The sequence below is a fragment of the Clostridium sp. AM27-31LB genome (genome assembly GCF_003480745.1).
Lineage (GTDB): Bacteria > Bacillota > Clostridia > Lachnospirales > Lachnospiraceae > Butyribacter > Butyribacter intestini.
Map to the genome: position 1 here is coordinate 1 of NZ_QUJS01000012.1, position 57671 is coordinate 57671.

Below are 57671 nucleotides of genomic sequence, written 5' to 3' on the forward strand. Positions count from 1 at the left end.
TCTTAGCTGCATTGCAGCTATCCGTGCTACGCACAGATGAGGCGGTAAATTATTGTTTACCATACTTGGAGTGTTTTGACTTGCAGTGCAAGGGTTAGCTGCACCAATTGCTATTTCATCGCTTGTAGTCTTATTTACTGTATCTGTTGTCAAGATAGTGATAAAAGCGAAGGGAGATGACGCCATGGGAAGTAAAGTGAAAGAATTTGTATGTGTAATTTTTGATATTTTATATACTATGAGTGCTAATTTGGCAGGTGGTGCACTGCTAGTCAAAACACTTCAAAGGATGATAATCGTTTAGTTTGCAAAGGAGTAGATAAAGTGGCATATAAAGAAATTGATGAATCTAATATAACATTGATTGATTCAGTTAGTTCTTTTATTGAAATGATAAGACAGGTAAAAGAGACGAAGGAAGCTCAAGACGGAACTTCTACTGAATTGTATTTCAGGGGTCAGGAGACTGAATTTTGGGATATTGAACCGAGTATATTTAGAGATGATATGTTAAGCATTGAACATAAATTGATGCAGATACCATTGCAGAAGTCGCCAACAGAATTTAGGGACTTGAATTCGATGTTTGATATTATGACTAAGTACCAGCATTATGGGATGTGTACTCGTCTTTTGGATTTGACTACGAATCCGTTGGTTGCACTCTACTTCGCATGTAAAAAGCATGGCACAGTAAAATATGTTACGGAAGATGGAGAAGTGGAAAAAGAACCATATGGAGTGATTTATTATACGGACAAATACTATTCATCTCAATCCACAGATATTGAAATTCAAATTGTGTCTGCTTTAGCAAGTTATGATTTGGAAAAAGAAAATACTTTGTCTGATGTTCTTGAAAGATTATATCATGATCGAATTATCGACGAAGGAACAAAGAACAATTGGTTAGTAAATTACGGAGAGTTTGTAAAAATAATACAAAATAACTACATGGTAATGCCAACTTATACAAATGAAAGATTGAGAAAGCAAAGTGGAGTATTTTTACTGACAAGCCTATTTTCTTTTAATAAAGAGAATGAGCTCAAGAATTCTGTTATATCAAAAGCAAAGGGAAAACTAAAAGAAGAATTTAGCGATACGTGTTTTTATATTTCAGGAGAAGATAAAGAAAATATTTTAAAGGAACTAGATCTGTATAACATAAATGAGGCTACTCTATTTCCTGAATTAGAGCATCAACTAAGCTACATAAAGTATGCGAATCGTAATCTTGTTAATCCTGTTACAGATTTTACAAAATATGAAGAAGAGTCTGCAAGCAGTAAGCAGGATATAGGGGTAAAACAACCGGAACTGGAACAATACATTCTTGACAATTTTGATGATCAATTTAAAGGTATTATTGGAGAAGAAGATGTTAAGGAAGTATTAAACATAATAAAAGAACATTTTACTGTTGATTGGTATAAGCGTAATCCAATACTCAGTAAAATAATTATGTCTATTACAGGATATTATTTTAAAAAATATGAATCAAGGGATGTTGCAAAGCAAAAGGCAGAACAGATTGTGACATTATTAAGCCAAATGGTTGAAGATTTTATTACAGCAATGGAGAGAGGTGAATAAAGTGTTAGCTAATTATACGGAAGCTAATTACGAAAATTCAGTTATAGAGCTATTTAGAAATGATTTAGGCTATGAATATGTTTATGGTCCAGATATAGAAAGAGATTTTTACAATCCATTATATGAGGAAGTTATTCTTGATTCTGTGTATCGTTTGAACAGAGATCTGCCTGATGACGCTATTCAGGATGCCTTATTCAAGCTTAAAAATTTTGAAAATGGAGAGCTTGTTCAGAAAAATGCTGCATTTATGGACTATTTGCAAAATGGAATTCCAGTAAGATATTTTGTAGCTGGAGAGGAGCGTTCCTCTATAGTTTATCTTGTTGACTACAAAAATCCTGACAATAATTCATTTATCATAGCGAATCAGTGGACTTTCATTGAAAATAGTAATAAGCGTCCTGATGTAATTCTTTTTTTAAATGGCTTGCCGGTTGTATTGGTTGAGTTGAAATCTCCTTCTCGTGAAGAAACGGATGCTTCGGAAGCATACAGACAGCTTCGTAATTATATGCAGGAAATCCCATCTATGTTTATTTATAATGCCATCTGCGTTATGAGCGACCAGTTGACATCTAAAGCAGGTACAATCACTTCAGGTGAAGATCGCTTTATGGAATGGAAAACGAAAGATGGAGATTATGAGAATACACAGTTTGCACAGTTTGATACTTTCTTTGAGGGGATGTTCAAGAAAGAACGACTACTTGATATTATAAAGAACTTTATTTGTTTTTCAAATGAGGGTATTAACTCATTCAAAATTCTTGCAGGATATCACCAGTATTTTGCAGTTAGAAAAGCAATTGAATCCACAAAACACGCTACTGTTACGGATGGTAAGGGAGGCGTGTTCTGGCATACACAAGGAAGTGGTAAGTCACTTTCTATGGTATTTTATGCACATTTGTTGCAAGAAGCATTGGATAGTCCAACTATAGTTGTTATCACCGATAGAAATGATCTTGATGATCAGCTTTATGGGCAATTTGCAAAGTGTAAAGAATTCTTAAGACAAGAGCCGATACATGCTGAAAGCAGAGAAAACTTAAAGTCTTTGCTTGCCGGCAGACAGGCAAATGGTATTATTTTTACTACAATGCAGAAGTTTGAAGAATCTCACGAAGCTTTGTCGGAGCGAAACAACATTATAGTTATGGCGGATGAAGCACACAGAGGACAATATGGACTGACAGAAACTGTTGATGCCAAAACCGGTAAGATAAAAATTGGAACGGCACGAATTATCAGAAATACTCTGCCTAATGCTACATATATCGGATTTACTGGTACTCCTATTTCATCAAAAGACCGTAGCACTCGTGAAGTATTTGGTGATTATATTGATATTTATGATATGACACAGGCGGTTGAGGATGGAGCAACAAGACCTGTTTATTACGAGAGCCGAGTTATCAAGCTTAACCTTGATGAAGATACTCTTAGGTTGATTGATAGTGAATATGATGTTATGGCTGAAAATGCTGATGGAGAAGTAGTTGAGAAAAGCAAGCGTGAACTAGGTAAGATGGAAGCTGTTCTTGGCAATGATAATACTATCAATTCCCTTGTCTGTGATATTCTTGACCATTATGAGAATAACAGAGAGAATCTTTTAACAGGAAAGGCAATGATAGTTGCTTATTCTCGTTCTATTGCAATGAAGATATACAAGCGTATCTTAGAACTTCGTCCTGCATGGACTGAGAAAGTTGGAGTTGTTATGACTTCTGGTAATAATGATCCGGAAGAATGGAGAAAGATTATTGGCAATAAACATCATAAGGATGAACTTGCTAAGAAATTCAAAGATAATAACAGCCCTATGAAGATAGCAATTGTTGTTGATATGTGGCTGACAGGCTTTGATGTTCCTTCACTTGCAACTATGTATGTTTATAAGCCAATGTCTGGCCATAATCTCATGCAGGCTATCGCTCGTGTAAATCGTGTGTTTCGTGATAAGGAAGGCGGACTTGTTGTAGATTATGTTGGAATTGCATCTGTATTGAAACAGGCAATGAATGATTATACTTCTCGTGATAAAAAGAACTATGGCGATACTGATGTTGCAAATGTAGCATATCCAAAGTTCTTGGAAAAGCTGTCGGTTTGTCGGGATATGTTCCACGGATATGATTACTCGAAGTTTACAGTTGGAACAGACCTTGAAAGAGCAAAAACTATCAGTGGTGCTGTTAACTTTATTATGGACAGAGAAAAAGTAGACGATAAGGACTCGTTTGTAAAAGAAGCACTTATGCTACATCAGGCATTGTCGCTCTGTTCTTCGTTGGTTGATGAAGAAAGTCGATTTGAAGCAGCATTCTTTGAATCGGTACGTGTTCTCGTTCTTAGACTAACAAATACAGGAGTCGGAAAGAAGATTTCTCTTCCAGAAATGAATGCGAGGATAAATGAGCTTTTAAAGCAGAGTATCAAAAGTGATGGAGTTATCAATCTTTTCTCAGATATCAAAGAGGAATTTTCATTGTTTGATCCGAAGTTCCTTGAAGAAGTTGCCAATATGAAAGAAAAGAATCTTGCCGTTGAACTTCTTAAGAAGCTGATTGCAGAACAGGTTTCAGTATATCGCAGAACTAATGTAGTTAAATCTGAGAAGTTTAGTGAAATTATGCAGCGTTCACTTAATGCGTATCTTAATGGTATGTTGACAAATGAAGAAGTTATTGAGGAAATGCTGAATCTTGCAAAACAGATTGCAGCAGCCCAAAAGGAAGGTGATCAGCTTGGGCTTACTGCTGATGAGCTTGCCTTCTATGATGCATTAACGAAGCCACAGGCAATAAAGGATTTCTATGAAAATGAAGAACTGATAGCGATTACAAAAGAACTTGCAGACACTCTACGAAGAAACAAAACAATTGACTGGCAGAAACGAGAATCAGCAAGAGCAAAAATGCGTATGCTTATAAAGAAACTGCTGAAAAAGTACAAGTATCCGCCTGAGGGTATGGAAGATGCAGTTCAGACTGTTATGACACAGTGTGAACTTTGGACAGATAATAATGATATGGGAGAAGAAAAGGTTGTGGATTTTAGAAAAGCCGGATACACATATATGCAAGAAAAAAATGATGTGTTGATGGTGGCTGAGAAAAGAGAGGTATATGGAGATATGGAAACTAAAATAGTTAAAGATTAGTTTGAGATGAAAAGAAAATGTATGATTTGTGCAAAACTAAAATTAGTTTATAAAATAATAAATGATTTTGAAAACAAAGCAGAAGTGTTTAGGGAAGTTTGTGTCAATTATTTTTTATAAGATAATGAAAAGTATTTTGCACGTGGCATAGAAGATATATGTGACAAAAATGGGGGGAGGGGATTATAGTGATATAAGGGATCAAGTATTCAAAATACTTGGTGGAGTATAAAGAAATCATTAAGTGTGTTATAGTATGAATAGATATATGGAGGTAAAATATGGCATTATCACAGCCGAGAGGAAAACAATTAGAGGTATTAGATTTAAAACCAGAAGGACATAATGTTGTTTTGGGTACAGCTGGTAGTGGAAAAACAACATTAGTTATTTATAGAGCGATTTATCTTGCCACTTTGGATGATAAGGAAAGAGTGTTGTTAGTTACTTTTAATACGACACTTGTAAAATATTTAGAGGCTATAGTTGGCTCAGAAATTCCTAGAAACATTGATGTTAGAAATTATCACAAGTTTGCAAGAGGATATTTAGCATATAGAAACAAGATGCCGAGATGGAATGGTATAGTTTCGGGAATGGAAGATGGCGATAATAAAAAGCAACTGTTTGTAAGAAGAGCATTGGAAAAGGTGAAAGCAGAGAATGGAACTAATAGTACATTAAAAAGATCAGAAGAAGTTTTTCTAGAAGAGATAAATTGGATTGAAAAAATGGGAATAAAAACACTTGATGAATATGAGAAAGTTGAACGTGTTGGACGCTTTGATACGCGGATAATAAGAGAAAATAGGAAATATTTTTTTCAAGTATATAAGGCATATCTTGAGGTAAGAAAAGAGGAAGGGTATTTATATGATTGGGAAGATATAGCACAAACAGTATACGAAGAGCTAGATAATGATACGGAAAAGAGAATGTATAAGCATATTATAGTGGATGAAGGACAGGATTTATCACCTATAATGCTTAAGTCACTTGTTAAAGCTATTCCGGAGGATGGAACATTTACTTTTTTTGGTGATGTTGCACAACAAATTTATGGATCACGATTGTCGTGGAGAGAAGCTGGATTAAAAATAGTAAAAAATAAGATATGGTATTTTGATCGTAATTATAGAAATAGTAAAGAAATTGCTAAATTTGCAGTAGCTATTTCAAAATCAAAATATTTTGAAGATAAGCAGGATTTGGTAGAACCAGTATTACCTACAGCGTCGTCTCCATTGCCTGCAATTGTAAAATGCAAAGATGAAGAGACGGAGTTAGAGTGGATAGTAGAGACGGCGATAAGAATGTTTGGAAATCAGAGCATTGCAATTTTGGTTAGAAACCGAGAACTAGTTGATTTAGTAGAGGAAAAGTTGAGAACAAAAAAGATTATTCCACAAATTCTGAAAAATCGGATGGGAGTATTGGATTTAAATGCAAAAATTTCAATAGGAACTTTTCATTCAGCTAAGGGATTAGAATTCGATATGGTATTTTTACCTTTTTGTTCTGTGAAATATCTGCCATCAGAAGAAAGAATTTTAGCAAATGAGGGCAGAGACGAAGCATTAAAGGAAGAAGCAAAATTATTATATGTAGCTATAACAAGAGCAAAAAGAGGATTAATATTATCGTATACGGCAGAAAAAACAGAGCTATTGTTAGAAGTAGATGAATCGTTGTATGATGAGAGGGAATTAAAATGATAGATGAAATATATAAGGAAATTACAAAAAGAAATATAACTAGGCTATGTCATTTTGTTCATACAAATGTACTTTTACATATATTGAACAACAATGAAGGTGTTAAAGCTGTTGATTTTATAAATCAAGATGTTTTGATTCAAAATGATAAATTGCGATTAGATGGCAAAACGGAATATATTAATTGTTCTGTCCAATATCCCAATTGGTGGTACTTACGTAGAGTAAAAGATAATAACCCTATATTTTCAGATTGGGCAATCCTATTTATTGATCCTATAGTTGCTACTATTGAAACGACACAATTTTGTAAGGTTAATGCAGCTACTCACTATGGTGCATATATTTATAAAGGAGTAGAAGCATTTCGAGAAATGTTTTCAGCAAATGTAGGAAGGCAAAATAGGACAATTGATATGTTACAGAATGCACCTACAGATGATCAAGCAGAAGTGTTAGTTTATGAGAGTATTCCAGTATCAATGATTAAAGGAATAGTATTTGAAAATGAGAAAATTGCAAGACAAAAAATAGTTGAATGGAAGGTAATGGGATTTCCTAAAATCGATGTGTTTATTTCACCAGAATTATTTGATGTATCAACAAGTGGAAAAATAAGAAGTGGAGTAGAACCAGTAGTAAGACCATATAGGGAGGAAAAAAATGAGTTGTTCTAAAAAGGAAAAATATACAGGGGCGTTAATTGGAGCAGCAATAGGTGACGCATTGGGGTGGCCAAATGAACAAAATAGTAAAAACATTAGAAAGAATAGAAATAGCATAAGAACATATGTGGAGTGGAATCGTCGTGCAGGCGGAAAATACTGGCCACATGAAGAAAAAATTTGTGCGGGTGAATATAGTGATGATACACAACTAATTATTGCCACTGCTAGAAGTTTATTAAGAGGTCGTCAATGGAGTAATTTTTTTCGCAAAGCAGAATTACCAGCGTGGTTGAAGTATGAAAGAGGAGGCGGAGGAGCAACCAAGAGGGCGGCACAAAAGTGGGCTAACAATATATTTCCGTGGGATGAGAAAAGCAATTCACCTTTAGAAATAAAGGATTACTTTATGGCTGGTGGAAATGGAGTTGCAATGAGAATCCTTCCACATATATTTAGAAATGAAGAAAATGCCGAAAAAATCATGGAACAAGTTGTTTTAAATGGAATGTATACTCATGGACATCCACGAGCATTGATAGGGGCTATGTTATATGCGATGGCAGTGAGAACATTGATACAACAGGATGTTGTGTTAAGTTATGGAGAATTGATAGATGTATTAATAGAAGAGAAACAATGGAGTAAACTTCCAGAGGTGAACAATATTGCTATATGGAAAAGTGAAGCTGAAAGATATGCACAATATGATTATGACCGAATGTGGAATGAATGTGTAATAGAAACAATAAATTATTTAAAAATTGCAAAAGAAGCATTAAATCAAGGCATTTTGGATTTAAGAGATGATACTCTTCAAAAATTGGGATGTTATAATTCGAAAATAAATGGTGCGGGGAATGTCTCAGCGGTAGTTTCAATCTATTTATTTTCTAAGTATGCGGATGATCCTGCAATGGCAATATATGAGACTGCGAACTTAAGTAATGCAGATACAGATACATTGGCATCCATGGTTGGTGGATTGGCTGGTGCTCTAAACGGCAAAGATTGGATTCCAATAGAGTTAAGGGGAGTACAAGACTATTCATTATTTGAATACCTTGTAGAGCAAATGATGGATGAAAAGTGTGATTTCCTCAATAGCGATAAAAAATATAAGTTATTTAATAATGAGAAAATGGCAACATTGAAAATAGGAGAAAGTATAGAGTGTCTTCCTTTTGGAGAGATAACACTAAAGGAGATAAGAGAAGATAAACCGAAACGAGCAGACATGTATGTAAAGGTATATATATGGAAAACAGCATATGGACAAACAATTTTCTCGAGGAAAATAGGGAAAAAAGCATTAAATTTAGAACAGAGCGTACAGTATGAAGTAAACGAAAAACATAGTTCAGAAATTTTGTTTACGGTACAAAATTTACGTGACATTAAACAGATTTTAATTAAAGTATCTGATGCCAATGATTTTGTTGAAATTTTATGTGAGATTATGAAAATGAAGGAAGAAAATAGAATTTCAAAAGAACAAATTGATGGGATGAAATCAAAGTGGAGGCAGTATAAGATGACAAAGAAGCAGATCGTAAATATATATGAGTTGTTGTAATTGTCGGTAATGAATTATGTATAATAGTTGTGAAATAAAAACAAAGTTACTAAATACAGTGGTATAAGTCTGTGATTTAGGGGAAGTGATTACTATAATAATTAAATGATCCTAGGAAAAATTATAGGAAGGTGAATGCAATGACGATTGAAGAAATTTTATCAAAGGAAGAAAATCAGACATTTGATAGAAAAAGTATAAATATTTCTCCTAAGGATTTAGCAATACCGATTGTTGCATTTGCTAATGCGGATGGCGGAGATATTGCAATAGGTATAACCGATAAGACAAAAAGAATTGAAGGCATTGATTTTGAAACCAAGAAGTTAAATGAACTTCTAAGAGTGCCATTTGATTTCTGCAATCCGACTATTAAAGTTGGAATAGAAAAAGTTCCGTGTGTTGATGAAAAGGGAAGAGAGAATCATGTACTTGTAATGCATATTGATGCAAGTCCACAAGTGCATGCAAATCAGGCAGATGATGTATTCTTAAGAGTTGGTGATAAATCTAAATTGCAGACATTTGAGGAACGTCTTCAGCTTAATTATGATAAGGGAGAACGGTACTTTGAAGATAAGGCTGTGCCTGATGCTACGATAGATGATATAGATATGGACTTTGTAAAAGAATATACAGATAAGATTGATTATGGGAAAAGTCCATTGGAATATCTCAAAGAAAACAAAGGGTTCATAAAAGAAAAAGATGACGAGATTCAAATTAGTACAGCTGCAATTTTGTTATTTGGAAAGAATCCGCAAAATTTCTTCCCTCGTGCAAGGATTCGTTTTATACGTTATGAGGGAACAGAAGAAAAATTTGGAACACAAATGAATGTTATAAAGGATGTCATCTTTGAAGGCACACTGCTTAATATGATAAATGAAGCAATTGCATATTTGGATACGCAGGTAAAAGAAAAAACATATCTTGGACCGGACGGAACATTTGTTACAGATGAGGAATATCCTAAGTTTGTCAGACAGGAATTGATTGTAAATGCTGTTACTCATCGTGCTTATAGTATTACCGGTACAGATATTCAGATAAAAATGTTTGATGACCATATAGTAGTTGAAAGTCCTGGGAAACTTCCGGGACTTGTAAGGGCAGACAATATACGTTTTACACATTTTTCCAGAAATCCTAAGATTGCAGAGTTTTTAAAGAACTATAAATTTGTAAAAGAATTTGGCGAAGGTGTTAATCGTATGTGTAATGAGTTGGAGCAGGTGGGACTAAAAGATCCTGTTTATCATACAAATGCTTTTATGTTGCAAGCGGTTATTTATAATTCAAAAGTTGGAAAAATTATTGTTGAAAAAACTGCTGATTCATTAAAAAAATTGGCTGTTGCAGTCAATAAGTCGTTGCTTGATTGCCAAAAGCCGGCGATTGGAGAAGAAAAGTCGGCGATTGACGATAAAAAATCGGCGGTTGATAGGATAAAGTCGGCGATTGAGCAGCAAAAATATAATGAACCTTCGAAAGCAAATATTCTTAAGGTGTATGATGAAATAGAGAAAAATCAAATTTTTGGAACAAAAGAAATAAAAGAAATTCTTGATTGCTCACCATCCACAGCAAGAGCAGTCATGACAAAACTTAGAGACATGAAAGTTGTTAAAGCGGTGAATGGTAAAGGAAAGGGAAAGTATGTATTCATAGAATAAAAATGAGGTATAGAGTATTGATGAATGTAAAAGCTCTATGTGTTGAAGTCATGAGAATGTAAAAACTGAATTGGTTAAAGGCACAAATTTGGTTTAAGTAACTCTTATAATGAAGATGGGGAATGTCATAGAAAATGTCGTAGAAATGTCATAGAAATTTTGAGAAAAATCAAGTGGCTAAAATCAGAATATTCTAAGAAAAAGCTTTCTAAAGAGAGACGATTAAAGAGCTTTCTGAAAAACGAATATTTCAAAGTTAGTCTCAACGAAGTCTCGCTAGATTTGAGACTGAGTGAGACTCTATGATATAGCAAAATGCGATAAAACCGGGATTTGCAGGTAAATTATAAAGTTGTAGTCTCAAGACAGTCTCATTTTTGAAATCGTTTGTTGAGACTAACATGAGACTGAGGAGGTTCAAAATCATGGACATAAGTAAAAAAGATTGGAAGCTATTTCGAGAAAGATTATCAGGCTGGCAGGAAAATTATATGGAAGGTCTTGTTAAAGAGTATGCAAATTTTCTGAATGATGATAAAAAGCCTGCATCAGAGAAATTCTGGGAACTTGAAAAACGGATAAAAGAAGATAAACGTCATCTGGGAGTTGTCATGGAACTGAAAAAATCAGAGGTAATATGGGATATTGTTCGTCTCATTAGACTGAAAGTAATTACATATAATGATTTATCAGACTTTAGTGATGAATTACAGAATGAAGTAAAAAGAATACTTGAGATGAGCAGGTGATACATATGGAGATTGGTGCAACAAAAGCAGTTCAAGATCGACTAAAAACAACAAAGATTGAAGAAAGCAAAGGTGCTTCACTTGTGTTCTGCTGGGACACACATTTGACGAAAATAAAAGGAAGAAATGTCTTGTTTATTGTGAATGCCAGTAATCGTTATACAATAGCAATGACAGATATTGAACCAAGAAACTGGAATTACTATACAATGTATATCTGCAGTGTGATTCATGGCGTGATGCAGGAAATGGGATATTCCGAGGAACAGATAGGGCAGTATTTTAAAATGTCAGGCGATACAACTGTAACAAAAATTCATGGTAGGAAATCGGTTGGTGGCATTAACAGAATGGTAATGGATGCACAGTATTTTGGTAAGAAGCTGGAGAAAGAAGCAAAGTATCAATGGGAACTTAATGAATATCTGAACAGAGATATCTGCCAGCCAGAGGGATTTGATGCGTATGGATATCCGAGTGAACTTTTTAAATTAGACATGGAACGACTAGGGATTGCTGCTAAGAGAAAGCCAGCAAAGGTAATTGATTTCGCTCAGTACATAGAAAACAATCGTGGTACTAACGATTAGTACCACAAAATTTTTCCTTGCAGAAATATCGCTTGGAGATTATAATTTCCATAGGTGGACTTACAAACCGACAGAAATTTATTCTGTGAATGGTAAACGAACCTGCAAGCCACCGGAACTACACACAATAATGAAAAAATGCAATGGTACTGGATTGGTACTAAAAATATGTGAAACGAAAAATAATGTGTGGAAAAGGTGTAGAATAACAATACAAAATAGTATAGATAACCATATTGAAATAACCTAAATCAAACCAGACTCTGCGAGTTTGAATAATGTAAATGTTAAAGGGCAATATGGTTTATCGTCTTTAGGGCAAAAAACTATATCGTCAACAATAAAATAAAAAGTATCAGAGACCATAAGATGAGTCAAAGTATTCCTCATCTTACGGTCTCTTTTATTTTTATTTCATAGTAGCCGAAAGCCTTGTAAAATCAATGTTTTATGAATTATGAGAAAGAATTTAAGCAAGAGCTGCATATATTGCTTTTGATTGTTCAAGGGCAGTCACCTTTATCTATAAGAGGATGGTATCCGCATTCCGGTATTGGATGCAGATGGAAATCAGAAATTAGATTCTCGTAACCGTAAACAATGGAAACGTGAGGTTACCGATGCAACAGGATGAAATAATCCGAAAAACTGTGAGTTGTGGCGAAGTGAGTGGGCGAAGGAATGTAATCTGCATTTAAAGAAGGAACAGCAGATTGACCATCGATCTTATGAGCGGCAAGGAAAGATTGAAATACCGACCATTCATGAGGGAGCAGATGCAAGAAAGATTGAGGAAAAATATCATTTAGGACAGTTTGCATCCGCCTCTTGGAAAGTAGAGGAAAATCGAATTATTGGAGAAGAAGGACGGAGAAATTCAGATATTGAAAGAGAAAAAGCAGATGATGAAAGACGAAAATCAGCAATGGAAAGAATTAGTGGAGACGTTGAACTACGAAAATCGGTTATTGCAGAGACAGAACGAGGAATTGTTGAACTGCAGAACCGACTAGAGAAAGCGATGGATGTAGATGAACGACTTAAGAAGCTCAAAGCAAGACGAGCGGATGGAGGAAATGCTGGATGTGTTGGAGAGCATGGAGAAGGAACTGACACAGAAAGATATAATTCTCTAGAAGAAGGACAACGAGATACAAATACTGCAAGGGCAACTGAACGAATTGCTGAACTTATGCGAGAAGCTGAACAGCGAGAACAAAGCCGAGAACGTACAAGTCTTAAAGAACGAATTGAAGCAAACAAGAGAATTGTTGCAGAGCGAGAAAGAGAAAAAGAAAAGAGCCGACAGCATAATAGAGGAATGTCAAGATAAACTACGACAAGCTGAGCAGGAAAAGGAATATGCATTAACACATCAAAAGAAAGTGGAGATACCGGTTGAAAAGCCGGTACTCTACGAAAGGTGCCGAAATTGTGACCGCAAGGCATATCAGCAGGCGAAAGAGCGGTATGAGCATCAAAGAAATGGACTGGAAAAGAAGTATAAGGCAAAGGCTGTTGGATTTGATGCAATGCTTATAGTTTTATTGTGGTATGCAATCATGACGACAGTATTTGCTGCAATGAGATCTGGGATATTTTTAGGCGATTTTACAGCATTTTTCGAGGTACTATGGAATGATATTTGTCAGTCTTGCAAATGGATTGTCGGTGTTGCAAAGGCGTTGGCACAGGTGGGAGATAGGATGCCGAATGAGATGATAGCGATTATAGTGCATTGGTTATTGTTTATTATAGTAATTGCTGGAGTTGCGGGAGTTATAGGTGTACTTATAGTAATTATAGAAAAGAAAGTTACGAAGGCATATAGAGAGAATTGTTGGGAAGTGATTAGCGTTGGTGTGGCAGTAATAAGTCTAGCTGTGGCTGTATATTTTGGAGATTGGATAAAGTTTTTTGTAAAGTTGAATCTCGTTGCTTTATTGTTATTAGTTCAGGCAGTATATGTTGGAATCAGAGCGTATGTGAAAGGTTGTAAAAGAGCCAGAGGCTATTATTGATGCTAAGGTGTGAGAAATATCGCAGAAAGGTGGATAAAAGTTATGGGAAAATTGGAGAAAGTTATTGTAGAGAATGGAATTACTTATGTGCTGGGCGAGGATGATATTTATTATCCGGATTTACAGTTGCCAGAGGGAACAAATTATAATATCGGAAAGTTTGGACATATGAGATGTGAGTATCTGAAGGAGTTCAGACATGGATATTATATGGAGATGTTGCTTGAAGGAAAGTTGAATGAATATCTGCATGATATTGATGAGGAATGTCATGAGACGCTGGATAGGATTGTGGAAAAGATGAAGGAGAAACAAGGCGTGACAGAGCAGTTAAAAGCTGAGAATCAGATGCTGTGGGTAGGGAAGATGAATAATATTATTGCTTGTGCGGAGGCGGTTGTGGTGAGAGAGGTGGTGTATGTGTGATTTGGGGCAGCCTGGAGGCTGCCTTTTTGCTATATGATATATTGTTAAATTTATAAAATTAAATATTTTTTATGAAAAAAAGTTGCATAAAAAATATTTAATGATATAATAATGATAAGTAAATAGAAAAAGTGACTTGGAGGAATGAGCCATGATTATAGAGGTAAGAGCAAAAAACTGTTATGCATTTGAGGATGATATTACATTTTCAATGAAAGCAGATATGCGAAATAAAAAATTTGGAGCAAATGTTCACAAAGAGAATAATTTTAATGTCCTTAAAACGATAGGAATATATGGACCAAACAATGCCGGTAAAACATGTCTAATCAAGTGCATTAGGGCAATAAGAAATGTACTTTTAAATAAGAAGAATGGACTGATGCCGAATATTTTTACTGATAGTGATGTATGCGAGTTAGGTGTTACATTTATGGCATCTGGAAGAAAGTTCTCTTATGATTTTAAGTACGACGCAGAAAAAGAAGAATATATATATGAGTCATTTTCGGAGATATTTAAAGATCAGTACAACAACGAAAAGGAAGTTTGTTGGTTGAAAAAGGATACTGTTAGTGAAGCATACGAGTGTATTGATGAATCTGTTCAGACTATGATTTCTGTTGTATCGAAGAATAATTTGTTATGCTATGTGGTAGATTCAAGTAAATTCGAACATATCAACGTGATGAAGCAGATTCTTGTCGGATTTGCAGAAAAAATTGATATCATCAATATGAATAATATACCTATGCAGCACACGATTGAACTTATGAAGAATAAGAATCAGTTACAGCAAAAGGTTGTTGAGTTCATAAAAGATGCTGACTTATATATGGATAATTTTGAATATGTGGACATGGATAAGATACAACTGAAAACTGGTGAAGGTGACGAAAAGCCAGATGAGAAAGTACTTGATATTTCAAAGAATATTATGGATCAAATCAGATTGGTTTCCACTTATAAGGGAGTCCATGTGCCAAGTATGATGTTTGACTCTACAGGAACAAAGAAGATTGCAGCTATTGCCAGCTATGTAATTGAAGCACTTGAACAAGGCAGGATTTTAGTCGTGGATGAGTTGGATAGCAGTATTCATTTTAAGCTTACCAGGGCGATAGTTGCGATGTTTAATAATGAGTTGAATACAAGTGCACAGATGATATTTACAGTTCATGATATAAATCTTATGGATTGCAAGAGAATGTTCCGAAAGGAACAGATTTGGTTCGTTCATAAGGATGAAGAAGGTGTATATGTATATTCACTTGCTGATTTTACTGCACAGCAGGGAGTGAGAGACACGACAGATGTTATGGAAAAATATAGGAAAGGTGCACTTGGCGCTTTACCAGATCCAGAGTTGATTAACTCATTGCTTAGTATTAAAAGTGATGTAAAGGGGGATGATGCCGATGCCAAATAAGCTCCCTAAGTTTTTGGATAACCATAAAATCTGTATTATCTGTGAAGGTAATGAGGAATATGAGTATCTAAATCGATTAAAAAATTTAAAAGTATGGAACCAACAATATGATATTTCATTGGTCAATGCTGGTGGAAATGGTAATATCCCGGCGAGGTATCAGGACCGATATCAAAATAGGGCAGATGAACTTGTGCTTGTGTTGATTTGTTATCTTTTACTCTGACAGGGAAACCTTTAGATAATATGTAAGTATTCAATTAGGCAATAAATAATGAGAATAACAATATTGTATTATTAGGATCATGCAAGAGAAGGAGGATTTGAAATGTCAAAATTAAACATAGATCAACAAACAATAAAAGAGTTGTTTTCAAATAAAAGAGCGGATTTTTTAATCCCAGATTATCAAAGACCCTATGCATGGGAGAAACCGGAATGTCAAGCGTTGTGGGATGACATATTTATATTTGCATTCCCGGAAAATGACTATACGAAATTTGATAGTGATAACGATGAGTATTTTTTAGGACCGATTGTAACTTTTAAGAATGATAATGGAAAACTGGAAATTATTGATGGACAGCAGAGGCTGACAACATTGATGCTACTACTTAGAGCGTTCTATTCAAAATTTGGAAATATGAAGGATCCATATGCGATAAAAACGAGTGAAGATATTTCAACTTGTATTTGGAAGACAAATGAATTTGGACAACCAGATAAGAATAGGCTAAAAATTGATTCAGAGGTATCAACTGATGATGACAAGGAAGAATTTTTGACTATTTTGAAAACAGGAATTGTGGATGGCTCACAAAAGAGCAAATATGCTCGTACATATAGATTCTTTCAAGAGAAGATTAATGAGTTTTTGCAGGAATATCCAGCATATTTTGCCTATCTTCCAACGAGAATATTAAACAACTGCATTTTATTACCAATCGAAGCAGAGTCACAGGACACAGCACTTCGTATATTCTCAACATTGAATGATAGAGGAAAACCACTATCTGATACAGATATTTTCAAGGCACAGTTTTACAAACATTATAGCAGTCTTGGGAAAAAGGATGAGTTTATCAGACGGTGGAAAGATTTAGAGGCAGTCTGTGACGACATTTTTGCTGCACCTTCAGGCTCCCCCATGGATGAGCTTTTTACGAGATATATGTATTTTGAAAGAGCAAAGCAAGGAATAAAAAATACTACAACAGAGGCACTCAGAAAATTTTATGAGAAAGATTCTTATGCAATTTTGAAGAATAATGATACTTTAGATAACCTTGAATGTTTGGCAGAATTTTGGAGTAAAGTATCAGTACAGGACGAGAAATTTTCTGATAGGGTATTGAAAAAATTGTTTGTCTTGAATTATGCACCGAATGGTATGTGGACATATCTGGTATCGGTGTATTTTATGCAGTATAAGGATGTTGATGGCTCGCTAAACGAAGATAAATTTTTTGAATTTTTAAATAAAATCACAGCTTTCATATTTGGATATGCATTTATTAGACCAGGTGTAAATGCGTTAAGAAGTCCGGTTTATCCAGAGATGATAAATATTGTTTCTGATCTTCCGGTTACATTTTCAGGATATAAGTTTGAAGAAGATACTGTAAAAAATATTATGAGCAGTTATGTGTTCACGAATGGTAGACCAATTACTAAATCAATTCTTGCTTGGTGGGCATATACGGATCAAAATCAGGAACTTATGTCGCTGGATACAAATTTAGAGATAGAACATATTTATTCAAAGAAACGACAGGAAAATGAAAACTCTTTAAAAGAAAAGAGTAGTTTAGAGTCTTTGGGTAATAAGGCACTTTTGGAGAAAAATATTAATATTAGAGCTTCAGATTATAGATTTACAGATAAAATCAAATATTATCAGGGGTATACATCTGCGAATGGAAAACTGAAGCATGGAACAAAAGTGCATGAGTTACTAAAATTATCAAATGAGAAAAGTGATTATACAGAACAAAATATTGTAGAGAGGAAGGAAAGTATTATAGAAGGATTCTTACAATATCTTAAAGATAATGAACTTATTGGATAAATATTGTCTAAGACTAGGAGGTACAAATAAAATGATATCGCATGGATTATTAATATGTAGTTTTTTTATGAAGAAAAAGTATTCAAGAACTGAAGATGAAATTTTAGCATTAAATGGGTCATATGAATATGATGAAGTTACATATGATAATATTTTTTCTCTATTTAGTGGATTTTATGATAATTATACTGAATTAGCAGATGATGAAAAGTTAATGAAGATGTTTTCGATAGACAGAGGTAGCATAAAAAGAGATGTTAGAGAAGATTATGTCGCAGAGAGTGGGATAATACATGCGGGATCTTATGGAACAGAGTCGGATATAACAAATAAAACTACTAAAAGAGTAGTCTACCGACGGAATCAGGATGATGCGGATATTAAACAGTTTCATTACATGATTTATGTCCCAAATGATGTAGAAGGAAATGAAATTGTTAAAGGGATGTTACTGTTTGAAACAATTGGAACCTTTGGAGTTAAGACAATATCTGTAAATAATATGAAAAAATTTTTCTCTGAAAAATATGGACTAACAATGGAAACGAGAAGTATTTCAGTGAGAATATTTATAGAAAATCTGCTTAAAAAGGATAAGTTAAAAAAAGTTACATTAATCAAAAACTCAGTGTCAAGAGATCCATCGGACAATATGTTTTTAAATATAGGAAGGGAAGAAAAAACATATATCAAACCTACACTTAAAGAAAGCTGGATTACCAAATTATTAGAACATTTAGATGGACGTAGTAGCGAAGATATTTTTGAAATAAATGATGAAGTATATGAAGATATTCAGCTTTCTTTTTTGCATGCTGGCAGAACAAAAACGGTTAGACTTAATAATATAGATAAATTTAGTATGGTAGAGGATGTTCCGGATTATGTTTTTATTGATGACAGAAATGGTGGTAAAAAACTAATAGAATATATGGAGCAAACAGCTAATAATTATGCTTCAAAAATGATATTTGTAAGGAACTAGCAGATTGGAGGTGTTACAAATGAAAGAGAGTACCCTTGGTTTAGTTTTGATGACTATATCATTTTTTCTGATTTCTTTGGGATTATTCCGAAGAAATTCAAGCTTTGTTGAACTTAGAAAAGTTTTTCTAGAACACATGGCACTATTTAAAAACGCAAGATATCAATATTTAGTTTTTTATATTTATCCGTTGATTATGTCAATTGGAATTTCAATTTTGTATGTTGCAGAAAAAGAGATGTATAAAGACATTACTGTGGTAGTAAGTATTTTTATTTCGATGTTACTTGCCATTTTAAGTATTATTACAACTAAAGATTTGTCGAAGTATGAATCAAATCAGCAGCAAAGAATAAAAGCGGTTATTAAGGAAACAAGTAATGCTATTGTATTTTGCACTGCAATTAGTATTTTCATCATTTGTGTTTCTCTTATTATGACTGCGATTGATTTTGATAAATATCAATATTTGGCAAAAGGAGTAGCAGTAGTCATTTATTATTTATTATTGGTGCTACTTTTGAACATATTGCTAATAGTAAAACGAATGGGAAAACTATTGTCTTAGCAGTGTTATGTATAAGATGATTTTTTAGGCATGCAATAATTCATTTTATATATAATTAAAGAGTAGCAAATTAAATGATATGATCGTTTTATTTCTTACATTAATATGATGAGTATGTGATTCAAGTTATAAGAAATGCTTTTTAGTTTAGGTTGCAATGAATGTAACTACGAGATATAATATCAACATGGCAACAGTTTGGCAACAACCATTCAGTAGGTCAAAATAATCATTGTAATTTATATAAAAATATGCCCCATATTCAAATGAAACTTAAACAAAATAAGTTAATTTAATTTTGGGACATAAAGAGTTTGAATAACGGACTAAAATGCCGAAAGCCTGTATTTATGTGGGCTTCCGGCATTCGTTTTATCAAATGACTCTAGTTTGGCTCTATTTGTGGGCGGAGTAATGTATAATCATTGCAGAGTAGATGCAGACAGCTATAGCTGAGAACAGCCGGACGGCACTTGACCAGAATGAATATGAGAGAGGATATGCTGACCTTACCGAAAGATATAATACCATCAAAGCAGATTATGACAAGATTTCAGAACAGATTGAAAGCAAAAAGGCTCAGAGAGAATTATTCAAGGGATTCATCCGGGCATTGGAAAAGCAGGGTGCGTTGTTAGAAGAATTCGATGAGGGACTTTGGAGCAGCCTTGTTCAGGAAGTGGTGGTAAAGTCAAAGGATGATATACTATTCATCTTTAAGAACGGATTTGAAATAAAAACGAGATAAATTAAATCCTGACACACATATTATAATAGAAGAAAAAATTCAGAAATTTGATTATAAAAGGTCAGATTCGTCAGTAACCATCGGGCTTGACGGGTTTGACCTTTTATATTGCAGAAATACAACTTTTACACATTGACAAATATTTAGGGATGTGATATAAGATAGATATTTGTCAATGTGAGGTGAATGACTATGAATGCGGAAAAAGTTGCAGTGGTTTGTAAAGCATTGGGAGATGCGAATAGACTTGAGATTGTACAAATGCTGTCTGATGGTGAAAAATGCGGTTGTAAGATATTGGAGAGGTTTGAGATTACACAACCTACTCTTTCACAATGAGAAACATCCTATGCTAGATATACCAGATGATTTTATTGGGGATGGCAATGAGGGAATGTTTGTATTTCAGAAAGAAATGTAAGATTTGAATTTTGACAAGGATTAACAGAATGGTAATTCGAGAATATATGTCATCAGATGCAGGTGCGTCTGGATAAACTTTATGATGAGATAGAGGAAATTGAAACTTTCATTGAAGCAGTGGAGACAAGACTGTATAATATTAAGCAGGAAAAGATATCCGGTGATAATGTGTATCAGTTCTTATTATTCTTCGATAATCTGTACGACAGATTTGCAGATATGGAGAAGAAGATATTTATGAAGAGCTTCCTCGAGGAAGGAAATATCTATGAAGCAGAACAAGAGGATGGCAGGATTTTAAGAAGTCTCAAGTTCCGTTTTCCTGTATTTTTCAATGAACAGGAATTATATGAACTTGATTGGGACAATGAAAGTACCGTTGAATCTGTGCTCCTTATGAGACGGGCAAAGCGGTAATTGAACAGAGTTAGGAGAGAAAAAACGTATGAATCCAATTGTTTCGTTGTTTATGTTTAGTTGTGGTGATTATGAGAAAGTAAAACAGGATGTATGGGAAGAAAACTGGAAAGCCATGCGGCTGTATTCTGTTGTGGCACTTGTTGCCTTTGGAGTCATAACGCTGGTGAGTGTGTTTTCTCTGAGTATCGGAAAATTTAAATGGGTGTATCTGGTCTATACGTTCCTTTCTTTGGTCTATTTTTGCATTTCTCGTTGTCAACTTAGAAGCTTCTTTGGGAAAAAACTGGTTGTATACAGCTTTTTTGCCGTGCTGCTGCTGTTCGGCATTATTACGGGAACGCTGATTACACCGGAGGAGTTCACTGTCAACTACATTGTGTTCATGGTGGCAGCACCGCTGCTGTTTACCGCCAGAACGGCGGTAATGAACGGGCTGATTCTGAGCAGTATGCTGCTCTATATCGGACTTGCTTTCTTTGCGCAGCACAACCCAATTCTATCCAAAAACCTAGCGGATGTTATTCTGTACGGGGTGCTGAGTATGCTTCTGACTGCCACGGTGATGCGAAGAAAGCTCCAGAGAATCCTGTACCATAAGGAAATGGAAACATTGGAAGTCAGCAAGCGCAAATCGCAGGAACGAATCCTGAATTACGAGAGATTCCTCACGGACATGGTTCGGTATGCCGCTTCAGAAGAAAATCCGGACAAAGTACTGAATCAACTGGTGGAGTATATCGGACAGCGTGTGACCGCCGATCGAGCGTACATCTTTGAACAGAATGACCGCGGGACGTTTGACAACACCTACGAGTGGTGCAAAGCGGGCGTACCCAAAAAAAAGATAACTTGCAGGATGTGCCGTATGAAGGCGTCATTGAAACATGGTTTGCACAATATCAAGATTCCAACAATGTCATCATCCATGACATTGAAGAATGCAAAAAAACAAGCGAAGCCATCTATGAACGGCTGAAACTTCAGGGTGTCAATACCCTTGTGACAGAGCCAATCAAAATCAACGGCAAGATGGTCGGATTCTACGGTGTGGACAATCCTCCCAAAGAGAAACTGCATGAGATCTCGAATCAGATAAATATGATCGAGTTTATGATCTCTTTTATGATAAGACTGCGCAATAATGCAGATGTACTGGAGCACAGTGCATTATATGACCAGCTCACAGATTGTAAAAACAGAAAAGCACTGGATTGGGCGTACACAGAAAAGCTGGAGAAGTACTTTCCCCTGGCGGTTGTCATGTGCGACCTAAATGGTCTAAAGGAAATAAATGACCAAAAGGGACATGACGCCGGTGATAAATTCATTGTGCAGGCCGCACAGACGCTGAAATCTGTGTTCGGAAAGCGTCATGTGTATCGGCTTGGCGGAGATGAGTTCATTGCGGTTCTGCCAAACATCACACATCCGGCGTTTCAGAAACTACTGGAAACGGCAAAAAGCCAACTGGGTGCTACTGCGTCCCTCGGTACGTCGATAAGCGGCACAAAGGACACGGATTTTGAGTCGCTTCTGAAGGCCGCAGATGCGGAAATGTATGAAAACAAGAAGCAATACTACATCGTGACAGGAAAAGATCGGAGAAAGCACAGCTTGTGAGAGGGAAAGACCGTGAACCTGATAATTGAATTATAAAAAAAGGAAGAGATATTAACTCTGGCATGTTGATATCTCTTTTTTCGTGAAAGAAAAGACTACTCTGCAATTGTCCATAAAATGAAGAGTAGCCTGATCCAATGCCCGGATGGAGGGTGATGCATCTCCTGTATTTAGGGGGGCAAAAGGGGGTGCAATCGTTTCCTTGTATCAAAATGGTGGTTACGATGAATCTCGTAACTACCATTTTGATACAATTCAACGCATTATGATAGTGGGAAAAGGGCAGAACATGCGGTGTTTCAGCCGTTTCGAGTGGAAATTTGGCATCAGGTGGGATATTGAGTTTAATCTTATTTTAGAGAGAAAAGAGTTAGTTGCATACCCTTTTAACGATATATGGCGAATCGTTAAAAGATACGTGAGCGGAGTTTTGCTTTTTAAGAAAAAAGTGACATATTTTTCGTTCACAAGACATATATATTATAAGGGGGTGTTTGCGATGAAACGAAGGCAAATTATAGCAGATGAAAGATGGAAGGTGTACATAAAAGATAACGGTATTTGTCAGATATGCGGAAAGCCACTGACATACGAGGAGATGACTATTGATCATATCATTCCGCTGGTTCATGGCGGAGTAAATCAGATATCTAATTTTCAATGCGCATGTAGATCATGTAATCAATTCAAGCAGAATTTTTCCCAAACAGAATTTTACGAAATGATAACAGAGATATATTGGTATCAGACCAAAATGAAATGCGGAGCAGACTTTACGGAAAAGTTGAATAGGCTATTGCTGGCAAAGTGATAAGCTGGACCGGGACAGGAGAAAATATGTGATGAAAAATAGAAAATTGAAAGTATATGAAACGGAATACCAGATTAATAATCCGGATGGTTTGGGGTATTGTAGGAAAAAAAGTGTTTCTATCCCGCAGATTCGATTGCAAGGAAAATGGTTACAGGAATGCGGCTTTGAACCAGGAAGTCAAGTGCAGATTCAATGCGAATGTGGTAAACTGGTAATAACTAAAGAATCGTAGTCAGGAGGGCTGCATAGTGGAGAATCAACTGGGAAAAAATATAAGACATCTTCGAGAAGTAAATGGGGAAACATTAGAAGAGCTTGGGAGTAAAGTATTTTTGAGTAAAACGACTATCAGTGGATATGAGGCAGGAAGAAGAAAACCTGATTTTGATAAACTGGTTGTTATAGCAAAGCACTTTGGGAAGACTGTTGATGAACTTTTACATACGGACTTAACAGGGATACAAGCAAGTGACATCAATGATAAATCTGTTTCAGATATCATAGAAATCTACAGAAAAATATTTCCATTATTCTCATCGGAGGAGACCATGAGAAATAGCAGATTCAGGAGTGCATATCGTCTTTGTGAGAAGGTTCTGGAAGCATTTGCCAAAGGTGAAAATTTGAGGGGGCATATTGTAGATGATATTTGGGATTGCTTTTTGCATGCAGTAGATGAAACAGAAGCACTGGAAGCTGTAGCCAATCTCGTGTGGTCTATATTTCTTTGGTGGTCACAGATCAACGATATACAGAAAATGTTAGCTTTGCAGAATAAGCTGCAGTCCAATCGGATTGATATGAAAGGGGTCATACAGAAATATCAGGAGACTCAGAGAACTGCTGAAGTGAGTGAGAAGAAACAAGCCTTTCGTCAGGATTTTAAAGAAATGATTACGGAGGCAATAAAGGCGTTAAAATCGGACACAGAATGGGCAGAGCTGGGGGATTATTATTTGGCTCTCACATTTCTTTTCGACATGGTTGATACTGAGTTATCCTCAGAATTCAACATAACAATCGGGAAGCAAATGCTGGTAGCATATGCAGAATTGGGAAATACATATGCACTTCAGTTTCTGGCTACAGTATTTGAGCTTTGAGCGTAAGTACGCGAAGCGCGAATTCCAAAGATTCCGAAATGTGTTATGGTTTAGAGAGAAAACATAAGGAGGATAGGACCATGGATGAAGCTAAAAAAATGGAAACGAGTGAAGAAGCTCCAAAAGAGCAAAAAGCACTTATTCGCTGGATCAAGGAGCATAAAAAAGAAATTGCTATTGCGGGAGTAAGTATCACTGCATTGGTGGGACTCGTTTTAGGAATCAAAAATAAAGAGGCAATGGAAGTTTTCTGGAATGCACTAAAGAATAATGATCCGAAAATACCGATAAAGACCGAGGATCCAAGAATCACAGAACAGGTAAGAAATATTGAAAGTGTTGTGATTCCGATGCACAGAGAATATAAAGAGCCTTTTGATGTGGGTTTCCATATTCGAAATCTTCATGAGGGGTGGAAAGCTTCACCAGAAAAACTGGCAAAGGCAGCAGCCTATGGAATTGAGCTTTTGCCGGGGCAAACTCTGGTTGAGGGTTACACAAAAGGCGAGGTCACATAAAATGAAAATGAGGCTACAATTGGAGCAGCCTCATACAAATAGATTCATTTATTATCGGATAAGAGTATCAGCATTCGATCCAAAACAGAAAGTACCACTTCGGCTTCATTGCGTTTTGCATAAGCCCCGCTATTAAAATGATCTTCTCGGGGAATCATAGAAAAGAGGGCACAGCAGAGATCGTAGTCAGCTCCTGGTAAACGTTTCAGTTCTTCGCCATAATTTACAGGTTTGGTGATGAGATAGTCGCAGTAGTTGTATTTCGTATCTGAGATACCTTCATTTACATAAAGAGCTTTGGTAATCAAACCAGCATCAATGACATCTAATTCGTCAATTTCAAAAAATTCATAGCGTTTATTTTTTTCAGCTGTTGCACTAACGCGTACTATGTTTTTGGCTGAGAAGGCATCGATGATAGTACGAGCTTTGGCAGTATTGTTATTTCAAAAAGAAAAAGATGGCATAGTTTTATTATATAAACGACTTACAGGTTCAGGCAATTATAAATGACCACGCAATCAAAATGAAGTAAAAAGTCTCACATTGAAACAGTTTGAGTGGCTTATGGATGGTCTTGAAATAGAACAGCCAAAAGCGATAAAACCACCTGTTAAAAAATGAATCAACTCCATAAAAACAGGCATTACAGCTATCTTTTTACTCTAAGATATGTTATAATAATTGTATCAAATCGTGCAGGAAAATCTGATATCTGTTGGTGCAAAAGATATATTGATAAGGGAATTAAAAGATTCACTTAATGAACAGAGAGAGTTAAACAAAACTCTCCAGTTAGCTTTAAATATCAGTAATATTCAGGTTCAGGAGTTGACTGTTCAGGTCAAATATGTTAATGAGATGCCATTGTACCGCCAGGAAAAAGACTGGCTGCAGTATGGTTTTGAACTTAGCCGTGCAACAATGGCGAACTGGGTTATAGAATGTACCGATAAGTATCTGCGTGTATTGTACGAATTTTACCACAGACTGCTGTTAAGCAGAGGGTTTGCTATGGCAGATGAAAGCCATATACAGGTCTTGAAAGAGGAAAGACGTGAAGCGCGACGGCAAAATCATATATGTGGCTGTTTAGAAGCGGCGAAGATGATACACCACCGATAGTTTTGTATAAATATGCATCAACGTGCAGCGGAGATGTTGCAAAAGAATTTCTGAAAGGTTTTAATGGATATCTTATGGCAGATGGTTATACAGGATATAACAAGGTGCAGGATATAAAACGCTGTTGCTGTTTTGCACACATAAGAAGATATTTCTTTGATGCAATACCCAAAGGGAAAAATCGTGATATCAGTTGTCCGGCGGTGCAAGGCGTAGAGTATTGTGATAAGCTGTTTGCATATGAAAGACACCTCATTTGCAAAACTAATTTCCACCCCTATATGACTTGTCGTGGAAGTTACTACTTCCGAATATCAGGTGTGGAAATTACTTATTCTTAATGTTATATTATTCCTGTTCATCCATCTCTAAGCTCCGGTCGGAACAGGAGATATATATGAATAAGAATAAACATTTAATTTTAGATGAAAGATATGTAATTGAACATTCCCTTAACGAAAACATGAGTTTTAAAGCCATTGGTAAACAGATTCTTAAGGACTGTACTACTGTATCCAAAGAGGTGAAATCCCATATCGTATTCGAAAAGAAAGGAGCTCCTTATAAACCTTTTAACGACTGCCTTAACAGAAGACACTGTTCCCATCACGGTGATGTTTGCATCTCTTGCGAACGCCACAAAAGCCGCAACAAATGCAGCGTCTGTGGTCATTGCACAACCTCTTGTGTTGATTATTCCAAGGAGGAGTGTCCTAAACTATCTAAGGCTCCGTATGTATGTAATGGATGTGATATGTTAAACAACTGTACCCTCGAGAAAAGATTCTATAAAGCTCTTGTGGCTCAAAAAGAGTATGAGTTGGTGTGGAGCGAATCACGTTCTGGCTTTAATCTCTGCGAAGATGAATTGAAACAGCTTGATTCTGTAGAAGGTATAAAAGGCGGTTCTGTATTACTTACCATTCACTTTGTACTTCCCAAGCTTCAATTAGCATTTTTAAGAGACGCAAATGACTCTAAATCTGTTACCGACATATTTGATGCTCTTTACAAATTACTTGGTTTTGAGAACTTTGCCAAAATACTTCCCATATGTCTGGCCGACAACGGAACTGAATTTTCTGATCCTTTCGGTATTGAAGCTGACTCAGACGGAGTGATAAGGTCTCGGCTGTTTTACTGTGATCCATCTTCTCCCGGTCAAAAAGGAGCTTGTGAAAATAATTATGAATTCATAAGAAGAATTATTCCAAAATCCACTGACCTTGGGCAGTACACCCAGTCACAAATAGATATTATGATGGACCACATCAACTCATATGGAAGACCTGAACTTGGTGACAAATCACCTTATGAAATGTTTGAATTCTACTATGGCAAAGAAATATTAGATTTGCTCAGCGTTCACAAAATAGTACCAAACGAAATCATCCTTAAGCCGGAATTACTTAAGAACAGATGATAAAGCCGGGTTACCCCTGCTCTTTATCTTTGTGCATCGCACACTTCTGGTCTTATTTTGACTGATTAATACTATTTTGATGAAAATCAGCCAAGCAAAGTAAGAATAAAGATTTCTGTATCAGCAGAAATGTCCTTATTAACAATAAAAAGGCCGGAGTCCTACGCAGTTGTGATGAGCTCCATAACACTCTCTTTAGGGGTGGAATTCACTAACTCTTATCATGAACATGTGCATTCGACTTCTCATTTTGATGCGCATTTTTCCAGCTTTTGATATATTATATAACATTTTTGATAGAAAAACCATACTTTTGGGAATAAAAAACTTCCACCTCATGGAATTTAGTTCTACAAGGTGGAAGTAAGTTTTACAATTGACCTTCGGAGAAAAGATGATATAGATGAAACTTGGACAAGATGCGGCGGATTTAGGAATTATCAGACTAATTCCTATACTTCAATAATGGTAACTGGTATTATAAAATTATTAATTGCAAATATATTTCTCCTACCTCTCCGAAACAACAAGTTGCTTTCCCACCCTCCACTTTTCTGCTATCATATCCCTAACGGAGGTGATGTGATGGAAACAAGGGAAATTATTTTGGAACTTCGTACCCAAAAAGGATTATCGCAGGAAGAGTTGGCTGAAAAGGTTATGGTTACGAGACAGGCGGTATCCCGCTGGGAAAATGGAGAAACGATTCCAAATACAGAGACATTAAAATTATTATCAAAGGAATTTGATGTTTCTATTAATACGCTTTTAGGTGCACCGAGACAGCTTATCTGTCAGTGCTGTGGAATGCCGCTTGAAGATGATGCGATTATAAGCCGTGACAGTGACGGCTCGTTGAATGAGGACTATTGTAAATGGTGCTATGCCGATGGAAATTATACTTACAGTGATATGGACGATTTGATTGATGTATGTGCAAAAAATATGGTAAATGAAAACTTCACTGAGGAACAGGTGCGTGCGTATATGAAAGAAATGCTTCCAAAGTTAGATTATTGGAAAAGGTATGATGAGCTCAGTGACAATGGGCAGTTTGAGGAGTTTAAGAATCAACTGATAACAGAAATAAACGAACTTCATATAGAGGGGATGCCGAAAGTTGAGAAATTAAATGCACTTGTTGGACGGGATATAAACCTTGAATACCCGTTGCCAAACGGAATGAGGGTGAAATTTTTGGATAATCAGAAAACATATTTAGGAAATCAACTGGAGTGTGAATTTGGCGGCGAACGATATTTCGGAGTTCTTGCAAGTATGGATTTTGTTATGGTTTGCACATATGATGCAGATTTAACAAATCCGGAACTGATTCTTTATAAAAAAAGATAACATGGCTGCAAGCCATTAAATGTTAGAGTTACGATACCCCTTAAGCAGAAAAGGTAAGTGAAACCAAATCTGTTTATGGGGTATTTTGCTGCGTTAGTTTTTGTTGTATAATGCAAATAGGAGTCTTAGAATTTATATTTTTTAAGAAAGGATGACAGAACATGGAGATTAAGAGTTTATTGATAAAGGATACAACAAAAGAAGAAAGAATTCGTATTGTTCAGGAAGGGCTTAATCAATGCGGAGGTGCCTGTGATTTTTGCAACGGCTGTGACAATTTAGGTGGCGGTTCTGTCGATGTATTTTATGAGCCGTATATTAATGGAGAAAAAGAACTGCGTCAGTTAAACGAGGAATACAGGAGTAATTCCGGTATGGTGAAGTAGGTGATATTTTATGAGAGCACCGGATTTAAAAAGTTCTACGATAGAGGAAAGAAGGCAATATATTAAAAATACTTTCAAGTGCATTGCCGATTGCGATATGTGTGGACTTTGTACAGTGTTTCGTGGGAAAGACCCCGAACTTGCATATGAGGATTATATCAAAGGCAAGCGTGATTTTATGGCTGTGTCACAGGATTATAAGTAGTTAGAAAATCATGGAATGATGCAGATATATTGAGAAAATAGTGTGGGCAATTTTGCTTTTAAGAATAGTATTTTGACAACAAAATTGTAGTATTAAACAAGTGAGGAGGTTTTTAATGGAAATAGGATTTGTGTATATCTTAACAAATCCATGTCTTGACGGATGGGTTAAGATTGGAATGAAAGAGAGGGATGATATAGAGAGTAGATTAAGGGAATTAAATTCTCCAACTAATATACCTCTTTCATATAGGTGCTATGCAACTTATTTACTAAAGACGGTATGTCTTTAAGTGAGCTTCGTGACAGTATAGAAAATGTGGAAAACGATGATTAGAAGTAGTTTTAGATAATGGAGAGTTCAAAGGAGGTGCAAATATTAATGCAAAGTTCAGTTATAGGAAAAATAGTGACTGTGACCGTTGACAGACCAATGGGAAGTTATCACCCGGAACATAAAGATATGTATTATCCGGTCAACTATGGTTATATAGAAGGAATTATCGCACCTGACGGGGAGGAACAGGATGCTTATATATTGGGAGTTGATAAGGCTGTAGATAAGTTTACTGGAAAAATCATTGCAGTTGTTCATCGAATAGATGATGTGGAAGAAAAATGGGTGGTTGCACCGGAAAATATGACTTTTACAAAAGAGGAGATTAACAGACAGATTTATTTTCAGGAACAGTATTTTAACACACGAGTGATTGTTTCTGAGTAAAACAATTAACTTTTATGATAAATATTGGGATAAGGCATTAAAAAATTCACATGAACTTATCGGAAATATATCTGTTGTAAAAATCATTGATGAAATTGACAGCGTAGAATTAGGATGGGGTATAGGTTGTAAATGGTTATACGGCAGAGGCTGCAACAGCAAATGTAATAGATGTAAAAAGTATAGAATGAAACAGCATTAGAATAACAAAATAAATGCCGAAAGTTTCTGTTTATAAGGACTTTCGGCATTTATTTTGTTAAAGTAATTTTCTTATTTTGTTAAAGTGTTAAAATTATTGGCTAAATTATCACTAAAAAATATTACAATATCAATATTTCACTTTTTTCACAGAACTCCATTTGCCATATACTTTTTTTCCGCGTACCCGTGTATATGCACGGACACGGATATAGTAGGTCTTTTTTTTCTGCATTTTTTTTAATGTCACATAGGATGGCGTAGAAAAATATTTTTTCACGGTTTTCAGTTTCTTTTTGAAATTTTTGCTCTGTGCATACTGAATTTCATATCCTTTCGCCTGTGATGGTTTTTTCCACGATACATACAATCTTTTTCCTGACTGCCTGCTGGTTTTCAATTTTGTTATTTTTAAGAGCGGGACTACATTTGCTGTTGAAGATGGTCTCGCAGACGATGTAGCTGCAGGGGTATTGGCAGGTGATTTTGTAGCAGTCGGTGATGGTGTTTTAGTTGGTTTTGCCGTAGCTGCAGCGACAGGTGTATTTTCCGGGGCTGAGGTTGGAGCTGCAGATGCAGATGGCGTCTGGGTTGGTTTTGTCGTACCCCACCAGTTTGGCATTTCCCATGTGTTTTCTTCGGCGGGCAGGATGGTAAATGCCGTTTTATTCCATCCGCTAAACATTCCTTTTCATGTGATTACGGCATAAGCAGTTCCCTGTGTATAGTTATCCTCATAAGAAAGTGTATAATCTTTGTCCAGGGTCAGTTTTTCTCCTTTATAATAGACTTCAACATCAGGTTTGTAGGCATGAGACTTGCCGTCGTTTATCTCTGTATAGGTGTCCTGAGACAGTTTCATTGTTGTTCCGGATAACGGGATATATCCTTTGCCATCAAAACAGATGTCATCAAGACGGGCAGGTTCTACATCGTAAAATACCGGAGAACCGTCATTAGTCATATACCAGACAATATGCCCTTTTTTTGTGAGAATTGGTTTGCAGTCGGTCAGTCGGCCGCATATTTTATATATTTTTCCATCGAGCGTGCCGTCATTTTTAATTTTGGCAATTCTTGTGAGGACGGCATAGTTATCGCTATTCTCCTGATCCCAGTATCCTTCCTCCCACAGAACATACATACCGTCATTGACGACAACCGTATGCGGGGTATGGACAAGAATTTTATCATCGGCGGTGTAATTGGTAAGCCATAAAGTTTTTGTGCTGAAAGTGTCTTTGTCGGTCAGGTTGACAAAAACATTTCTCCATTTGACCATATTCAATATACTATCGGTTGTATTTGGATCAATCGAGTTTCCGACAGTGAACAGTGTATTATCGATAAGCTCAAAGCCACCGATAGAGACACCCGTGTAAATCTGTCCTTTTCCGCAAATATTAAATATATCCTTGCGGTCCTCTATATGATTCATATCAATGCCTTCATGGTATTTCTTTTGCTTGGAAAGAGAAATCGCACGCGGGTAAAAATCGCCTTGATCCAGCCGATAGATATAATTATCATCCGCCTGGATAAACTGATTCCAGGAATGGCTGACATACCCTGTCTTTGGATTGCTTACTGCAGTCATATCGGCGACTTTTTTCATGGTAGCTTCATCAATTTCAAGTGTCATATTTGCCTGGTGGTGTGCATCATCCGTAAGTGAACCCGAAGAGTACATGGTATGAGCTGCATGAATATATAAAATACCGTCACTTTCCAATATTCTTACACTGCCGGATGAAAAAGCTTCATAGGTGTTTATTGCTGAAATACTGCATCGACCGAGAATATTCCAATTGTCATCGTACTTTACAACACGCACCACTTCTTTTTCATCAGACTGCTCGTAATTATTCTGCTTATATACTATGTAGCGGGCATCTTTTCCCTTGAAATATCCTCTGGCTGTCCAAATTCCTTTGGTAAGCTGCCTTGAAGAAACAAAGTTAAAATCTGCATCATAGGTTTCAAGAAATACGCCCTCATCGTCAAAGAAAGAGATGCGAAGAAATGTACCGTCTTCATTTTCTTCGAGAAAGTTATTGCTTGGCTGTGCGTGCCATCCTTCTCCCCATGCCTCTTTGCTGTAGTCATTGCTCGACATGGTCTGGGATTTTTTCCCTCCTGTCGAACGGTGGATATACGAGTCATCAGGTTTTCGTCCGTAATCGCTTGTGTTTTCGGTTTGTGTTGTCGTATCTGCTGCGGTATAGGCCGTCGGACAGCCTGCTATGGCAACAGAGAGAGCAAGTAATATGCTCATAAATTTTCTGTTCTTTTTCATTTAATCACTCCATTCTGAATAAAATGCATACAATGGTTTTCATACTTGTAATTGGATTATACAATGCAGTGTAGAGCGAGTAAATAAAGTTATTTTGATATTACATCAGTTTCTGTAACAGTTCAGCCTTTCATTTCTTACATTCATAAACCTGCCAGCGAGCTGTCAGTCGCTGCTTTGCAGTTTTTGTATATTTACGCGAAAGCAAAGTGAGGATGGAACAAATAAATTTGTTCCATCTGAGCGTGCTCGCGAGGGCTTTGCCCTCATTTCAGAAATGAAAGGCTATTCTACCATAAAAAGGTACTTAACAATACAATGAACAAGCTCATTGTATTGCCAATTATCTTTTTATGGCTGAACTGTTACCAGTTTCTTGATACAAATAGTTAAAAAGTAAAATTTCATATTCAGGATTTGTGTTTTGCCAAAACTTTAAATTCAAAAAAATATTGACATTCCAGGTCGGTTGTTGTAGACTTGTCTTAAATTGAAAGGTCGGTCACTATAGACCAAAGGCGATAGTCTACCAGCAGACAGCAGAGCGGATTGCGAATATTTGTTTGATTTTATAATTGTCCGAGCCAAAATCAGATATGTCTGCCGGGTTATAAAAAGATTATTTAAATATTAAACGAGGAATTTGGAAATATAAAAAAACATAAATTGAAAGGAAATCAAAAACATGGAATATTTAAAATTATGCGACAGTGACTATCGTTTTATGACTATTGTGTGGGATAATGCCCCGGTTTCTTCGGGAGCGTTAGTTAAACTTTGTAATGAGCAGCTTGGCTGGAAGAAATCGACAACATATACCGCTATCAAAAAGTTGGCACAAAAAGGGTATCTTATCAATGAAAATGCAGTGGTTTCAGTTATCATTTCGAGAGAGCGTGTGCAGCGTGATGAATCTAATTATTTTGTTGAGCGTACTTTTGACGGTTCGCTGCCGGGATTTTTGACCGCATTTCTTGGTGGAAAGAAGATTTCTAAAAAAGAAGCAGAAAAAATTAAGCAGATTATAGATGATTACAGTGAGAAATAAATTATCACAAACAATAACTAAATAGGGGGGAGTTTTCAATGTTAAAAAATATTTTTGTATATCTTTTACATAACAGTATTGCCGTTTGTGTTGTGATTCTGACAGTTTTTGCGGTGCGATTGTTTCTTCGCAGAGCACCTAAAAAATACAGTTATATTTTGTGGTCGATTGTCGGAATTTATCTGTTATGTCCTATTCGTTTAAGTTCACCTATAAGTATTTATAGTTTGATAAATAATGTCTCAGATACATTTCTTGAACATCATTCATTGCCTTTAAATGCGAAAAACTTTGCAGATAAAAATAAAACCTATAATGAAAAAAATCAAAAAACTAAAGACAGTAATAAAAGCAAATTTGACAATGTTTCAAGTACAAATAAAAATCAAAAAACAAAACAAAATCAGAATAATACGGCAGGAACAGAAAATATCTCACAGTCTTTAACTGTTACAACAACTGCATATATCTGGCTTTGTGGTTGTATTGTTTTATTGGTGAGAAATCTGTTTTTGATTTGGCGGACAAAGCAAACTGTTTTGATGGCGATTAGGCGAAAAGATAATATTTATGAAAGTGAATATATCAGCACTCCATTTGTTCTTGGAATTGTCAGACCTAAAATTTATATTCCATTTAATTTAAGTGAACAGGAACGGGAATATATACTTAAGCATGAGCAGTATCATATACGCAGAAAAGACCAGATTATTAAAATTTGTGCTTATATTTTATGTGTTATTTATTGGTTTCAGCCGCTTATCTGGTTTGCATATTTTGTAATGATTCGTGACATGGAAATGAGTTGTGATGAATATGTTTTGAAAAATAGTAAAAGTGATATTCGTGCAGCTTATAGTACATCATTATTGAAACTTGCGACAAAAACAGAGGATTTTAATGCAGGGCTGCCGGCTTTTGGCGAGTCAGACATAAGAAAGAGAGTGAAAAATATTATGAAATTTAATGCAAAGAAAAAATGGGTTAGTGTTGTAGCTGCGATAGCTGTTGTGATTGTGGGTGTTTCCTGTCTGACAAAAGCTGCGGTAAAGACTGATGCCAATAATCCGAATAAAATTATTGCTGAGAAAAAGATTGGTCCAGATAATAATAAAATGACATACGGTGACAAAATAGATAATAACATTAAAGCCGCAGACACTTCTAATAATGAGAAAGCTATTAATAATATTAAAGATAATTCAACCGCTGATGAAACAGACATGGATAGTGATGATATAGTGCCAATTACAAAAAATATTTATTCTATAGATAAGATAAATAAAAGCGGCAATCCACTTGCTGTTTCTATATTAAAGAAAGTCAGACAGGTTTTTCCTAAAGAAGTGTATCAGGAAATGATGTGGCATGGAAAAATGTATCTGGCTGAGTTTAAACAGGGGGATATATCGTGCAGCATTACCAATAAAAACAAGGCTGATAATCTCTATCTGGACTTATATTTTAATGGTGATGGAACTTTGGAAAGTATGTTAAATCAAAGTACAGTTAGAAATGTGAAAAAGACAGATAAGAATACTGAGATTAATAAAATTGTTGAATTTGCAAAAGTTTTTTTAAACTCGGATGTAATATATACAGATAATAAGAATAGTAAAAATAATAAGAAAAGCAGTAAGGCGGTTATGATTACTGAGGGAAAATTGCCTGAGCGATACGACAGTTCAGGGTGTTTAAGTGCATATAAAGATAATCATGGAAATGCTTATTTATTTAATCGGAATAGCGGTATGGTGATGAGTTTTTATATGGATGAATAATTATAAGGCCGGTATAACGAAAATTAAATCTTTGATACATTGAGCATGAATGTACTGTTGAAATTGCAGGCTTGTTCAATGTATCAGTTATCCGTTGTATTTGAAAATATTAAATATATTAAATATATTATTTATTATGCAAAATAGTTTGTATTTTTATAATAATATAGTTTACGGATATAATCATCAGCAGGATTTCCGGGTGAAACAATTTCAATAACAAAGTCAGGAGCAGCATTGCAGCGTTTTCCGTCAAGTTTATCTTTATCACAGATAATCATAATAATTAGAGTATAACATCTGGTCATCAATATTACAAAAATTTCTCTGTATATTTTCTTATAATTGACTTTTTTTTCATAAAGTAGCTTATTTTTAACAAAAGAAATGTTCTGTCTGTTTCGGAAACATCCCGTTTTTACTAACTGCAAACGATTTCACAACATTCTGTCATTCGTGTTTATATAAGTCGGATATTCTGACAAAAAAAGCCGGTTTAAAAGAAATTTTTGATTGCCATGCACCAAATATGCAAACGATTTCACATATTCTGATTGTTTTTGACTCCATTTGCGAATATTATTTCAACATCAGAAAAAAACAAACCGCTTTAGCGAGTTATACCAATTAAAAAATGCGGGCGGGGAAAGAGAGGCAGATTATGAGAGTGAAAAAGATTATTACATTATTTACGGTAGCAGCATTGACATTAGGAAGTCTTACAGGCTGCGGTTCAAGTGCAGGAACAGATGGCAAAAAGAGTGATGCTTCTTCTAAAAAAGTTGAGATAACAAATGTTTCTTATGATCCGACAAGAGAGCTCTATGCGGAATATAATAAAATCTTTCAAAAGCATTGGAAGGAAAAGGCTGGGCAGGATGTTTCAATAATTCAGTCACATGGAGGTTCAGGCAAGCAGGCTTTGGAGGTTGCAAACGGACTTCAGGCGGATGTGGTAACGCTTGCACTTGAAGGTGATGTTGATGCAATAAAGGATGCGGGACTTATTGATGATGGTTATGTAAATGAGTTCGAGCGTGACAGCTCGCCGTACACATCGTCCATTGTATTTCTTGTCAGAAAGGGAAATCCTAAAAAGATTTTAGACTGGAGTGATTTACTTAGAAATGATGTGGGGGTTATTACACCAAATCCTAAAACTTCCGGTGGTGCAAGATGGAATTATCTTGCCGCATGGTATTATTTTGAAAAGCAGGGACAGAGTGAGGATGAGATTAAAGAGAGCATGAAGAAGCTTTATAAGAATGTACTTGTTCTCGACTCAGGTGCGAGAGGTGCAACGACTTCTTTTGTTGAGAATAAGCAGGGCGATGTTTTGCTTGCATGGGAAAATGAAGCATTTCTTTCATTGGATGAGCATCCGGGAGAATATGAGATTGTCGTTCCGTCTGTTTCAATCTTGTGCCAGCCGACAGTTGCAGTTGTTGATAAGGTTGTAGACCAGAGAGGAACAAGAAAGGTGTCTGAGGAATATCTGAAATACCTGTATTCTGATGAGGCTCAGAAGTTAGAAGCACAGTGGTACTACCGTCCTTCAAATGAAAAGATTTTGAAAGAGTACAGTTATAAGGGCAGTGGCAATACCATTGATAAACTTCCAAAGGATAATAAATGGATAATCACGGATGTTGACCTGACTAATATCGGGCATTTTGGAGGATGGAGTGAAGCAACTAAGAAACATTTTTCTGATGGCGGAGTTTTCGACTCAATTTATGAGGAAAAATAGGATTTTAGAAAAAGACTGCAAATAAATGTTATTTTTCAAAATGCTATATGAGTAGTAATAAATTAATTAGCATGACATTTTAACATTAAGTTGTTTAGAAATGGAGTTTGATATGAAGCGTAAGAAAAGTGTGATTCCCGGTTTCGGGTTATCTTTTGGGATTGTTATGGCAATACTTGGACTTATTGTTATTATTCCGTTATGCTCGCTTGTATTCTTTTCGCTTAAACTGTCACCGCATGATTTTCTAGTGACAGTGACAAGACCGAGAGTCCTGGCGAGTTATAAGGTGAGCATTTTGACGGCATTGACTGCATCATTGATAAATGCTGTGATGGGAATGATTATCGCATGGGTTCTTGTGAGGTATGATTTTCCTGGCAAAAAGATTATGGATGGAATTATCGAGATGCCTTTTGCATTGCCTACAGCCGTTGCGGGTATTGCACTTACGCATCTTACAATACCTGAGGGCTGGGTAGGACAGATTTTTTCAAAAATCGGAGTTAAAATTGCATATACACGGATTGGAATTACTGTGGCTCTTGTTTTTATAGGAATTCCATTTGTGGTAAGAAGTGTTCAGCCAGTGCTTGAAAAGGTGGAAAAGGAGTATGAGGAGGCGGCAGCGATGTTTGGTGCTTCCCGTACCCGTATCTTTTTTAGTGTGATATTTCCTGAAATACGCCCTGCACTTATAGCAGGTTTTACAATGGCTTTTGCAAGATGTATAGGTGAGTATGGAAGTGTTGTTTTTATTGCCGGAAATACTCCATACAAAACAGAGATAGCACCGCTTATGATAATGGCTAAACTTCAGGAGTTTGACTATGCGAGTGCAACATCTATCGCACTTGTCATGCTGTTTATATCATTTATAATTCTTTTTATAAACGCATTGATACAAAGTCATACATCAAAAATCGTAAGTGGAATTGATTAGTACAGCGAACAAATAATAAATTTATGTTCAATGTACCAGGGATTTGATTTTCATGGAGGTGAAGATATTGGAGATAAGAAATAACAAAGGTTTTGTTAAATGGCTTCTGATTGGAGTCAGCATCGTATTTTTAATTGTAATGCTTGTACTTCCGCTGGTATATGTCATTTATACAGCATTGAGGGAGGGGTGGAAAGTTTTTGTTTCATCGGTTACGGATGAATATGCAGTTAAATCAATTTTCCTTACCGTAAAGGTTACTGTGATAACAGTTATCATAAATTCAGTGTTTGGAATTTTTGCGGCATGGCTTATAACACGCTTTAAGTTTCGTGGCAAAAAACTTATATCGACTTTAATAGATCTGCCGCTTACTATTTCTCCAATAATCGCCGGTCTTATATTTGTACTTACATTTGGCAGGCAGAGTGCGATATATCCTTTCCTTGAAAAATGGGGTATTCAGATAATATTTGCAGTTCCCGGAATAGTCCTTGCGACAATATTTGTCACATTTCCTTTTATATCAAGAGAAATCATACCTGTTTTGACGGTTAAGGGGACAGACGAGGAGGAAGCCGCCGCACTTATGGGAGCAAACGGATTTCAGATTTTTACCCAGATAACATTTCCACATATCAGATGGGCGTTTTTATATGGAGTTGTACTCTGCTCGGCAAGAGCAATGGGAGAATTTGGAGCAGTTTCCGTGTTGTCAGGACATTTGAGGGGGATTACAAATACAATGCCGCTTTACATAGAACTTTTGTATCAGGCATTTGACTTTACGGGAGCGTTTGCAATGTCGGCTATCCTTGTGGTGATGGCACTTGTAATTCTCGTTTTAAAGAACATTTTTGAAAAAAGTATGGAATAGGTGGCTGCTAAACTCATTGTAGGCTGTGTTAATTGCACAATTTAATAATAGATAATGATAGTTTCACAAATTTCTAAATAGTCAGTAGTATGAAAGAAGTGAGGTATAAGTATGCAGGACAATAAGAAAGCGTATGTCGAGCTTAAGCATATAAATAAGACATTTAACGATTATAAGGCATCTGATGATGTTAGTTTTTCAGTTGAAAAGGGAAAACTTATAGGTCTTTTAGGACCGAGTGGGAGTGGAAAGACAACGATTTTAAGAATTCTGGCAGGTCTTGAAAATGCGGATTCAGGAGAGATTTATATTGATGGAAAACAGGTAAATAATATTCCGGCAAGTAAGAGAGAAATCGGTTTTGTATTTCAGAATTATGCTTTATTTAGGTATAAAACTGTGTATGACAATATAGCATTTGGTCTTAAAATACAGAAGAAAAGCAGAGCAGAGATAAAAGAGCGTGTATATGAACTTATTGAACTTGTCGGTTTGAGAGGATTTGAAAAGAGATACCCGACACAGCTTTCAGGAGGTCAGAGACAGCGTGTCGCATTTGCGAGGGCACTTGCAACGCAGCCGCATCTTCTTCTGCTTGACGAACCATTTGCGGCTATTGATGCAAAAGTCCGCAAGGAATTAAGGTCATGGCTTAGGGAACTCATAAACAGGGTAGGGATAACAAGTATTTTTGTAACGCATGACCAGGATGAAGCAATAGAGGTGGCAGACCAGATTATTGTGACAAATAAGGGAAGAATAGAGCAGGTAGGGACACCGGTGGAGGTTTACGGCAATCCTAAAACTCCGTTCATGGCTCAGTTTTTGGGTGAACCTGTTTTGATAAAAGATTATGTTTCATTTAATGGTTTTCATAGTGCTTCAGACGGAAAAACGGCTGTTATAAGACCTGAATTTATTACGGTCAGAAAGAAGAATGAATTTAATCCGTATCCTGTCACGACAGAGGAGGGAGTGGTAGAGGGGGTTTCATTCCGTGGAAACGGACTTGAACTTAGGATAAGAGTTCACAACGAGATTGTAATCGCAAACAGACCTATAGGTCAGGAACTTATTGAGGAGGGCGAGAGTGTAAATCTGTTTTTACATAAGATATATCTTGTTGATGATGACAAAGATGAGGTTGATGTGGTTGTGAATGAGGCAGTAAGGAATAATGAGAGTGTGGTGATATAAGAACAAGTGCACCACCTGTCATAGTAATGACAGGGAAGTGCTTATAAAATTCTATTGCTTTGTAAATTCACATAATAAAGTGGCTGTATTTTACAAAAATCTTTTCAAAAGGTGGTATTTAAGTGTTCCGTAAGGTGCATATCTGAGTGGTATGTCAAATTTACCGCTGCTTTTGACAATACTCTTTCTATGGCTGAATGTTTCAAAACTATATTTTCCATGATAGCCGCCGATACCGCTGTTTCCTACTCCGCCAAATGGGAGATTGTGGTTTGAGATGTGTATGACAACATCATTTATACAGCCCCCGCCATAAGATATTTCGTGTATTATCTTATTGGCGGTGGCTTTTTTCTTTGTAAATACATAGCAGGCGAGAGGTTTTTCTTTTGTTTTCAGGGTTTGTATCGCTTTGTCTAAACTGCGATAGCTTATTATCGGCAGAAGTGGTCCGAAGATTTCTTCCTGCATTACCGGTTTGTCAAAGTCTGTGTCAGGTAAAATTGCCGGAGAGATTTTTCGTTCAGTGTCATTGCAGATGCCGCCTATGACTTTTGTCTCTGATGCAAGCAGTTTTTTCAGGCGGTTATAATGGTGTCTGTTTATTATTTTTGGATAAGAGCTGTTAAATGCAGCGTTTTTGTAACGGTGTTTTATCTCTCTGAAAAGTTCTTTTATAAATGTATTTTTAACTTTTTCATGTATGAGTACATAATTTATGGAGATGCAGGTTTGTCCTGCATTTAAAAATTTGCCCCATGCTATTCGTTTGGCAGCAAGTTTAAGGTCAGCAGTTTCGTCTATTATACAAGGGCTTTTTCCACCGAGTTCAAGTGAAATCGGAGTAAGATTTTCACTTGCTTTTTTCATTATTTGTTTGCCCACAGCAGGACTTCCGGTGAAAAAGATATAGTCATATTTCTGATTAAGAACCGCATCGTAATCTATATCTGCGTCCGTGCAGTATATATAGCTATTGTTGAATGTACTGTTAATAATATCCTGAATTAAATCTGAGGTCATAAGACTGCTTTTTGAGCATTTTAAAATGGCACAGTTTCCTGCTGCAATCGCACCGACCAGAGGGCAGAGTGACAGATTGACAGGGTAGTTCCACGGTGCGAGGATAAGGACTATACCGTATGGCTCGCTGTAAATATAGTTTTTTGCAGGGAATGTACTTAAGGTACCCGCTGCGTGCATTGGTCTGCTCCATTTATCGATGTGGGAAAGTGCGGTATCTATTTCATGGTAGACCATTGCGATTTCTGACATATAGGACTCAGCCTTTGACTTTCCGAGGTCGTGATAAAGTGCTCTAAGTATTTTCTTTTCATTATGTTTTATTGCTTTTTTAAGTTTGCAAAGCATTTTTTTTCTGAATATAATGTCTTTTGTTTTGTTGCTGTTAAAAAAAGTACGCTGGGTGTTTATTATATTTTTGATATATTTGTTTGCCTGTTCCATAATATTCCTCATTTCTTATATCAATTTATGTGTTTATGAAATTAACACAACATATGATTAGTTTTGCAATTCACCAAATATAGTATTTGTCATGCTCTTTTTAAATATCCATTTTTATGGTATGTTATCATAATTGGATGTGCTTGTTTTTCTCTGAAATTTATTTTAACACAAATTTGGTTATAAAAAAAATTGTAACAGTTCAGCCTTTCATTTCTTACATTCATAAACCTGCCAGCGAGCTGTCAGTCGCTGCTTTGCAGCTTATGTTTACTCATTTCAGAAATGAAAGGCTATTCTACCATAAAAAGGTACTTAACAATACAATGAACAAGCTCATTGTATTGCCAATTATCTTTTTATGGCTGAACTGTTACAAAAAATTTAAAAAAAATCAAATTTCCTCTTGCATTTTTCAAACAATGTGTTATAATAGTTCTTGTCTTTGACGCGGGTGTAGTTCAATGGTAGAACACCAGCCTTCCAAGCTGGATACGTGGGTTCGATTCCCATCACCCGCTTTTTTTATGCCTTTGAACGGATAGTTATGAAATTGAATTAAACGGTAGATTTAATGTTATGAGTAAGCCGCAGAGCGTATTGCGGATATCTGCCTGGCTAAGAACGAAAAAGTATATTTCTGAGTATAAATAAAAGAGATATTGCACTGGAATTGTTGTTGATTACAGTGCAATATCTCTTTTTGTAATATGCCTTTTCTTTTTAGCATAAATTTTTTGTGATGTATATTTTTTTACAGTGTGCCTTTTTTACAATATACATTTTTAGTAATGTGCATCTATTTGTAATGTTAAAGTTTTATTGTTAATTCAGATATATATCCAGCTTCTTTGCTTTTGAATATAATTTCCTGCCGTTTACAATATTGTATGCCCTTATATACAGTATGATTGAGCCGTTTTTTCCTATATATATGTTTGTACTTGTTGTTTTATTGTTTTTGATATATCTGGTATCGTTGTCATCAGAGTATATTTCGTAGCCACTCACATCGGATGCTTTAGCCCAGGTTACCTTGACATATCTTTCATTTATATAAGCTTTGACTTTGACTTTTCTTACCTTTTTAGGAACAACACCTTTGCTTATAAATTTTAGCTTATATGTTTTTGCGGCTTTGTCGGCACAGGTGTTTGTAAATCCCTGTATTGATGTTACTTCACCCATTTTATCTGATATACCATGCATTTTAAATGAGATGAGTGATGTTGGTATCGAGATAAGTTTTGGTGTGACCTTTTCGTTTAAATATAAAGTTAATTTTCTTAAGTCAGATCCCTCAGGTATTGTTATTTTTGAGAGAGAATTACAGTTTATAAGTGAAAGTGTTTTATTATTTTCAATGTTCTTACTTATTTTTAATTCTTTAAGTTTGACGGCATTTTTAAAAGCTGTCTGATTTATAGATATTACGGTGCCTGGAAATGCATAGCTGCCTGTTCTCTGTGAAGGATAATCAAGCAGTTTTGTGAGGTGCTTGTTATACAAAACACCATTTTTGGCTGTGTAATATTTATTGAGTGAAGAAACGCTGTAACTCTTAATATCAGTAAGAAATTTTTTGTTGTTGTAAATAGTGTCGATATATTTCATCTTACTGCCGAGTGATATTTTCTTTATTTTGCCGGGAATTTCATAAATTATTGTCTTCTTAGAATCAGTGAGTGTGCCGCCATCAGAAGCATAAAAGGCTGTTCCGGTTGTGACAGATGTTGTCTTAAAATAAGATGCCCTGTTTTCTGATGGAATATTTGTGGAGTATGTCTGTTCTAAAAGTGTTACTGTTCCGGTTTTTGCTGTAGGATATATCAGCATACTGCAATTTGCCGCATTTGCTGCACTGTTCCAGTTTGAATTTGCATTTGAAGATACATAATTTTGAACATCATAATAGCAATATAATACATCATCATATGTAAAAAAGCGTTTGTTTGTTTCAGGAATGGTTATGGTTGTAAGTTTTTTCAAGTATGATGAATTTCCGGCGACATATTCAAGCTTTGCAGGAAGATGCATTGTATTTATTCCTGAATTTCTAAATTCATCCAGATATAAAATAGTAATATTATCTGAAAAGGTAATATTTTTCAATGATTCAGAGTTTGTGAAAGCATTGCTTGCAATTTTTTTCACAGTGTTTGGCATTTTATAATTTCCTGACTTGAGACAAGGAAATTTTTTGATTGTGGTTTTATTTTTATTGTATAAAATTCCGTCGGATGCAGAGAATTTTGTGCTGTCAGACGATACCTTAAATGTTTCAATGGAATTGTCAAAAGCAGTGTTTGAAATACTTTCAACATTGGCGGGAATTGTGATGTTTTTTAATGATGTGCAGCCGGAAAATGCCATGTATCCTATTATAGTGGTGTTTTTTCCAATGTAAACTGAACTGAGATTTTTACAATCAGCAAAGGTATGATCATATATTTTGTCAATATTGTCGGGCAGTTTTATTGATTTTAGGCTATTGCAGGCATAAAAGGCATAGTCATCGATTAATTCAAGTCCATTTGGGAGTTTCATAGTGTTTAAGCTGTTACAATTACTGAAAGCTTTGTATGCTATCGTTTCAAGTGTTGACGGAAGAACGACCTTTTTCAGATTTTCACATTCCTTAAAAGTTTCAGATTCTATTTTTGTAATGTTTTTTGGAATTGTCAATGACTCAAGGCTCTTACATTTTTTGAAAGCTTTATAGCCGAGTCTTTTAATGCTTGAGTTTAGTTTTATGTTTTTTAATGACAGGCAGTTATAAAATGTATATGGATGGATTTTTGTGACTTTTTTAGGAAGTGTGATGTTTGTGAGGGAACGGCATCCGTAAAAAGCACCTTCTCCTATGTTGGATACAGAGTCAGGAATGACTATTTCTGTCAGTTTGCGGGATTTTTTAAAAGCGTATTGGGAAATGGTCTTAACACCGGCAGGAATTGTGTATGTTCCGGATTTTTCCTGAGGAAATCTTATAAGTCTTTTGCCGTCTTTGGTAAATAATACACCGTCTACAGTCTTGAATAACGGATTGTCATTGTCAACCGTAAACTCGGTTATATGAGCATCGTCAAATGCATTCGCAGAGATGGCACTTATATTTTTGGAAATGTGAAAAGTTCCTTTGGTATTGCATGATGTCAAAATTCCATAATCATTGACATCTACAAATGGCTTTTTATTTGCTGCTTCAGTGTATATAGGGTTTATATTTGAAAATGCAGTCGATATGATAATTGTAACTGCTATGGCATTAGCGGTTAGTTTTTTTAATAAATTATTTTTTTTCATGGTATTCTACCTCCTTTTGTTTGCAGAAAAGGTCTGCTTTGCGGATAACAGACCTTTTCTGCATATATAAGTTTGTTCCCACACATATAATAACAGGAAAAAAAGTAAAATGTTGCAGATTAAATCATAAATAATATAATCTTAAGGAAAAATTAAAGAATATGGGGATAGAATAGGTGATTGCGAAACTAATAAATGAGGGGCGGAACTGTTACATCTCATCAGTATAAAGTTTAAATAATGCTTGTAATTTTTAGGAAAGATGAGTAGAATAGGTATATGAAGAATAAAGACGAGAGGATTTTCCTCTCGTCTTTTATAGCACAAAAAGATTTATTATATGTTATTTTTAAGGAGCTTATACAAATGAACAAAAGTGAGGTAAGAACAAAAAGTAAAGGAAATTCAGTTTATAAAAAGGCTATGACACTTGCTGTCCCAATGATGATACAAAACGGTATCACAAATGCGGTTGGTCTTGTCGACAACCTTATGGTTGGAAGTCTGGGTACTGAGAGTATGACAGCGGTATCTATTGTAGGTCAGCTTGTCTTTGTATTCTTTCTGGCGATATTTGGTGGCTTGTCAGGTCCCGGAATATATGGAGCGCAGTATTTCGGGCAGGGCAATAAAAAGGGGTATCAGAATGTATTCAGATTGAAAATCTGGATAACAGCAGCTATTACGCTCTGTGGACTTGCAGCTTTTATTTTTGCAGGAGACAAAATGATAGGTTTGTATCTGCATGGCAGTGACGGTGGGATAAATTCGGCTCAGACGCTTGATTTGGGACTTGATTATCTTCATATAATGCTTATCGGTCTTGTTCCATTTGCGTTTACACAGATTTATGCGGGAAGTTTAAGGGAGATGGGCGAAAGCATAAAACCAATGGTCGGAGGTATAGCATCGGTTGTTATTGATATAGTGTTTAATTATCTTCTTATATATGGAAAGTTTGGATTCCCGAGACTTGGCGTAGAGGGTGCGGCGATAGCGACTGTACTTGCAAGATTTGTTGAGATGTTTGTTGTCGTTATCTGGACACATTTAAGCATAAAAAAATACGAATTTTTACGAGGCGTATATAGGACACTTAAGATTTCGATAAGTGAAGTAAAGGTAATCATAATAAAGGGGCTTCCTATATTTTTAAATGAGTTTTTCTGGTCGGGAGGCATAGCAGCGATGACGCAGTGTTACTCAATTAAAGGGTTGCAAGTTATAGCGGGGATGAATATATCAAATGCCATATGTAATCTTTTGAATGTTGTTTTTATTGCAATGGGAAATGCGGTAGGGATTATATCAGGACAGTATCTTGGAGCATCAAAATTTGAGAAAGCAAAAAAGGCATCAAATAAACTTATGTGGTTCACCGCAGGAATATGCGTGTTCCTCACTGCTATACTGATTGCCGGCTCAGGATTTTTTCCAAAGCTTTACGATACCTCAGACGAGGTAAGGCATTTGGGACAGTGGTTTATCATAATAACTGCTTCATTCTTCCCACTGCAGGGATTTTTGAATGTGTTATACTTTACGCTTCGCTCAGGCGGAAAAACGGTAATCACATTTTTGTTTGACAGTATTTTTACATGGGTAGTGTCCGTGTCGCTTGCGTTTGTGCTGTGTAAATTTACAGCACTTCCGATACTTACGATTTATATAATAGTGCAGAGTGCGGATATAATAAAGGTTGTGCTTGGATATATTCTTGTGAAAAAAGGCGTGTGGATTACGAATTTGGTGGTGTAAGGAGGAAATTATGGGTAATCTGTTATACAGCATCCTTTTAGTCGAGGATGACAAAGAAATTATAAAAAATTTGACGGAGTTTTTAAATAACGAGGGCTTTGTAGTAAACAGTGTAACGGGGCAGAAAGATGCACTTTTATATGTTGATGAGCATATGCAGGATGTTGACATTGTGCTTCTTGATGTTTCGCTGGAGGATGGCAATGGTTTTGCTGTGTGTACGGCGATTAAGCAGAACACGGATATTCCGGTTATCTTTCTGACTGCTTCGGGTGATGAGTACAGTGTCGTTATGGGGCTTGATATGGGAGCTGATGATTATATCGGAAAGCCGTTCAGACCGAGAGAACTTGTATCAAGGATAAAAAGTGTTCTTAGAAGAAGCGGACGCATCTCAAATTTTATAGAACTTGCGGATGTGAAGATTGACACGACGGGCGGCAAGGTTACGAAAAGCGGCGAGGAGATTTTTCTTTCTGCTTTAGAATACAGACTTCTTCTGATTTTTGCCGCAAATAAAGGAAATGTATTGTCGAGAAATAAACTGTTAGAGGAGATATGGGATGCGTCAGGAGAGTTTGTGAATGATAATACGTTGACTGTTTATATAAAAAGGCTCAGGGAAAAGATTGAGAATGACCCTCAGAGACCAGAGATAATAAAGACAGTCAGAGGTATGGGATACAGGTGTCTGTAACAACAGATGATTGTGAAACTCACTATTTATTATATTTGAACAATTTAATTATAGCTTACAAGAGTTTCGCAAAAGTTTAATTGTAGAAGAAGTAGAAATGAGGGATAAAATGAATTTTTGGAGAAATGGTGAGGTTAAAAAGTGGGGATTTATAAATCTGCTTATTGTGGCAGCGGCTGTTGTTGTTACATATATTTTATCAGAGCGGAATGTGAAAGTGGCATTGGTCACATGTATAGCGGGGGTTGTGCAGTTTAGTCTGAATATATTTTTTACAAAAAGAAGATATGACAGACTTGCGGGCATAAGTGACAAAATAGATGCGATATTGCATGGGGATGAACATCTGTCATTTGAGCAGTATAGAGAGGGAGAGCTTTCTGTGCTTTCCGATGAGGTGGAAAAACTTGTGATAAAACTCAGGGAACAGACCGAAAGGCTTCAGAATGATAAAATATTTCTTGCAGACTCGATAGCGGATATTTCACACCAGATAAAGACGCCGCTCACTTCGATAAATCTTATCTTAAATTTTCTTCGTGAGGAAGATATTACATATGAGCGAAGAATTGCTCTTGTAAGGGAGTTAATGACACTTGCCGAAAAGATAAAATGGCAGATAACAGCTTTGCTTAGAATATCAAGGCTTGATGCAGGTATGGTCGATTTTGATATTGAAGATATTGAAATGAGCAGAGTTATTGATGAGGCATATTCACTTATAGAGATACCGCTTGATATAAGAGGTGTAAGCTTTGAGCGTTCATATCAGAAAAACTCAAAAGTGACAGCTGATAGAGAATGGCTTGTTGAGGCTTTGGGAAACATATTGAAAAACTGTATGGAGCATAGTTTTGAGGGAGGAAAGATTTTGGTAAGCTGTGAGGAAAATGCGTTATACAGCAGGATAGTCATAAGTGACAATGGAACGGGTATTGCAAAAGAGGATATGCCACATATATTTGAGAGATTTTATAAAGGAAAAAGTAAGAATAAGCCAGATAAACCTAAGAACAGCGGAGCGGTTTATGAGGATAACGGAAATTTAAGCGTAAGTTCTGAAATGGAATATAAAAGTGAAAGTGTAGGCATCGGACTTGCACTGTCAAGAAGTATTATAACGCAGTTTAACGGAACGATAAAGGTTACGAGCGAGGTAGGGCAGGGGACTTCATTTGATATAAGGTTTTATAAGGCAATAGTGTGAAAAATTAAAAAGGGTACTTGAAAGTTCAAGTACCCTGATGTATAATTTACTCAGAAAGCAAATCGGATGTGATATCCGATTTGCCCTCAGTATATTAGATGATTAAGAATAGCATCCTCAACTTTAGGCGGTCAGGGATGCTATTTTTTTTGCTATTATGATTGTCTATGTATGACAGAGCCGAGAAAATCACTAACAACAAAGTCAAGACTTCCATTGTATTCATATCAGGCAAATATTCGCAATCCGCTCTGTTATTTATTTCTAAAGTGACAATTTTGTCATTTAAAAGTCACCCTGTTGTAATTTATATATGTTAAATTGGTATCATAAATTTGTGTATGCATTTTGCACATAGTAAAGTTGCGAAGCAACTTTCAATATGAGTCCTTTGGGACTCATGGTATCATAAATTTGTGCATGTAATTTGCACACTATGAAGTTGCGAAGCAACTTCTAATATGAACGCAAATGCGTTCATGATATCATGAAGCGAGGGACAAAAACAGGTACATAGTTTTTAGAATGGAGGAAATAGAGTGGAAATTTTAAGAGTAGAAAATCTCACAAAAGTTTACGGAAAGGGAGAGAATGAAGTAAGAGCACTTGATGGTGTTTCATTCTCAGTAGAAAAGGGCGAGTTTGTTGCTATCATAGGACCGTCAGGTTCGGGAAAATCAACATTGCTTCATATATTAGGTGCTGTTGATGAACCGTCATCGGGAAAAGTTTTTATGGATGGTAAGGATGTTTTTAAACAGAATGAGGAACAGCTTGCTATTTTCAGGAGAAGACAGGTCGGTCTTGTATATCAGTTTTACAATCTGATTCCGGTGCTTGATGTTGTTGAGAATATAACACTCCCGGTTCAGCTTGACGGAAGAAAAGTAAACAGGGAGCGTTTACGGGAGATGGTTGCCCTTTTGGGACTTCACGGCAGGGAGAAGCATCTTCCTAACCAGCTTTCAGGAGGGCAGCAGCAGAGAGTTTCAATAGGCAGGGCACTTATGAATTCACCGTCAGTTGTGCTTGCCGATGAGCCGACGGGAAACCTTGACAGCAAGAACAGTCAGGAGATAATGGAGCTTTTAAAGAAGTCAAATAAAAAATATAACCAGACACTTATCATGATAACACATGATGAAAACATAGCACTTCAGGCTGACAGGATAATTGCAATCGAGGACGGACACATCACGAGAGATGAGGTGAACAGATAATGAACATCATAAACAGATTTACTCTCAGGACGCTTTTGAAAAATAAGGTGCGTACATTTGTCACAATACTTGGCATTATTCTTGCAACTGCAATGTTTGTTTCAATAACAAGTATAATAACAAGTTTACAGAATTATATGCTTGATATTGTGGTGGACCAGTCGGGTGAGTGGCAGGGGCAGATATACAATATTGATAAAAAGTCAAAAGAGGAGATATGTGACAAAGCCGCAGACATAAGCGAGAAAAGTTATGTTGAGATATATGATAATCAGGGAAAGGCAAAAGATATTTCATTTTCAGGAATAGATGATAATTTCAGAGCAATGCTTACTGTGAAGCTTAAAAGCGGACATATGCCAAAGGATAATTCTCAGATAATCATGACTAATATGGCAAGAAGCGTTTACTTTGAAAACAGTAAGATAGGGGACAAAATAAAATTAAAGGTTGATGGTAAAGACAGGGAGTTTGAAATATCAGGTTTTTCTGAAGTGGTCACAAGTAATGGTGATACATCTAATGATATGCAGATATTTACAAAAAGCGGTCTTATATCACCAAAATCTTACACGATGTATTTTAAATGCAAAAATGTTTCAAAAGTGGAGGGGACATTTGAGACACTTATGAAGCAACTTGAAAAGGCAAAGAAAGCAGATGCAGGTTCGGATGAAGATGAGATAACCGGTTATATACACAGCGTACTTTTAAAATTTTACGGAGAGTCACAAAACCACACATACAACAAACTTTTATATGGTATGGCAGGCATACTTATGGCAATAATAATGGTTGCGTCAGTGTCGCTTATCCATAATGCGTTTTCAATCTCCATAAGTGAGAGAACAAAACAGTTTGGACTTCTCAAATCGGCAGGTGCGACGAGAAAGCAGATTTTAAGAAGTGTGTTTTTTGAGGCAGGAATACTTTGTATAATAGGAATTCCGATTGGTATAATATGCGGTGTAATAGGAATTGGTATTACATTAAATCTTCTTGGAAATCAGTTTGCGATGATGCTTACAGATTCGGGAACATCGGGAATTTCACTTACAATGCATATATCTGTAGCGGGGGTGCTTACAGCCGTAGCAGTAACGGTTATCACAGTATTGGTATCGGCACTCATACCGGCAGTAAAAGCCGTCAGACTAACGGTATTACAGGCTCTTAAACAGAATGAAAGTATGGGACTTAAGAGAAGAAATGTAAAAGTAAATCCTCTTTTAGGGAGATTGTTTGGTTTTGAAGGGAAGCTTGCCGACAAAAACTTTAAGAGAAATAAGCGAAAACAGAGGGTGATGGTGATTTCTATTGCCATAAGCACGGCACTTTTTGTGGCGGTGAACAGTTTCACCTCGTATATGTCAAAGTCTTTGGAGCTTTATGGCAGTAATACGGTGGCGGATTTGTCAATGGAAGTTGAAAAAAGTGCGGTTGAAAAAAGTTTTAAGACGGTTGAAAATGCGTTAAAGGGATTTAAGGGAGTAGATAATATAGATGATGGTGGTTATAGTATGTATGATAATGTAATTGCCGAAATAAATATAAAAGATGTAGACAGCGAGTATCTTAACGGTCTTAAGAAGATGAATCCGGAAATGATCGATGAGAAAAAGGGCATCATAAGGATAGATTCTCATATATGGTATCTTGAAGATGATATATATAATGAGTATATAAAGAAAAACAATATAAAAAATACAAATGCTTTGGCATGGCCTCATCTTTCAATTTATAATGAAAACGAAAAGAAGAATTATTCATATGACATTATAAAATCAGATGCAGCTATAAAGATATATCAGGCAAAGGAAAAGAAAGGTTATGAACTTGGTAATGTAGATAGTTATAAGAAACTCAGCCAGTATTATTTTGAGATTCCTGATGATGATGGAGAAAGTGCGGAGAGTAAGGTTTATTCAGGAAAAGAGGCATTTGCGTCACAGGATGTAAGTGTAGTCAGATGTAATAAGAAACTTCCACTTTGTATTGGAGATGCAAGTGATAATAATGTCCTAACGATAGTGAAACCATATTCAGAAATCAGAAATATGCCAAAGGGAGTTGTAAAAAATAATTATTACACATTTGCTTTTAAGGCAAAAAAACATTCAGAGGCAAAAGTAAACCTTAAGGCTTTCATAAATAAAAAAATGTCAGGTGAGTTAAAAAATTATATACCTTATATAGCTGACTATACACATGATAAGGAAACAAGTAATGCGATGGTAATGATAGTCAATGTTTTTTCATATGGATTTATCGTACTTATCTCACTGATTGTTATTGCAAATGTATTTAATACAATTTCCACAAACATTCTTTTAAGGAGACAGGAATTTGCAATGCTGAAATCTGTCGGAATGACAAAAAAGAGTCTGAATAAAATGATGAATTATGAATGTGTATTTTATGGAATAAAAGGTCTTATATTTGGTATGGTAATGGCGGTAATTGCTACCTATGCAATGTTCAATATAATGAGTGAGGGATTTAATGTAGGATTTTATATTCCGGTGCAGAGCATCGTGGTCGTTGTGATAAGTATATTTATAGTAGTATTTGCAAGCATGATATACACAATGAAAAAGATTAAAAAAGATAATGTAATCGAGACACTTAGAAATGATAATATTTAATAATATCGGGGGGAGTGGCATTTTTTATAACAGCCATTGACATTTTATTATCGTACTTCTATCCTATAAATAAATCATTGAAAGAGGTTAAGAAAATGAACAATTTTTTATTTAGTCTGAATGCGACGGTTCCGGTTTTTGCGGTGATAGTCATCGGACATTTTTTCAAAAGGATAGGTCTTATAGACGAGCATTTTGCAAGTGTGGCAAATAAATGTGTTTTCAAGGCGTGCCTGCCGTGCCTTGTATTTCAAGATCTTGCAGATACAAATATAAGAAAGAACTTTGATTTTAAATATGTCGGTTTCTGTTTTATTGCGACGCTTACCTCAATCCTCGTGGTATGGTTTCTTGCTAAGAAATTTATGAGAGATAAGAGCATGGTAGGTGCGTTTGTTCAGGGAGCATATCGAAGCAGTGCCGCTATTTTAGGTATAGCGTTTATTCAGAATATCTATGGAACATCGGGCATGGCACCACTTATGATAATCGGTTCAGTGCCGCTTTACAATATATTTGCAGTTATTATTTTGACATTGGAAAGCAACAATAAGGAAAATTTTGGAGATAACAGCCGGATTAAACACGCACTGAAAAATATACTTAAAAATCCTATAATAATAGGAATTTTCTTCGGTCTTGCCGCATCATTTTTAAATATAAATTTTCCGAGAATGATTGATAAGACGATAAACAATCTCGCAGTTATGGCTTCACCGCTTGCACTTATTTCAATTGGTGCGACATTTGAGGGCAGAAAAGCACTTGCAAAGATTAAACCGACTATGGCGGCATCACTTATAAAACTTGTCGTTCTTGCAGGTATTTTTCTGCCTGTCGCAGCATATTTTGGTTTCCGTGACCAGAAACTCATTGCGATAGTGATAATGCTTGCTTCACCATGCACACCTACATCATACATAATGGCAAAAAATATGGACGGTGATGACACACTTGCAGCAAGTATAGTGGTAAGTACCACATTATTTTCATCGGTTACGCTTACGGGATGGATATTTTTGATGAAATCATTGTCACTTATCCAGTAATAATAATTAAAGAATAGTATATCAAAAATGACAAGAAAAAGACCAGCCGTTTCTATCGAACGAAACGGCTGGCTCTTTATAAATAGGTGGGAACAAATAATAAACAATGTATAAGCTGAAAGCTGCACACCCTCTCCACAGGAATATTTAAAACAGCTATACATGTTAGTAAACTACAAGCATTATTGTAGCATAACTTTGGAAAATAGCAACAATTTTTTAATGAAATATGAAGAAAAATTCAATATTTTTTACAAAAAATTCATATTTGCAATAGTATTTACAGATTGCTACACTTATTTTTAGACATATTCTAATATTAAACATAAAGAATCTATTGTTAGAATGATGGAAAAATGTATATTTTTTATTTTTATAATCATACACATATGAAAGAGCTTTTTCATAAAATAAATTATACGAGGTTGTCGCAATAAGTATAATCTATACGATATGAAGATGTTAATGACAGATTTATTATCTGCATATTGTATAAACAGTGCCCCGTGCGACCGACCCTTTAGTATTTATACTTAAAATATATGATGGAGACACAAAATTATGAACTTCGATAATATTAAAAATTCTATCCGCATCCTTCCGTCAAAGCAGCTTAAAGAGTATCTTGGCAGGAGCGATGTATTGATTTTCGACTTGCGGGATAAAAAAGATTATGATGCCGAACACATTCCGGGGGCAGTTTGGATTGATATAGATTTGCTGGAAAAGGACATAAGAAGAATTTTATCAAGAAGTTATGTGACAAATGAGGATAGGGAGATTTTTAATAAAAATGGTATCAGACTTATTATTCTTTATTGTGATAAAGGAAATCAGAGTATAGTTGCCACCAGGGATCTTGTAAAACTCGGTTATCCGGTGGTAAGTCTTAACGGAGGATTTGAAAAATACAAGGAGATATACGGTTAAATAAAAATCAGGATTGCGATAGGATAAAAACAGAATTGCTGTGCTGATGAGATAAAAAGCGGTCATCCCGGTATATGTTTATTTATAAGGCAATGGACATATGTGGAAAGACTGCTTTTTAAATGCTGCAATTTTATAAAATTTATTCATTAGTGTGCAGCTTGTGTTTACTTCATTTCATAAATGAAAGGCTATTCCGCCCCAAAAAACAAGTCAATAATACATTGAGCAAGCTCATGTATTATTGACTTATCTTTTTTGGGCTGAACTGTTACTTGTATAGCGATATAAATAATGAAAAAAAATTCACATAACATTAAAACTATGCTATGATATGAAAGATGCGTAATGTATATTGAAAAAGATACCAGACAAAAGCGGGAGTTTTTCAAATGATTAGCAATAACAAAAATAAAAACAGATTGGATGGAAATGATGGACAAGAGATTTTTTAAGACCGGCAGTATAGTTAAGGTTATGTTGTTTTTTGCAGCCGTTATGTTTATTTTCGGACAGGGAATAAAAGCAGACGCTAAGCAGAAATTTGTTGTGGGATTTGACGCAAGTTTTCCGCCTTACGGTTATCTCAGTGATGACGGTGATTATGTGGGATTCGACCTTGACCTTGCTGCAGAAGTGGCAAAGAGAAATGGATGGGAGCTTGTTAAACAGCCGATTGACTGGGATGCTAAAGATACTGAGTTAAAGGTCGGAAATATTGACTGCATATGGAATGGTTTTACCATGAATGGCAGGGAAAAATTATATACATGGACAACTCCGTATGTGGATAATTCACAGATAGTTATTGTAAATAAAGATTCCAATATTAAGAAATTAAGTGACCTTAAAGGAAAGATTGTATGTGTGCAGGCGGACTCTTCGGCACTTGCAGCTCTTAAGGGGGATGATGCGACAGATGAGAATAAAAAGCTTGCCGGCGAAATGAAAGAGATAACTGAAGTCGGAGATTACAATTCTGCGTTTATGAATCTTGAAAGCGGCATGGTAGATGCGGTGTGTATGGATATAGGTGTTGCATCGTACAAACTTGAAGCTTCAGGGGACAAGTATAGGATGCTTGATGAAAGACTTTCGTCGGAGGAGTATGGCATCGGATTTAAGAAAGGAAATACAAAGCTCCGTGATAAAGTTCAGGTGACACTTCTTGAAATGCTGCAGGATGGAACATTTGGTACTATAGTTAAAAAATGGAAACTTGAGGACAGTGCTTGTCTTAGTCTTGACGATAAGACATATATTGACGGTGGAAAAGTTCCTAAGGTAGCAAAGATTACACCTGCACCGCAGAAAGACAATGCGAATGAAACGGCTGCACCTGAGAGTTCTTCAAATACAAAGAAAAAAGGATTTATAAATATTGCATTACGGCTTTCAGAGGGTATGGGTGCAACACTTCTTATATTTTTACTCACGCTGGTATTTTCAATGCCGCTCGGACTTCCGCTTACGGCGATGAGAATGTCAAGGATAAAGATAATACAGTGGATAGCGAAGATTTACATATCAATAATGCGTGGTACACCACTTATGCTCCAGCTTCTTGTTGTATTTTACGGACCGCATTATCTGTTTAATATCAAACTTCCGTATTCGTATCGTTTTTATGCCGTTATCATAGGATTTGCACTTAACTATGCAGCATACTTTGCGGAGATTTACCGTTCGGGAATACAGAGCATACCTGTAGGTCAGAGAGAAGCGGCAGAGGTGCTCGGTTATGGCAAGGCAGGGACATTCTTTAAGATAATATTCCCACAGATGGTAAAGAGGATTATGCCGCCTGTTACAAATGAGGTTATCACGCTTGTAAAAGATACTTCACTGGCATTTGCAATCGCTTATACGGAGATGTTTACCGTTGCAAAACAGGTGTCGTCAAGTATGGCATCTGTTATGCCGCTTTTTGTAGCCGGTCTGTTCTATTATATATTTAACTTTATCGTGGCATATGCAATGGAACTGATAGAGAAGAAATTTGACTATTACAGATAGAGAAGAAAAAGTTTGCAGGTGGGAGTTTAGGAATATGGCAGAACTGCTGTTGTATGGGTTAAAGACAGGTGTTTAAGTGTTGTAAGCAGATAGAAATATGTGAAAGGTTTGGATAAATATGAACATATTAGAAATGAATCACATCAAAAAGAAATTTGATGAAAAAACGATTTTAAAAGATATAAGTTTAAGTGTGAAAGAGGGAGAAGTTGTATCAATAATCGGACCGTCAGGTTCCGGTAAATCAACATTGCTCAGGTGTGCGACTTTCCTGGAAAGGGCAGATGACGGAGATATATCCTACTGCGGGGAGGAAGTGGTAAAAAGTCAGACAGGCATTGCCATATATCCTGAAAAAAAGATTATAAGAGAAGCACAGCAGAATTTCGGACTTGTTTTTCAGAATTTTAATCTTTTTCCGCATTATTCCGTACTTAAAAATATAACAGATGCTCCGATATGCAATCAGAAAAGGGCAAAGTATGAAGTGTTTAAGGAAGCAAGGGAACTTCTTAAAAAGGTAGGTCTTGAAGATAAGGAAAATGCATATCCGTGTGAACTTTCCGGAGGACAGCAGCAGAGAGTTGCGATAGCAAGGGCACTTGCATTAAAACCTAAGATGTTGTTTTTTGATGAACCAACATCAGCACTTGACCCGGAGATAACAGCGGGAATTTTAAGAGTAATGAAAGGTCTTGCTGAGGAAAAAATGACAATGGTAGTTGTCACCCATGAGATAGAGTTTGCAAAAGCGGTTTCCGACAGGGTTGTATTTATGGATGGAGGAGTTATCGTAGAGGAGGGAACTCCTGAAGAGGTGATAGATGCACCTAAAAACCAGAGAACACAGGAATTTTTAAAGAAACTTGGAATTTAACGCTATCAAGTATGGGTTTAGCCATCTTCTGATATGCTGTGATAGTGTTATTCGCAAGCGGCAGAGAAGAATGCGAATAACCGCTTGACTGTAGATATGCTTAAAAAGTATTTTTATACCATGAACAGACAGTGTTCGACAGCAAAATGTGAAATTATTATGACTGTTTTTTTAATAATATTAAAATATTTGGAAGTAGTGGTTGATTTTAAGGAATACAGTGGATATAATAGCCTTTGGTATTGTGGAAATATATGGTAAGTTTTTTATTCAGGAAAGGTAATGATAAAGATAAATGAGATACATAAGCAT

At 35.9% G+C, this 57671-nt stretch carries 53 protein-coding genes, 1 tRNA gene and 2 pseudogenes (1 of these 56 running past the window's edge); 50 read left to right on the forward strand and 6 right to left on the reverse strand.

Features of this window, described 5'->3' with window-relative positions; genetic code table 11:
• Positions 1-324: 324 nt before the first annotated feature.
• The 24 genes and pseudogenes from DW721_RS14370 (at position 325) to DW721_RS14495 (ending at position 24879) form a co-directional block, all read left to right on the forward strand.
• Positions 325-1596, forward strand: a complete 1272-nt coding sequence (locus tag DW721_RS14370) for an FRG domain-containing protein (protein ID WP_118746127.1) — start codon at positions 325-327, stop codon at positions 1594-1596.
• A gap of 1 nt (position 1597) precedes the next feature.
• A complete protein-coding gene (locus tag DW721_RS14375) occupies positions 1598-4765 on the forward strand; it encodes a type I restriction endonuclease subunit R (RefSeq protein ID WP_118746128.1) in 3168 nt (1055 codons plus the stop codon).
• Positions 4766-5046: 281 nt separating this feature from the next.
• Positions 5047-6480, forward strand: a complete 1434-nt coding sequence (locus tag DW721_RS14380) for a 3'-5' exonuclease (RefSeq protein WP_118746129.1) — start codon at positions 5047-5049, stop codon at positions 6478-6480.
• Complete coding sequence (locus tag DW721_RS14385) at positions 6477-7157, forward strand: DarT ssDNA thymidine ADP-ribosyltransferase family protein (RefSeq protein ID WP_118746130.1); 681 nt, start codon at positions 6477-6479, stop codon at positions 7155-7157. The genes DW721_RS14380 and DW721_RS14385 overlap by 4 nt, the downstream gene beginning before the upstream one ends.
• Positions 7144-8721, forward strand: coding sequence for an ADP-ribosylglycohydrolase family protein (locus DW721_RS14390; protein WP_118746131.1), 1578 nt, complete (start codon positions 7144-7146; stop codon positions 8719-8721). Before DW721_RS14385 ends, DW721_RS14390 begins: the two co-directional genes overlap by 14 nt.
• Positions 8722-8861: 140 nt before the next feature.
• Entirely contained in the window at positions 8862-10397 is a 1536-nt protein-coding gene (locus DW721_RS14395; RefSeq protein ID WP_118746132.1) for an ATP-binding protein, read from the forward strand.
• A gap of 425 nt (positions 10398-10822) precedes the next feature.
• Complete coding sequence (locus DW721_RS14400) at positions 10823-11146, forward strand: hypothetical protein (RefSeq protein ID WP_118746133.1); 324 nt, start codon at positions 10823-10825, stop codon at positions 11144-11146.
• Positions 11147-11151: 5 nt separating this feature from the next.
• Positions 11152-11736: a hypothetical protein gene (locus tag DW721_RS14405; RefSeq protein WP_118746134.1), complete on the forward strand. Its 585-nt coding sequence runs from the start codon at positions 11152-11154 to the stop codon at positions 11734-11736.
• Between the two features lie 646 nt (positions 11737-12382).
• A pseudogene (locus tag DW721_RS14410) lies at positions 12383-13069 on the forward strand (MobA/MobL family protein); the annotation flags it as partial.
• Entirely contained in the window at positions 13008-13757 is a 750-nt protein-coding gene (locus DW721_RS14415; RefSeq protein WP_118746136.1) for a DUF6040 family protein, read from the forward strand. The pseudogene DW721_RS14410 and the gene DW721_RS14415, both read left to right, overlap by 62 nt.
• A gap of 42 nt (positions 13758-13799) precedes the next feature.
• A complete protein-coding gene (locus DW721_RS14420) occupies positions 13800-14183 on the forward strand; it encodes a TnpV protein (RefSeq protein WP_118746137.1) in 384 nt (127 codons plus the stop codon).
• A gap of 151 nt (positions 14184-14334) precedes the next feature.
• Positions 14335-15612 carry an ATP-binding protein gene (locus tag DW721_RS14425; protein WP_118746138.1) on the forward strand — a complete coding sequence of 426 codons (1278 nt, stop codon included), beginning with the start codon at positions 14335-14337 and terminating at the stop codon, positions 15610-15612.
• Positions 15613-15940: 328 nt separating this feature from the next.
• On the forward strand, positions 15941-17680 hold the full coding sequence (locus tag DW721_RS14435; RefSeq protein ID WP_118746139.1) for a DUF262 domain-containing protein: 1740 nt from the start codon (positions 15941-15943) through the stop codon (positions 17678-17680).
• Positions 17681-17711: 31 nt separating this feature from the next.
• Positions 17712-18665, forward strand: coding sequence for a hypothetical protein (locus DW721_RS14440; RefSeq protein ID WP_118746140.1), 954 nt, complete (start codon positions 17712-17714; stop codon positions 18663-18665).
• Between the two features lie 19 nt (positions 18666-18684).
• Positions 18685-19233 (forward strand): hypothetical protein, encoded by a 549-nt coding sequence (locus DW721_RS14445; protein ID WP_118746141.1) that lies wholly within the window; start codon positions 18685-18687, stop codon positions 19231-19233.
• 436 nt (positions 19234-19669) lie between these two features.
• Positions 19670-19981: a hypothetical protein gene (locus DW721_RS14450; protein WP_118746142.1), complete on the forward strand. Its 312-nt coding sequence runs from the start codon at positions 19670-19672 to the stop codon at positions 19979-19981.
• A gap of 261 nt (positions 19982-20242) precedes the next feature.
• A complete protein-coding gene (locus DW721_RS16715) occupies positions 20243-20320 on the forward strand; it encodes an ArsR family transcriptional regulator (RefSeq protein WP_347560401.1) in 78 nt (25 codons plus the stop codon).
• A gap of 138 nt (positions 20321-20458) precedes the next feature.
• The gene (locus DW721_RS14465; protein WP_118746144.1) at positions 20459-20821 is read left to right on the forward strand and encodes a hypothetical protein; all 363 of its coding nucleotides are present in this window, start codon (positions 20459-20461) and stop codon (positions 20819-20821) included.
• A 28-nt stretch (positions 20822-20849) separates the two neighbouring features.
• Positions 20850-21800, forward strand: coding sequence for a hypothetical protein (locus DW721_RS14470; RefSeq protein ID WP_118746145.1), 951 nt, complete (start codon positions 20850-20852; stop codon positions 21798-21800).
• Between the two features lie 23 nt (positions 21801-21823).
• Positions 21824-22444, forward strand: a complete 621-nt coding sequence (locus DW721_RS14475) for a GGDEF domain-containing protein (protein ID WP_118746146.1) — start codon at positions 21824-21826, stop codon at positions 22442-22444.
• A 145-nt stretch (positions 22445-22589) separates the two neighbouring features.
• Positions 22590-23255, forward strand: a complete 666-nt coding sequence (locus DW721_RS16270; RefSeq protein WP_207665630.1) for an HNH endonuclease — start codon at positions 22590-22592, stop codon at positions 23253-23255.
• Between the two features lie 31 nt (positions 23256-23286).
• Positions 23287-23490 carry a SymE family type I addiction module toxin gene (locus tag DW721_RS14485; protein ID WP_118746147.1) on the forward strand — a complete coding sequence of 68 codons (204 nt, stop codon included), beginning with the start codon at positions 23287-23289 and terminating at the stop codon, positions 23488-23490.
• Positions 23491-23506: 16 nt separating this feature from the next.
• Positions 23507-24361: a helix-turn-helix transcriptional regulator gene (locus tag DW721_RS14490; RefSeq protein WP_182436341.1), complete on the forward strand. Its 855-nt coding sequence runs from the start codon at positions 23507-23509 to the stop codon at positions 24359-24361.
• A gap of 80 nt (positions 24362-24441) precedes the next feature.
• On the forward strand, positions 24442-24879 hold the full coding sequence (locus DW721_RS14495; RefSeq protein ID WP_118746149.1) for a hypothetical protein: 438 nt from the start codon (positions 24442-24444) through the stop codon (positions 24877-24879).
• Positions 24880-24923: 44 nt separating this feature from the next.
• On the opposite strand, the gene DW721_RS16505 is transcribed toward DW721_RS14495, so the two are convergent.
• A complete protein-coding gene (locus DW721_RS16505) occupies positions 24924-25187 on the reverse strand; it encodes a hypothetical protein (protein ID WP_243036039.1) in 264 nt (87 codons plus the stop codon).
• A gap of 388 nt (positions 25188-25575) precedes the next feature.
• Here DW721_RS16505 and DW721_RS16640 point away from each other — a divergent pair, with 388 nt between their 5' ends.
• The 8 genes from DW721_RS16640 (at position 25576) to DW721_RS14540 (ending at position 30094) form a co-directional block, all read left to right on the forward strand.
• The gene (locus DW721_RS16640; protein ID WP_147355417.1) at positions 25576-26004 is read left to right on the forward strand and encodes a transposase; all 429 of its coding nucleotides are present in this window, start codon (positions 25576-25578) and stop codon (positions 26002-26004) included.
• On the forward strand, positions 25962-26345 hold the full coding sequence (locus DW721_RS16645; RefSeq protein WP_118746151.1) for a transposase: 384 nt from the start codon (positions 25962-25964) through the stop codon (positions 26343-26345). Before DW721_RS16640 ends, DW721_RS16645 begins: the two co-directional genes overlap by 43 nt.
• Positions 26346-26401: 56 nt before the next feature.
• Positions 26402-27427, forward strand: coding sequence for a helix-turn-helix domain-containing protein (locus DW721_RS14515; RefSeq protein ID WP_118746152.1), 1026 nt, complete (start codon positions 26402-26404; stop codon positions 27425-27427).
• 585 nt (positions 27428-28012) lie between these two features.
• Positions 28013-28780 carry a zinc ribbon domain-containing protein gene (locus tag DW721_RS14520; RefSeq protein ID WP_118746153.1) on the forward strand — a complete coding sequence of 256 codons (768 nt, stop codon included), beginning with the start codon at positions 28013-28015 and terminating at the stop codon, positions 28778-28780.
• A 161-nt stretch (positions 28781-28941) separates the two neighbouring features.
• Entirely contained in the window at positions 28942-29166 is a 225-nt protein-coding gene (locus DW721_RS14525; protein WP_118746154.1) for a hypothetical protein, read from the forward strand.
• Positions 29167-29176: 10 nt separating this feature from the next.
• Complete coding sequence (locus DW721_RS14530) at positions 29177-29371, forward strand: hypothetical protein (RefSeq protein ID WP_118746155.1); 195 nt, start codon at positions 29177-29179, stop codon at positions 29369-29371.
• A gap of 115 nt (positions 29372-29486) precedes the next feature.
• Positions 29487-29663, forward strand: coding sequence for a GIY-YIG nuclease family protein (locus DW721_RS14535; protein ID WP_118746156.1), 177 nt, complete (start codon positions 29487-29489; stop codon positions 29661-29663).
• An 89-nt stretch (positions 29664-29752) separates the two neighbouring features.
• Positions 29753-30094 carry an inorganic pyrophosphatase gene (locus DW721_RS14540; protein WP_055940479.1) on the forward strand — a complete coding sequence of 114 codons (342 nt, stop codon included), beginning with the start codon at positions 29753-29755 and terminating at the stop codon, positions 30092-30094.
• Between the two features lie 331 nt (positions 30095-30425).
• Here DW721_RS14540 and DW721_RS14550 read toward each other — a convergent pair whose 3' ends face one another.
• Both DW721_RS14550 and DW721_RS14555 read right to left on the reverse strand, forming a co-directional pair.
• On the reverse strand, positions 30426-30980 hold the full coding sequence (locus DW721_RS14550; RefSeq protein WP_118746158.1) for a fibronectin type III domain-containing protein: 555 nt from the start codon (positions 30978-30980) through the stop codon (positions 30426-30428).
• A 6-nt stretch (positions 30981-30986) separates the two neighbouring features.
• Entirely contained in the window at positions 30987-32591 is a 1605-nt protein-coding gene (locus DW721_RS14555) for a hypothetical protein (protein ID WP_118746159.1), read from the reverse strand.
• Between the two features lie 685 nt (positions 32592-33276).
• Between DW721_RS14555 and DW721_RS14560 the strand changes: the two genes are divergently transcribed.
• Together DW721_RS14560 and DW721_RS14565 are read left to right on the forward strand one after the other, a co-directional pair.
• Positions 33277-33639: a BlaI/MecI/CopY family transcriptional regulator gene (locus DW721_RS14560; protein WP_118746160.1), complete on the forward strand. Its 363-nt coding sequence runs from the start codon at positions 33277-33279 to the stop codon at positions 33637-33639.
• Positions 33640-33677: 38 nt separating this feature from the next.
• Positions 33678-35420: a M56 family metallopeptidase gene (locus DW721_RS14565; protein WP_118746161.1), complete on the forward strand. Its 1743-nt coding sequence runs from the start codon at positions 33678-33680 to the stop codon at positions 35418-35420.
• A 134-nt stretch (positions 35421-35554) separates the two neighbouring features.
• Here the strand turns inward: DW721_RS14565 and DW721_RS16720 are convergent, their stop codons facing one another.
• A complete protein-coding gene (locus tag DW721_RS16720) occupies positions 35555-35851 on the reverse strand; it encodes a hypothetical protein (protein WP_347560396.1) in 297 nt (98 codons plus the stop codon).
• Between the two features lie 230 nt (positions 35852-36081).
• Here DW721_RS16720 and DW721_RS14575 point away from each other — a divergent pair, with 230 nt between their 5' ends.
• The 4 genes from DW721_RS14575 to DW721_RS14590 all read left to right on the forward strand — a co-directional run bounded on the left by DW721_RS14575 (position 36082) and on the right by DW721_RS14590 (position 40187).
• Entirely contained in the window at positions 36082-37170 is a 1089-nt protein-coding gene (locus DW721_RS14575) for a sulfate ABC transporter substrate-binding protein (RefSeq protein WP_118746162.1), read from the forward strand.
• A 112-nt stretch (positions 37171-37282) separates the two neighbouring features.
• The gene (cysT, locus tag DW721_RS14580) at positions 37283-38113 is read left to right on the forward strand and encodes a sulfate ABC transporter permease subunit CysT (protein ID WP_118746163.1); all 831 of its coding nucleotides are present in this window, start codon (positions 37283-37285) and stop codon (positions 38111-38113) included.
• Between the two features lie 52 nt (positions 38114-38165).
• Positions 38166-38990 (forward strand): sulfate ABC transporter permease subunit CysW, encoded by an 825-nt coding sequence (gene cysW / locus DW721_RS14585; RefSeq protein WP_055940499.1) that lies wholly within the window; start codon positions 38166-38168, stop codon positions 38988-38990.
• A gap of 111 nt (positions 38991-39101) precedes the next feature.
• Positions 39102-40187, forward strand: coding sequence for an ABC transporter ATP-binding protein (locus DW721_RS14590; protein WP_055940502.1), 1086 nt, complete (start codon positions 39102-39104; stop codon positions 40185-40187).
• Positions 40188-40277: 90 nt separating this feature from the next.
• Here the strand turns inward: DW721_RS14590 and DW721_RS14595 are convergent, their stop codons facing one another.
• Positions 40278-41654, reverse strand: a complete 1377-nt coding sequence (locus DW721_RS14595; RefSeq protein WP_118746164.1) for an aldehyde dehydrogenase family protein — start codon at positions 41652-41654, stop codon at positions 40278-40280.
• 450 nt (positions 41655-42104) lie between these two features.
• On the opposite strand from DW721_RS14595, the gene DW721_RS14600 reads away from it, so the two are divergent.
• Positions 42105-42175: transfer RNA gene (locus DW721_RS14600), tRNA-Gly, on the forward strand.
• A 304-nt stretch (positions 42176-42479) separates the two neighbouring features.
• Here the strand turns inward: DW721_RS14600 and DW721_RS14605 are convergent.
• Positions 42480-44960 carry a leucine-rich repeat domain-containing protein gene (locus DW721_RS14605; RefSeq protein ID WP_118746165.1) on the reverse strand — a complete coding sequence of 827 codons (2481 nt, stop codon included), beginning with the start codon at positions 44958-44960 and terminating at the stop codon, positions 42480-42482.
• A 366-nt stretch (positions 44961-45326) separates the two neighbouring features.
• Here DW721_RS14605 and DW721_RS14610 point away from each other — a divergent pair, with 366 nt between their 5' ends.
• The 11 genes and pseudogenes from DW721_RS14610 to DW721_RS14655 all read left to right on the forward strand — a co-directional run.
• On the forward strand, positions 45327-46718 hold the full coding sequence (locus DW721_RS14610; protein ID WP_118746166.1) for an MATE family efflux transporter: 1392 nt from the start codon (positions 45327-45329) through the stop codon (positions 46716-46718).
• Between the two features lie 10 nt (positions 46719-46728).
• Positions 46729-47415, forward strand: coding sequence for a response regulator transcription factor (locus DW721_RS14615; protein ID WP_055940514.1), 687 nt, complete (start codon positions 46729-46731; stop codon positions 47413-47415).
• Between the two features lie 109 nt (positions 47416-47524).
• The gene (locus tag DW721_RS14620; RefSeq protein WP_182436342.1) at positions 47525-48622 is read left to right on the forward strand and encodes a HAMP domain-containing sensor histidine kinase; all 1098 of its coding nucleotides are present in this window, start codon (positions 47525-47527) and stop codon (positions 48620-48622) included.
• A 539-nt stretch (positions 48623-49161) separates the two neighbouring features.
• On the forward strand, positions 49162-49842 hold the full coding sequence (locus DW721_RS14625; RefSeq protein ID WP_022013294.1) for an ABC transporter ATP-binding protein: 681 nt from the start codon (positions 49162-49164) through the stop codon (positions 49840-49842).
• Complete coding sequence (locus DW721_RS14630; protein ID WP_118746168.1) at positions 49842-52487, forward strand: ABC transporter permease; 2646 nt, start codon at positions 49842-49844, stop codon at positions 52485-52487. Before DW721_RS14625 ends, DW721_RS14630 begins: the two co-directional genes overlap by 1 nt.
• Positions 52488-52582: 95 nt before the next feature.
• Positions 52583-53536, forward strand: coding sequence for an AEC family transporter (locus tag DW721_RS14635; RefSeq protein WP_118746169.1), 954 nt, complete (start codon positions 52583-52585; stop codon positions 53534-53536).
• A 561-nt stretch (positions 53537-54097) separates the two neighbouring features.
• The gene (locus DW721_RS14640; RefSeq protein WP_118746170.1) at positions 54098-54466 is read left to right on the forward strand and encodes a rhodanese-like domain-containing protein; all 369 of its coding nucleotides are present in this window, start codon (positions 54098-54100) and stop codon (positions 54464-54466) included.
• 498 nt (positions 54467-54964) lie between these two features.
• Positions 54965-55669 (forward strand): annotated as a pseudogene (locus DW721_RS16515) (amino acid ABC transporter substrate-binding protein); the annotation flags it as partial.
• A gap of 201 nt (positions 55670-55870) precedes the next feature.
• Positions 55871-56482, forward strand: a complete 612-nt coding sequence (locus tag DW721_RS16520; protein WP_243036040.1) for an amino acid ABC transporter permease — start codon at positions 55871-55873, stop codon at positions 56480-56482.
• A 118-nt stretch (positions 56483-56600) separates the two neighbouring features.
• A complete protein-coding gene (locus DW721_RS14650; protein ID WP_118746172.1) occupies positions 56601-57359 on the forward strand; it encodes an amino acid ABC transporter ATP-binding protein in 759 nt (252 codons plus the stop codon).
• 295 nt (positions 57360-57654) lie between these two features.
• Positions 57655-57671, forward strand: partial view of an HD-GYP domain-containing protein gene (locus DW721_RS14655; protein WP_118746173.1) — the 5' portion only. 1045 nt of this gene lie beyond the right edge of the window; the window shows 17 of its 1062 coding nt (coding positions 1-17); its start codon is at positions 57655-57657; the stop codon falls past the right edge of the window.

What these genes read in the sequence shown, in the direction of transcription:
- DW721_RS14400 (WP_118746133.1), top strand. Translation starts at nt 10,823, where the DNA reads ATGGACATAAGTAAAAAAGATTGGAAGCTATTTCGAGAAAGATTATCA.
- DW721_RS14395 (WP_118746132.1), top strand. Translation starts at nt 8,862, where the DNA reads ATGACGATTGAAGAAATTTTATCAAAGGAAGAAAATCAGACATTTGAT.
- DW721_RS14595 (WP_118746164.1), bottom strand. Translation starts at nt 41,654, where the DNA reads ATGGAACAGGCAAACAAATATATCAAAAATATAATAAACACCCAGCGT.
- DW721_RS14435 (WP_118746139.1), top strand. Translation starts at nt 15,941, where the DNA reads ATGTCAAAATTAAACATAGATCAACAAACAATAAAAGAGTTGTTTTCA.
- DW721_RS14560 (WP_118746160.1), top strand. Translation starts at nt 33,277, where the DNA reads ATGGAATATTTAAAATTATGCGACAGTGACTATCGTTTTATGACTATT.
- DW721_RS14520 (WP_118746153.1), top strand. Translation starts at nt 28,013, where the DNA reads ATGGAAACAAGGGAAATTATTTTGGAACTTCGTACCCAAAAAGGATTA.
- DW721_RS14495 (WP_118746149.1), top strand. Translation starts at nt 24,442, where the DNA reads ATGGATGAAGCTAAAAAAATGGAAACGAGTGAAGAAGCTCCAAAAGAG.
- DW721_RS14610 (WP_118746166.1), top strand. Translation starts at nt 45,327, where the DNA reads ATGAACAAAAGTGAGGTAAGAACAAAAAGTAAAGGAAATTCAGTTTAT.
- DW721_RS14515 (WP_118746152.1), top strand. Translation starts at nt 26,402, where the DNA reads ATGAATAAGAATAAACATTTAATTTTAGATGAAAGATATGTAATTGAA.
- DW721_RS16520 (WP_243036040.1), top strand. Translation starts at nt 55,871, where the DNA reads ATGGGTGCAACACTTCTTATATTTTTACTCACGCTGGTATTTTCAATG.
- DW721_RS14555 (WP_118746159.1), bottom strand. Translation starts at nt 32,591, where the DNA reads ATGAAAAAGAACAGAAAATTTATGAGCATATTACTTGCTCTCTCTGTT.
- DW721_RS14565 (WP_118746161.1), top strand. Translation starts at nt 33,678, where the DNA reads ATGTTAAAAAATATTTTTGTATATCTTTTACATAACAGTATTGCCGTT.
- DW721_RS14445 (WP_118746141.1), top strand. Translation starts at nt 18,685, where the DNA reads ATGAAAGAGAGTACCCTTGGTTTAGTTTTGATGACTATATCATTTTTT.
- DW721_RS14405 (WP_118746134.1), top strand. Translation starts at nt 11,152, where the DNA reads ATGGAGATTGGTGCAACAAAAGCAGTTCAAGATCGACTAAAAACAACA.
- DW721_RS14530 (WP_118746155.1), top strand. Translation starts at nt 29,177, where the DNA reads ATGAGAGCACCGGATTTAAAAAGTTCTACGATAGAGGAAAGAAGGCAA.
- DW721_RS14650 (WP_118746172.1), top strand. Translation starts at nt 56,601, where the DNA reads ATGAACATATTAGAAATGAATCACATCAAAAAGAAATTTGATGAAAAA.
- DW721_RS14485 (WP_118746147.1), top strand. Translation starts at nt 23,287, where the DNA reads ATGAAAAATAGAAAATTGAAAGTATATGAAACGGAATACCAGATTAAT.
- DW721_RS16715 (WP_347560401.1), top strand. Translation starts at nt 20,243, where the DNA reads ATGCTGTCTGATGGTGAAAAATGCGGTTGTAAGATATTGGAGAGGTTT.
- DW721_RS14615 (WP_055940514.1), top strand. Translation starts at nt 46,729, where the DNA reads ATGGGTAATCTGTTATACAGCATCCTTTTAGTCGAGGATGACAAAGAA.
- DW721_RS14380 (WP_118746129.1), top strand. Translation starts at nt 5,047, where the DNA reads ATGGCATTATCACAGCCGAGAGGAAAACAATTAGAGGTATTAGATTTA.
- DW721_RS14385 (WP_118746130.1), top strand. Translation starts at nt 6,477, where the DNA reads ATGATAGATGAAATATATAAGGAAATTACAAAAAGAAATATAACTAGG.
- DW721_RS14470 (WP_118746145.1), top strand. Translation starts at nt 20,850, where the DNA reads ATGAATCCAATTGTTTCGTTGTTTATGTTTAGTTGTGGTGATTATGAG.
- DW721_RS14635 (WP_118746169.1), top strand. Translation starts at nt 52,583, where the DNA reads ATGAACAATTTTTTATTTAGTCTGAATGCGACGGTTCCGGTTTTTGCG.
- DW721_RS14425 (WP_118746138.1), top strand. Translation starts at nt 14,335, where the DNA reads ATGATTATAGAGGTAAGAGCAAAAAACTGTTATGCATTTGAGGATGAT.
- DW721_RS14575 (WP_118746162.1), top strand. Translation starts at nt 36,082, where the DNA reads ATGAGAGTGAAAAAGATTATTACATTATTTACGGTAGCAGCATTGACA.
- DW721_RS16645 (WP_118746151.1), top strand. Translation starts at nt 25,962, where the DNA reads ATGTGGCTGTTTAGAAGCGGCGAAGATGATACACCACCGATAGTTTTG.
- DW721_RS14465 (WP_118746144.1), top strand. Translation starts at nt 20,459, where the DNA reads ATGCAGGTGCGTCTGGATAAACTTTATGATGAGATAGAGGAAATTGAA.
- DW721_RS14620 (WP_182436342.1), top strand. Translation starts at nt 47,525, where the DNA reads ATGAATTTTTGGAGAAATGGTGAGGTTAAAAAGTGGGGATTTATAAAT.
- DW721_RS14535 (WP_118746156.1), top strand. Translation starts at nt 29,487, where the DNA reads ATGGAAATAGGATTTGTGTATATCTTAACAAATCCATGTCTTGACGGA.
- cysW (WP_055940499.1), top strand. Translation starts at nt 38,166, where the DNA reads ATGGAGGTGAAGATATTGGAGATAAGAAATAACAAAGGTTTTGTTAAA.
- DW721_RS14440 (WP_118746140.1), top strand. Translation starts at nt 17,712, where the DNA reads ATGATATCGCATGGATTATTAATATGTAGTTTTTTTATGAAGAAAAAG.
- DW721_RS14605 (WP_118746165.1), bottom strand. Translation starts at nt 44,960, where the DNA reads ATGAAAAAAAATAATTTATTAAAAAAACTAACCGCTAATGCCATAGCA.
- DW721_RS14450 (WP_118746142.1), top strand. Translation starts at nt 19,670, where the DNA reads ATGCAGACAGCTATAGCTGAGAACAGCCGGACGGCACTTGACCAGAAT.
- DW721_RS14525 (WP_118746154.1), top strand. Translation starts at nt 28,942, where the DNA reads ATGGAGATTAAGAGTTTATTGATAAAGGATACAACAAAAGAAGAAAGA.
- DW721_RS14390 (WP_118746131.1), top strand. Translation starts at nt 7,144, where the DNA reads ATGAGTTGTTCTAAAAAGGAAAAATATACAGGGGCGTTAATTGGAGCA.
- DW721_RS16270 (WP_207665630.1), top strand. Translation starts at nt 22,590, where the DNA reads ATGGAGGGTGATGCATCTCCTGTATTTAGGGGGGCAAAAGGGGGTGCA.
- DW721_RS14630 (WP_118746168.1), top strand. Translation starts at nt 49,842, where the DNA reads ATGAACATCATAAACAGATTTACTCTCAGGACGCTTTTGAAAAATAAG.
- DW721_RS14640 (WP_118746170.1), top strand. Translation starts at nt 54,098, where the DNA reads ATGAACTTCGATAATATTAAAAATTCTATCCGCATCCTTCCGTCAAAG.
- DW721_RS14550 (WP_118746158.1), bottom strand. Translation starts at nt 30,980, where the DNA reads ATGTTTAGCGGATGGAATAAAACGGCATTTACCATCCTGCCCGCCGAA.
- DW721_RS14420 (WP_118746137.1), top strand. Translation starts at nt 13,800, where the DNA reads ATGGGAAAATTGGAGAAAGTTATTGTAGAGAATGGAATTACTTATGTG.
- DW721_RS14540 (WP_055940479.1), top strand. Translation starts at nt 29,753, where the DNA reads ATGCAAAGTTCAGTTATAGGAAAAATAGTGACTGTGACCGTTGACAGA.
- DW721_RS14590 (WP_055940502.1), top strand. Translation starts at nt 39,102, where the DNA reads ATGCAGGACAATAAGAAAGCGTATGTCGAGCTTAAGCATATAAATAAG.
- cysT (WP_118746163.1), top strand. Translation starts at nt 37,283, where the DNA reads ATGAAGCGTAAGAAAAGTGTGATTCCCGGTTTCGGGTTATCTTTTGGG.